The sequence below is a fragment of the Reyranella sp. genome (genome assembly GCF_965249915.1).
Lineage (GTDB): Bacteria > Pseudomonadota > Alphaproteobacteria > Reyranellales > Reyranellaceae > Reyranella.
In genome coordinates this window covers 5,357,100-5,412,205 of sequence record NZ_OZ252257.1, presented here as the reverse complement: position 1 = coordinate 5,412,205, position 55,106 = coordinate 5,357,100, and the positions used below count along the sequence as shown (strand labels likewise).

The window sequence follows — 55,106 nt, the reverse complement described above, 5'->3', positions numbered from 1 at the left end:
GGTTGGTGCCGACCGACAGGCCGCCGGGAAGGCTGAAGGCGAGATAGGGCGCGTACATCGCCGGCGCCGGCCCGCGCGGATCCATGAACTCGAGTTCGCCGCCCAGCGACGGATCGGCCGAGATGCCGCCATCGTCGACATAGTAGACGCCCGACCAGTAGCTGCCGGGATGGGAATGGAATTCGTTGCCGTGGCCGCCGCGGTTGATATTGGCCCAGATGTTGGCCTTCCACGCGATGGTGACCGCATTGCCCTGGCGATCGCTGGTGCTGCGGTTGGCCATATTGCGTGCAACCGCCAGCAGCTTGATCGCCGGAACGCCGGCCCACTTGTCGAGGTCCCAGGTCGATTGCCAGCCGCCCAGCGTGCTGTGCGGCTCGTTCTCTTGTTCGGCCTCGCGCTTGGCCAGCACCGGGATCAGCGCGGCGTTGAGCTGCGCACCGTCGGGCAGATCGGCGATGAGGATTGGCGTCGCGAAGGCGGCAACGGTTTCGAAGACGGGCTGGGCCTGGCTCATGGCTTCAGTCTACACGCGATTGGCGGCGGCGGGATCGAGCGGCCAGCGCGGCCGGGGACGGAAATCGAGCGCATCGACTTGGCCGAGACGCAGCCGTTCGACGCCGGCCCAGGCGATCATCGCGCCATTGTCGGTGCAGAGCCGGACCGGCGGCGCGACCAGCTTCGCGCCATGCGCCGCCGCGACCTCTTCGAGCCGTCCGCGCAGATAGACGTTGGCCGCAACGCCGCCGGCCACCACGAGCGTCGACGACGGGGCTCGGCCCAGCGCGTTGGCGCAGCGGTCGGCGAAGACGTCGCCCACGGTGCGCTGGAAGGAAGCACAGAGATCGGCGACGGCGCGCGGATCGTCGGCCGGCAGCTTCTCGACCGTCTGGCGCACCGCGGTCTTCAGGCCCGAGAAGGAAAAGTCGCAGCCGGGCTTGCGCCACATCGGCCGCGGCAGCGCGAAGCGGCGCGGGTCGCCGCCCTCGGCCGCCCGCTCGACCGCGGGCCCGCCGGGGAAGCCGAGGCCCAGCAGCTTGGCGGTCTTGTCGAAGCATTCGCCGGCGGCATCGTCGATGGTGGTCCCGAGCCGCGTAAAGTCGCCGGGACCGCGCACCGTGAGGAGCTGGCAGTGGCCGCCCGACACGAGCAGCAGCAGATAGGGAAATTCGACAGGCTCGGTCAGCCGAACCGACAGCGCGTGGCCTTCGAGATGATTGACCGCGATGAAGGGCTTGTCGTGCGCGAAGGCCAGCGCCTTGGCGGTCATGACGCCCACCATCACGCCGCCGATCAGCCCCGGCCCGCCGGTCGCGGCGATGGCGTCGAGATCGGCCAGCCCGAGGCCCGCTTCGTCGAGCGCCTGTGCGACCAGCCCGTCGATCCGCTCGAGATGCGCTCGCGCGGCGATCTCCGGCACCACGCCGCCGAACCGGCGATGCTCGGTGAGCTGGCTGTAGACCGTATTCGACAGGATCCGGCCGACCGGCCCGGTCCCGGCCGGGCCTTCGACCACGGCGACGGCGGTCTCGTCACAGCTCGTTTCGATGCCCAGGACGCGCATGCGGGACTTCTAGCGGCCCGGACACCGGGGCGCCAGATGACACCTCGCCGACGCACCACCTCATTCTGAGAGTCTGGCCGGAAATGAATTGAATCGATTCAAGCACTTACCTCATCCTTCGAGACGCGCTCCCGCAGAGCGCTCTTCAGGGTGAGGTAGTTGTGTTGAGCAAACTCAGAGGTTCAGATTGAACGCGATCGAGATGCGTTCGGCCGTGCCGCGATAGTGGCGGACCTGGTGGAGCAGCCAGGACGGGAACAGGACCATCCGGCCGGCCTTGGGCTGCAGCACCTCGTTGGCGCCGCCCGACAGGCCGCCCTTCATCGCGAAGCCGAGATGCGGCGCGTACATCACCGGGGCCGCGCCACGCGGATCGAGGAATTCCAGTGCGCCGCCCAGCGAGGGATCGGCCGGGATGCCCCCATCGGCGACGTAGTAGACGCCGGACCAGAAGGCGCCGGGATGCGTGTGGGGCAGGTTGCCGTGGCCGCTGCGGTTGATATTGGCCCACATGTTGGCGCGCCACGTCACGGCGAAAACGCCGGGATGGGGACCGCCGGCATTGCCCGACCGGTCGATCGTCACGCGATTGGCGGTATTGCGGGCGATGGCCAGCAGCTTCAGCGCCGGCACGCCGCCCCAGCGTTCCATGTCCCAGGTCGACTGCCAGCCGCCTTCGTTGGAAGCCTGTGTGCCGGGGTGGGACTTCTCGCGTTCCTCGATGACCCGTCGCAGGTCGGCGTTCAACGCGGCCGCGTCCGGCACGTCGTGGACGACGAGCGGCGTGGCAAACAACGGTACGATTTCGAGATCCTGGCTCATGGTCGGCCTCTGTTCGCCGCCTTCTTGCCTCCGGCCCCCCGGTCCCGCAACTGCCGCCGGCCGCGACCTGTCGGCGCCACAGCTTCTGGCGTGGGGGCTTCTGGCGTATCGGGGCGCCCTGCGCTAGAGCAGCGGCCATGACGGCCCCCCTCCTCCGGCTCGGCACCCGCGGCAGCCCTCTCGCCCTCACCCAGACCGGCCTGGTGCGCGACGCGCTCGCCAAGGCAGTCCCGGCACTCGCGGCGCCCGGCGCCATCGAGATCGTGGCCATCAAGACCACGGGCGACGTGATCCAGGACCGGCCGTTGTCCGAAGCCGGCGGCAAGGGACTGTTCGTCAAGGAGATCGAGGAAGCCCTTTTGCAGGGTCGCATCGATGCGGCCGTCCACAGCATGAAGGACATGCCCATCGCACAGCCGCCCGGGCTGGCGATCGCGGCGTTCCTGCCGCGCGAAGACGCGCGCGATGTGCTGATCGCGGACCTCGCCCGCATCGACGATTTGCCGCAGGGCGCCATCGTCGGCACGTCGGCGCTGCGTCGCAAGGCGCTGCTGCTTCACCGCCGGCCGGACCTGCAGATCGTCACTTTGCGCGGCAACGTCGATACCCGCCTCGCCAAGCGCGCCGCCGGCACCGTGCAGGCGACGATCCTGGCGCTCGCCGGGCTGAAGCGGCTGGGCAAGACCGGCGTCGGCACCGCCATCCCGGAAAGCGAAATGCTGCCGGCCGTCGGCCAGGGTGCGGTGTGCATCGAGGCGCGAGAGAATGACGCGCAGACGCGCGGCTGGCTCGCCGCGATCGATCACGAACCCACCGCGGTCTGCGTGCGCGCCGAGCATGCGATGCTGGTCGTGCTCGACGGATCCTGCCGCACGCCGATCGCGGGCCACGCGATCCTGACGGGCGGCGAGCTGCATCTGCGCGGCCTGATCGCGCGCCCTGACGGATCGGAAGTGATCGCAACGGAGCGTCGCGGTTCGATCGCTGACGCAGCCGCTCTCGGCCGCGATGCCGGCGAAGAACTGAAGCGCCGCGGCGGACCCGGCTTCCTGGCCGACTGACGCACTCTCGACCGCGTGCGAGCCGGCCCCTAGAGTTCGGCCCATGCCCTCCATCCTGCGCTCCCTGCTGATCGTGTGCGGCCTCGCGTCCCTGCTCGCTGCCTGCGAGACGGCGCCGGTGTCCGGCCGGTCGCAGATGATGCTGGTGAGCGAGAACGAGGAGCGCGAGATGGGCCTGCAGGCCTATCGCGAGGTGCTGAACAAGGAGCCTTTGTCGCGCGACGCGCAGACCAACGCGCTGGTCGAGAAGGTCGGCCGCCGCATCGCCAATGCCGCCGAGCATCCGCCGCAGGAAATGTGGCGCGCGCCGCGCTTTCGCTGGGAATTCAAGACCGTCGACAAGAACGAGCCCAATGCCTTCTGCCTGCCCGGCGGCAAGGTCGTGGTCTATACCGGCCTGCTGCCGATCACCAAGACCGAAGCCGGCATGGCCGTGGTGATCGCCCACGAGGTGGCGCATGCGCTGGCGCGCCATGGCGCGGAGCGCATGAGCGACCAGATGGTGGCATCGGTCGGCACCGCCGCCGCATCGGTGGCCCTGGCGGCGACGGTGAGCGGCCGCAGCCGCACCTATCTGCCGGCCATGATGGCCGCGGTCGGCGCCGGCGCCACAGTGGGCTACATCCTGCCGATGTCGCGTGCCCAGGAATCGGAGGCCGACCGGATCGGCCTCGTGCTGATGGCATTGGCCGGTTACGATCCGCGCGAGGCGATCGGCCTGTGGGAGCGCATGCGGGCCGCGAGTTCCGGCAAGCGGCAGGCGGAATGGCTCAGCACGCATCCTGCCGACACCACGCGCATTGCCGACATCAGACGCTGGCTGCCGGAAGCCATGCAATATTACAGGCCTCGATGACCGACACTCTGGAATATGACGCCACCGGGCTGCTCTGCCCCCTTCCCGTGCTGCGGGCCAATCGCAAGCTGCGCGAACTGGCGGTCGGTGGGCTGCTCACGGTGCGCGCCACCGATCCCGCCGCCGAGGCCGATTTCCCCGCCTTCTGCCGGCAGACCGGGCACGAGCTGGTCTCCGCCACGCGCGAGGGCGAGGTGCTGGTATTCGTGATTCGGAAACGCTAGACGGCGGAAACGCCGGACGCCCGCTCGACAGATAAGAGAGAGATCATGCCGCAAACGACCTTCAAGACGATCGATTCCATGGACATGTCGGGCAAGCGCGTGCTGGTGCGCGTCGATCTCAACGTGCCGATGAAGAACGGCGTGGTCACCGATGCCACCCGCATCGAGCGCGCGGCGCCCACGATCAAGGAACTGGCCGCCAAGGGCGCCAAGGTGATCGTGCTCAGCCATTTCGGCCGGCCTGACGGCAAGCGCGTGCCGGAAATGACGCTGCGCCCGCTGGTCGAGCCGCTGGAGAAGGTTCTCGGCAAGCCGGTCGCCTTCGCCGAGGACTGCATCGGTCCGCTCGCCGAGGATGCCGTGCGCACCATGAAGGCGGGCGACGTGCTGCTCCTCGAGAACCTCCGGTTCCACAAGGAAGAGGAGAAGAACGACGCCGGCTTCATCGACAAGCTGTCGCTGCTGGGCGACGTCTACGTGAACGACGCCTTCTCGACCGCGCACCGCGCACATGCCTCGACCGAGGGTCTCGCCAATCGCCTGCCGGCCGTCGCGGGCCGCCTGATGCAGGAGGAACTCGAGGCGCTCGACAAGGCCCTGGGCAACCCCAAGCGCCCGGTCTGCGCCATCGTCGGCGGCGCCAAGGTCTCGACCAAGCTCGAGCTGCTCGGCCATCTGGTCGGCAAGGTCGACAAGCTGATCATCGGCGGCGGCATGGCCAATACGTTCATGCACGCCCAGGGGATCCATGTCGGCAAGTCGCTGTGCGAGAAGGATCTCGCCCCGATGGCGCTCGAGATCCTGGAGAAGGCGAAGGCCGCCAAGTGCAAGGTGCTGCTGCCGGTCGACGTCATGGCAGCGGACGAGTTCAAGGCCGGCGCAGCCCATGTCGTCGTCGATGCGGATGCCTGCCCCGACGACAAGATGATCCTCGATGTCGGCCCCAAGACGATCGCGCTGTACCAGAAGGAACTGGCCGAGTGCTCGACCGTGGTGTGGAACGGCCCGCTCGGCGCCTTCGAGATCAAGCCGTTCGACACCGGTACGGTGGCGCTGGCGCTGGAAGTGGCGCGCCTCACCGGCACGGGCAAGCTGCTGTCGGTGGCCGGCGGCGGCGACACGGTGGCGGCGCTGGCCGCGGCGGGCGTCGAGGAGAAATTCTCCTATGTCTCGACCGCGGGCGGCGCCTTCCTCGAATGGATGGAAGGCAAGACGCTGCCCGGCGTTGCAGCGCTCATTAGGGCGGCGTAGCGTCGGCGCATGAGCGCCCCCTCCACGCCACCCGATCGCCCGCGCCTGCCGTGGGATCCGCCCGAGCATTTCGAGAAGCGGGTGCCCGACGGCGACAATCGCGAGCGGCTGGTCTGCGGGCGCTGCGAGTTCATCCACTACCAGAACCCCAAGGTCGTCGCCGGGGCGGTCTGCACCTGGGGCGAAAAGATCCTGCTGGCCAAGCGCGCCATCGAGCCGCGCAAGGGCTTCTGGACCCTGCCGGCAGGCTACATGGAACTGGGCGAGACGACCGAGCAGGCCGCCCAGCGCGAAGCGCTGGAAGAGGCCTGCGCCACCATCGAGATCGACCGGCTGCTCGCCATGTACAGCGTGGCGCGCATCGGCCAGGTGCAGATCATGTATCGCGCGAAGCTGGTCACGCCGGACATCGCCTGCGGCATCGAGAGCGAGGAAGTGGCGCTGGTCGACTGGGACGACATCCCGTGGGACCAGCTGGCCTTCCCGACGGTTGTGTGGGCGCTCGCCCACTTCCACGAGTCACGCGACAAGGTCGACTTCTCGACCTACTCCAACCCCACCGGCGACCTCGCCCGCATGTGGCCGCCGCGCAAGCCCGAGGGGGTTTGACAGCTGTCGTCCTGAGCGCAGCGAAGGAACTGGCTGAGCGACCAGAGGACTCTGTGGCGGGCGCGAGATCCTTCGCTGCGCTCAGGATGACAAAGTTGAGCTTCAGCTTCCGCGCGCGAAGGGATTGTCGTCGCCGTCCCAGTAGCGCCGGAGCAGCGGGATCTGCAGGAAGGCGAAGATGAGGGTCAGCGGGAAGCTCAGGAACATCTTGCTGGCGATCCACGTATCGGTCGTGAAGTTGCGCCACATCACTTCGTTGACGATGGCCAGCACGAAGAAGAACACGGTCCAGCGCATCGTGAGCTGATACCAGCCCTCGTCCGTGAGCTTGAACGCCGCGCCGAACAGGGGCTTCAGCAGCGGCTTCTTGAACAGCACGAGACCGCCGCCCAGGATGACCGCGAACAGGGTGTTCACGATGGTGGGCTTCAACTTGATGAAGGTGTCGTCCTGCAGCCAGATGGTGAGGCCGCCGAACACCAGCACGAAGAAGCCGCCGACCAGCGGCATGATCGGCCAGCGCTTCTCGAGCCAGCGATAGCAGGGCAGCGCGACCGCGGTGGCGACGATGAAGATACCGGTGCCCCAGTAGATGCCCCAGCGCCCGTTGGCTGCGAAGAACAGGACCAGCGGCCCCAGTTCGAGCGCCGTGGCATAGAGCTTTCGCATGCCATTGTCGCCGCCCGCGTCCCGCTCACTGCTCATGCCGGCAATCCCATCAAACTGCGCGCGAAGGCGCGAGCCTCGAACGGCCGCAGGTCGTCGATGCCTTCTCCGACACCGATGGCCACGACCGGCAACTTGAACTTCTCGGCCAGCGCCACCAGCACGCCGCCCTTGGCGCTGCCGTCGAGCTTGGTGAGAACCAGAGCATCGACCGGCGACATGGTCTTGAAGGTCTCGACCTGGGCGTGGGCGTTCTGGCCGGTGGTCGCGTCGAGCACCAGCAGACAAGAATGCGGCGCCTCGGGATCGAGCTTGCGGATGACGCGCACGATCTTGGCGAGCTCTTCCATCAGGTTGGTCTTGTTGTGCAGGCGACCGGCGGTGTCGATCAGCAGCACGTCGGTCTTCTCGGCCCGCGCCCGCTCCAGCGCCTCGTAGGCGAGGCCCGCGGCGTCGGCGCCGGTCTGCTTCGACACGACCGGCACGCCGGCACGGTCGCCCCAGACCTTGAGCTGTTCCACGGCGGCGGCGCGGAACGTGTCGCCGGCGGCCAGCATCACCGAGCGGCCCTCGCTCCGGTAGCGGCCGGCCAGCTTGGCGATGGTGGTCGTCTTGCCGCTGCCGTTCACGCCGACCACCAGCACCACATGCGGCTTGCGCGCGGCGTCGATGGTCAAGGGCACGGCGACGGGCTGCAGGATCTCGGCGATATCGTCGGCGAAGGCCGCGCGAACTTCCTCTTCGGTGACTTCCTTGCCGAAGCGTTCCTTGCTCAGCTTGCCGACCAGCCGGGCGGCGACGGCGACGCCGAGATCGGCCTGGATCAGTGCATCCTCGAGATCGTCGAGCGTCTGCTGGTCGAGCTTCTTCTTGGTGAAGAGGCCGGTAATGCTCTCGGCGACCTTCTTGGTCGACTTCGAGAGGCCCTCGCGCAGACGCGACAGCCAGCCTTTCTTCTCGGGCTCGGGCTTCTCGGGCTCGGACTTCTCGACCTCCGGTTCCTTCTCGGCCACCGCTTCGACGGGGGCGGTGACAGCGACAGGCGCGGGCTCCGGCTCGGGCGCCACCGGCACCGGCTCGCTCACCGGCTCGAGGGGCGGCGCAACGACCTGCGTCTCGGGCTCGGCTAGGACGGCCGGCTCTAGCGGTTCGGGTTGCGCGATCTCAGGTTCGGCCGGCTTCGGCGGCTCGACGGTCGGCGCCACCCGCGAGCGCAACCGCGCAAACCAGCCCTTCTTCTCGGGTTCCGTCTCGCTCACCGCGCCACCTCAGGACAGCAGCGAACGGTCGAGTTCGCCCTTGTAGGCGAGCGCAATGCCGCCGGTCATCGAAACGTGATCGTCACGCAGCCATTCGATCGTGAGCGTGCCGTGCTCGACCACGACGTCGACCTTGCGCCCCGTGAGGCCGCGCCGCGCCGCGGCGACGCCGGCGGCACAGGCGCCCGACCCGCAGGCGAGCGTCAGGCCCGCGCCACGTTCCCAGACGCTGAGCTTCAGCCTGTTCTCCCCGATGATCTGCGCCACGCCGACATTCACGCGCTCGGGAAAGAACGGATCATGCTCCAGCTTCGGTCCGAGTTCCGTGATCGGGATCGCGGCGAGATCGTCGACGAAGAAGGTCGCGTGCGGATTGCCGACGTTTGTGCCGACCGGGTCCTGCAGCGGCCCGAGCCCCACCGGCATGTGCTTGGTGTCGCACGCCTTCGCGACGGGAATCTCGCGCCAGTCCATGCGCACCAGCCCCATGTCGACGGAGATCACCGGCAGGCCGTTGGGCCCACGGCCGACCTTCTGCGATTCGAGCAGGCCGGCGACGGTCTGGATCGTCACGTCGTCCGACTTGCGCTCGTCCATCACCACCGACGCGACGCAGCGCGTGGCGTTGCCGCAGGCCTGCGCCTCGCTGCCGTCGGGATTGTAGATGCGCATGAAGACGTCGGCATCGGCCTCGGTCGGCGGTTCCAGCACGATGAGCTGGTCGCAGCCCACGCCCAGTCGGCGGTCGGCGATGGCGCGACGACGCAGCGGCGTCAGATCGAGCGCATGCGCGCGCGCGTCGAGCACGACGAAGTCGTTGCCCAGCCCGTGCATCTTGAGGAAAGGCGTTCCGGCCATGCGGCGCTATATGGCGGTTCGGCCGGGCCAGCGCAACGAGCGCGCCCGGACCTGCCCGGCGTGCGCCCCGGCGATTTCGCGCACGTCCAGGGTCGGCAGGCGCTTGGTGTAGATGGTGAGATGCAGGATGCCGAGCGCCTCGTAGGGCATGGCCGGCTCGACGAACAGGCCGCGGGCCGCATCCCAGGCCGGGGTGGCGTGATGGACTGGCCAGTTGCAGCGGCTGGGCAGCGGCTCACAGGAATAGCCACGGTCGTAGACCAGCACGTTGAGGGCGACCTGGTCGGTCATGTTGGTCGAGCGCTGCAATGCCTCGCCCAGCAGCCCGGCCCAGCCCTGCCAGTGGGGCGCGTCGGCGGCGAGCGCGAAGACGCCGGCGTTGATCAGCGGATAGCGGATCAGCCGCTCGGCCGTTTCCTTGTCGAAACAGGCCTCGAACGCCGCGCCGTTGATCGACGAGAATTCCTGCCAGGCATGGCGATAGTGACGCATCGAGCGGTGGATCTCGGGCGCCACGGCCAGCGCGCCCGTCCGGGCGGCCGCGAGGAACAAGGAGACCGCATCGCCCTGCTGCACCCAGCAATCGCCGTCGATCCAGAGATAGAGATCGAAGCCCGGGAAATAGCGCGGCAGGAACGGCCGCGCCGTCAGCGCCTTGTAGCCGTCCTTCAACGAGTCGCGGCCGGGAAAGTCGAAATCCCATTGCGGGACCACGAGGACAGCGCCTCGTTCGCGGCACCAGTCGCGCTGCTCTTCGGTCAGCCCGCAATCCAGGACACCCAGCGCCAGCCCGCGGCCCGGCTCGGTCGCCTGCAAGGACTCGATGCAGTCGCGCATCAGGTCGAAATAGGCGGCGTCTCCGCCGGTGATGGCGATGGCTCGTTCAGAATCGGGGTTTCTGCTCACCTCGCGAAGATGGCGTATCGACAGGCTTTGCGCCACAGTCCGCGCCAACGCACGCCATTCCGGGGGAACTCATGGGCAAGCACGTCGACTACTACGTTTCGCTGAATTCGCCGTGGACCTATCTCGGGTCCGCGCGCTTCGACGCCATGGTGAAGAAGCACGGCGCGACGGTCACGATCTGGCCGGTCGATTTCGGCTCGGTCTTCGCGGTCTCGGGCGGCCTGCCCCTGCCCAAGCGCGCGCCGCAGCGTCAGGCCTATCGCATGATGGAGCTGAAGCGCTGGCGCGACCATCTCGGCGTGAAGACCACGCTCGAGCCCAGGTTCTTTCCCGCCAACGAGGTGCCGGCGGCCAAGTGCGTGATCGCGCTGCGCGAAGCGGGCCGCATGGAAGACGCCGTCAAGGTCGCACACGCGGTGCTGACCGGCCTGTGGGCCGAGGAGAAGAACAGCGGCGACCTGGACACGCTGAAGGCGATCATCGACGGATGCGGCCTCGACGGTGCCGCCGTCCTGAAGGCCAGCGAAGAGCCGGGCATTGCCGAGAAGCGCGAGGCCTACACCAAGCACGCCATTTCGCAGGGCGTGTTCGGCGCGCCCTCCTTCGTCATCGATGGCGAGATCTTCTGGGGCCAGGACCGGCTCGACTTCGTCGAACGCAAGCTCGCCTCCTGACGCAGCCCCCGTTCACGGGCTCAGGAGCGCCGCCGCCGATACCGCGATCGTGTTGTTGATGATGTGCGCCACGATCGTCGGGACCAGCGAGCCGGTGCGCCAGCGCAGCCAGCCGAACCAGAAGCCGAGCGGCAGCACCAGGAGAATGTGCAGGGGCTCCGTATGGGCGGCGGCGAAGGCCAGCGAACTGAGCACGAAGGCCACCAGGTTGCTCCAGCGACCCGCGAGCCAGCCATAGAACAGGCCGCGGAAGACCAGTTCCTCGACGATCGGCGCCAGAAGGCCCAGAACCGCGAGGGTTTGAAGGATCCGCGCCGTGCCCTGGATGCCCTCCGTCACCTGCTTCACCCCCTCGGGCTGCGGACCGAGTTGGCTGACGGCAAACGACAGTACCGTCGTGCCAAGGACCGCGAAGACCACGGGCCGCCAGCCCACCGGGCGCAGGCCGAGCGCCGCCGGTGCATTTCGGCCGAGCGGCATGACGGCGATAACAAGGGCGAGCAGGCAGGTTGCGAAGAAGGCGCTGAGCACCAACAAGTTGCTTCGTTCGGGCAAAAGCCAGAAAACCAGCAGGCCGATCAGCGGCGCCGCGACCACGAAGGCCAGCATCGACCAGCCCGAAAGGCGCTGGGAATTGTTGTCGTTCAAGGGGTTAGCCGGCTCGTCCAAGCGTTTTGACTCCTGACGCGGCAAGCCTTATACCCCGCCGGCTCAATCGGTCGTGCCGATTTACTAGGTTCCCCCTTCGGGGAGCTCCGCTGATCCGCGAAGGTTCGCGCATCGGCGCGATACGTCTTTGAGCGAACGGGAGCACGATGTTCGAGGGTCTTAGCAAGCGTCTGGGCGATGTTTTCGACAAGCTGAGGGGGCGTGGTGCGCTTTCCGAGGCCGATGTCGACGCGGCCCTGCGCGAGGTGCGGACCGCCCTGCTCGAGGCCGACGTGGCCCTGCCCGTCGTCCGCCAATTCATCGACGAGGTCCGGCCGAAGGCGATCGGCGCCGATGTCATCCGCTCGGTCACGCCGGGCCAGATGGTCATCAAGATCGTCAACGACCACCTGGTCGAGATGCTGGGCGGCACCGTCGCCGACCTCGACCTGGGCGCCATCCCGCCGGTCGTCATCCTGATGGTCGGCCTGCAGGGTTCGGGCAAGACCACCTCCTCGGCCAAGATCGCCTATCGCCTGAGCCAGGGCCCGCAGGGCATGGCGGCGGAGATGTTCGGCGGCAGCTTCTCGACCCGGCGCAAGGTCATGATGGCCTCGCTCGACACGCGTCGCCCGGCCGCGCAGCACCAGCTCAAGGTGCTGGGCGAGCAGACCGGCGTTCCGACGCTGCCGATCGTCCCGCTCGAGATGCCGCTCGCCATCACCCGGCGCGCCCTCGAAACGGCCAAGCGCGAGGGCTTCGACGTCCTCATCCTCGACACGGCGGGCCGGCTCTCGATCGACGAAGAGCTGATGAAGGAGGTCGCCGACATCAGCGACCTCGCCAAGCCGAAGGAGACGCTGCTCGTCGCCGACGCCATGACCGGCCAGGACGCCGTGAACGTGGCCAAGGCCTTCAACGAGCGGCTGGCCGTCACCGGCATCGTGCTGACCCGCGTCGACGGCGACGCGCGCGGCGGCGCGGCCTTGTCGATGCGCGCCGTCACCGGCCGGCCGGTCAAGCTGATCGGCGTCGGCGAAAAATTCGACGCGCTGGAGCCGTTCCATCCCGATCGTATTGCGTCCCGCATCCTCGGCATGGGCGACATCGTCTCGCTGGTCGAGCGCGCCGCCGAGACGATCGACAAGGAAGATGCCGAGAAGCTGGCGGCCAAGGTCCGCAAGGGCCAGTTCGACATGGACGACCTGCTCAACCAGCTGCGCCAGCTGCGCAAGATGGGCGGCCTGTCGGGATTGATGGGTATGCTGCCGGGCGCCATGCAGGCCAAGGCCGCCATGTCCAAGGCCAAGATCGACGAGGGTCAGCTCAAGCGCCAGGAGGCCGTCATCCTGTCGATGACGCCGAAGGAGCGCCGCAACCCCGACCTGATCCACGCCTCGCGCAAGAAGCGCATCGCCAAGGGCTCGGGCGTGCAGGTGCAGGATGTCAACAAGCTGCTCAAGCAGCATGCCGACATGCTCAAGATGATGAAGCGGGTGAACAAGCTCGGTGAGAAGGGATTCATGCGCAGCCTCGGCGGCATGGGTGGCCCGCCGGGTTTTCCGCGCTGAAGTTTCAACGAAGTCAGCAAGATCGACGTCAGACAATCACGCGAATCGATATCGAAGAGAGGACTAGAGAGAATGATCGCAATCCGCATGACCCGGCACGGTGCCAAGAAGCGCCCGTTCTTCCACATCGTCGTGGCCGATTCCCGCAGCCCGCGCGACGGCCGCTTCATCGAGAAGCTCGGCACCTACAACCCGCTTCTGCCGCGCGATCATGCCCAGCGCCTGATGCTCGACAAGGAGCGCATCGCGCACTGGCTGAAGGTCGGCGCGCAGCCGTCCGATCGCGTCGCGAAGTTCCTGTCGCAGGCCGAGCTGATGAAGCCGCGCGAGCGCCGCGAACAGACCAAGAAGCCGCTGCCGCGCGCCAAGGCGCAGGAGCGCATGAAGGCCGAGGCTGCGGCAGCTGCCGCCGCGGCGCCCGCGCCGGAGGCTGCGGCCACCTGATCGGCAAGGTGTTCCGATGAGCAAGGGCCGCGTCCTGCTGGGCGTCGTTGCGGCACCTCACGGGGTCCGCGGCCTGGTGCGCATCAGGAGCTACACCGAGGATCCGATGGCGATCGCCTCCTACGGCGCGCTGTCGGACGAGAAGGGAACGAAAGAGTACCGGGTCGAGGCGCTGAGCTCCGTAAAGGGAGCGGTCCTGGCCCGGATCGAGGGCGTAGCCGATCGCACGGCGGCCGAGGCAGTACGGGGTTTGCGGCTCTATGTGGAGCGCGAGCGCCTGCCGGAGACGGGCGAGCGGGAGTGGTACGAGGCGGACCTGATCGGGCTCGCCGCGTTCGACCGGGACGGCCGGGATTGGGGGAAGGTCATGGCCTTCCACGATTTCGGCGCCGGGCGGACGATGGAAGTGTCGGGAGGCAGCGCATCGAGGCACTCGGTGATGCTGCCCTTCACCGACGAGGCGGTGCCCGAGATCGACGTCGAGGGCGGCAAGGTTACGGTCAATCCGCCGGCAGGTTTGCTGACGGGTGGGCCGGCGAAGGAGGCGGAGGGCTAACGTGTGGCGCGCGACCGCGCTGACGCTGTTCCCGGAGATGTTTCCGGGCCCGCTGGGCGAGAGCCTGGCCGGCCGGGCGCTCAGGGAGGGCGTGTGGTCGCTGGAGGCCGTCGACATCAGGCGGTTCGCCGGAGACCGGCATCGCACGGTGGACGATGCGCCCTTCGGTGGCGGCGCCGGCATGGTGTTGAAGCCCGACGTGCTGTCGGCGGCGATCGAGGCGGTTGCCGTACCGGGAGTGCCGAAGGTCCTGCTTTCGCCGCGCGGCGCGCCGTTCAGTCAGGCGCGCGGGCGGGAGCTGGCGGCGGGACCGGGCGTGTTGCTGGTGTGCGGGCGGTTCGAGGGCGTCGACGAGAGGGTCATCGAGGCCCAGGCGCTGGAGGAGATTTCGGTCGGTGATTTCGTGCTTTCGGGCGGCGAGATCGCGGCCATGGCGATGATGGATTGTTGCGTGCGGCTGCTGCCCGGCGTGATGGGCGCGGCCGATTCGGCGAGCGAGGAGAGTTTCGAGGACGGATTGTTGGAGTACCCGCACTACACCCGGCCCGCGACCTGGGCAGGGCCCGACGGAATCGAACGGCGCGTGCCGGAGGTTCTGGTCTCGGGCCATCACGGCAAGGTCGCCGAGTGGCGGATGCAGCAGCGGGAAGAGATCACGCGGAGGCGACGGCCCGATCTTTGGGCCACTCGCCGGACCGCGGCGGGAAACGATAAGAAGTGACGAAAGGATAGACACGATGGATATTCTCGACGCGATCGGCCAGACGACGATCGACAAGGTGCAGGCCGAACGGCCGGTGCCGTATTTCGAATCGGGCGACACGCTCAAGGTGCACGTCAAGGTGCAGGAAGGCAGCCGCGAGCGCCTTCAGGTCTACGAAGGCCTCTGCATCGCCCGCAAGAACGCCGGCGTGAACTCCTCGTTCACGGTGCGTAAGATCAGCTTCGGCGAAGGCGTGGAGCGCGTGTTCCCGCTCTACAGCCCGAGCATCTGGGAAATCGAGGTCGTCCGTAAGGGTATCGTGCGGCGCGCCAAGCTGTATTACCTGCGCGAGCTGCGCGGCAAGGCGAGCCGTATCGCCGAGGACACCGAGGCCCAGCGCGAGCTGCTCGCCGTGCAGGCGGAGGAGGCTCTCAAGCGTCCGCGCCGCGAGAAGCTCAAGAAGGAAAAGCCCAAGGAAGAGAAGTCCGTCCGCAACGCCAAGGGCGGCGGAAAGAAGTAGGTCCACATGGCGTTCCGCAAACAGTCGGCCACCCCGCCGGCGCCGCCGCCGCCTCCGCGGACCCTGTTCGAGAAGATCTGGGACAGTCACGTCGTCCATCGCCAGGACGACGGGACGTGCGTCATCTACATCGACCGTCATCTCGTCCACGAGGTGACCAGCCCGCAGGCCTTCGAGGGCCTGCGGATGGCTGGCCGGCCGGTGCGCCGGCCCGACGCCACGATCGCGGTCGCCGACCACAACACGCCGACCACCGACTTCAGCCAGGGCATCGAGGACGAGGAGTCGCGCATCCAGGTCGAGACGCTCGAAAAGAACGTCGCCGACTTCCATGTGCCGTACTTCGACCTGAACGATCCGCGGCGCGGCATCGTGCACGTGATCGGCCCCGAGCAGGGCCTCACCCTGCCCGGCATGACGATCGTGTGCGGCGACAGCCACACCTCGACGCACGGCGCGTTCGGCGCGCTGGCCTTCGGCATCGGCACCTCCGAGGTCGAGCACGTGCTCGCCACCCAGACGCTGATCCAGAAGCCGGCCAAGAACATGCGCGTCTCGGTCGAGGGCAGCCTGCCGCTCGGCGTGACCGCCAAGGACGTCATCCTGGCCATCATCGGCAAGCTCGGCACGGCCGGCGGCACCGGCTACGTGATCGAGTATGCCGGCCGCGCCATCCGTGAGCTCACGATGGAAGGCCGCATGACGGTCTGCAACATGTCGATCGAGGCGGGCGCCCGCGCCGGCCTGATCGCGCCCGACGAGACGACCTTCCAGTATCTCCAGGGTCGTCCGTACGCGCCGAAGGGCGGGGCGTGGGACCTGGCGCTCAGCCAGTGGCGCCGCCTGCCGTCGGACAAGGGCGCACACTTCGACGTGCAGCTCGACCTCAACGCCGCGGACATTCCGCCGATGGTGACCTGGGGAACGAGCCCGCAGGACGCTCTGCCGATCACCGACGTCGTTCCGGACCCGGCCAATGCGCCGGACGAGAACCGCCGCGAGGCCTGGACCCGGTCACTCGCCTATATGGGCCTGACGCCGGGCACGCGCCTCGTCGACGTGCCGATCGACCGTGTGTTCATCGGCTCGTGCACCAACGGCCGCATCGAAGACCTGCGCGCCGCCGCCGAGATCGCGCGCGGCCGCAAGGTCGCTTCGACCGTGTCGGCCATGGTCGTTCCGGGCTCCGGCCTGGTGAAGGCCCAGGCCGAGAAGGAAGGTCTCGACAAGATCTTCCTCGAGGCCGGTTTCGAATGGCGCCTGCAGGGCTGCTCGATGTGCCTGGCGATGAACGCCGATCGCATCGAACCCGGCCAGCGCTGCGCCTCGACGTCGAACCGCAACTTCGAGGGCCGCCAGGGCCGCGGCGGTCGCACCCATCTGGTGAGCCCGGCCATGGCGGCCGCGGCGGCCATCCGGGGCACGCTCGCCGACGTTCGCGACTTCCAGTAGACACCCGCCTCCGGTGGATGATGACGGGCGGTGCCGCGAGGCGCCGCCCGTTTCTATTTGCAGTGGAAGACGGGCGTGGCCAATGTAGGGACGTCGTTTTCGCCGACCCTCGTGGGAGAGACACATGGCCAGCGTTCCGAACTCAGGTCCCGCCGCCCCGCCGCCGCCGCCCGTCTGGGATGCGACGCCGCCGGGCACCGCGCCGGTCGGCTATGGCGGCTTCTGGATCCGTGTCGTGGCCTACATCATCGACGCCATCCTGGTCAGCCTCGTCCTGGGCGTCATCATGTCGGTCTTCGGCCTCAAGTACATGAACCTGGACGATCTGAGCAATTATGACCCGACGGTGAACCTTCTCTCGGTCCTCGTCTTCTGGCTCTATTTCGCGCTGCTGGAGAGCTCCGAGCGGGGCGCCACGGTCGGCAAGATGGCAATGGGTCTGCGGGTCGTTACCAACGACGGCAAACGCCTCAGCTTCATGAATGCCACAGGGCGGTATTTCGCCAAGATCCTCTCCGGGATGATTTTCTGCATCGGCTACATCATGGTCGGCTTCACCGAGCGCAAGCGCGGCCTGCACGACATGCTCGCCAACACCCTGGTCATCAAGACCCGCTAGAATCGGGTGGCTTGACCGCGGCCCGGAAAGCCCGTTTATTCCGGCCTTTCCGGGAGGTCTCATGGAGAAATTCACGACGCTGAGCGGCGTCGCTGCGCCGCTGCCCATGGTCAATGTCGACACCGACATGATCATTCCGAAGCAGTTCCTCAAGACCATCAAGCGCACCGGCCTGAAGGACGGCCTGTTCTACGAGATGCGCTGGACGGCGGACGGCCAGAAGAAGGACTTCGTCCTCGACCAGCCGGCCTACCAGAACGCCAAGATCATCGTGGCGGGCCCCAACTTCGGCTGCGGCTCGAGCCGCGAGCACGCGCCCTGGGCGCTGCTCGACTTCGGCATCCGCTGCATCATCTCCGAGGACTTCGCCGACATCTTCTACAACAACTGCTTCAAGAACGGCATTCTGCCGATCAAGGTGCCGAAGGAGATCGTCGACAAGCTGATGGACGATGCGAGCCGCGGCTCCAACGCCATCATCGAGATCGATCTCGAGAAGCAGGAGATCAAGGGTCCGGACGGCGGCACCGTCCATTTCGACCTCGATCCCTTCCGCAAGAAGTGCCTGATGGAAGGCCTCGACGATATCGGCCTCACCATGGAGAAGAAGTCGGAGATCGACGACTTCGAGCGCCGCCAGAGCGAGTCGCAGCCCTGGCTGCACGGCGCCGCCTGAGGAACGAACCCAGACCTCATCCTGGGGAGCGAGCGCAGCGAGCGTCTCGAAGGATCGGCAACGGACACCGCGCCTGCTGCCCATCCTTCGAGACGCGCCGAGAACGGCGCTCCTCAGGATGAGGTCATTCCAGCGGACCGAAGACCGTCCAAACCGATCCGAATTCCAAACCCAACGGAAGACCTGACCATCATGGCGTCCAATCGCAATCTGCTCGTGCTGCCCGGCGACGGCATCGGCCCCGAGGTGATGAACGAAGTCCGCAAGATCATTGCCTGGATGGGCAAGAAGCGCGCGATCGGCTTCGACATCAAGGAAGACCTCGTCGGCGGCGCCGCCCTCGACAAGCACGGCGTGCCGCTCAGCGACGACGCCATGAAGACCGCGCTGGAAGCCGATGCCGTGCTGTTCGGCTCGGTCGGCGGCCCGAAGTGGGACACCGCCGACTTCAGCAAGAAGCCCGAGCGCGGCCTGCTGCGCCTGCGCAAGGAGATGGACCTCTTCGCCAACCTGCGCCCGGCGAAGGTGTTCGATGCGCTGGTCGACGCCTCGTCGCTCAAGCCCGAGATCGTCAAGGGTCTCGACATCATGATCATCCGCGAGCTGACCAGCGGCGTGTATTTCGGCGAGCCGCGCGGCCGCCACGTCAACGCCGCCGGCGAGGTCGAGGCCTTCGACACGCAGCGCTACACGGCCCCCGAGATCCGCCGGGTCTGCGCCGTCGCCTTCGAGCTGGCCCGCAAGCGCAAGAACAAGGTCCTCTCCTCGGAGAAGGCCAACGTGATGCACACCGGCGTGCTGTGGCGCGAGGAGGCGACCAAGCTGCACAAGGAGAAGTACTCCGACGTGAAGCTCGATCACATGTATGCCGACGCGCTCGCCATGCAGCTCCTGCGCGCGCCCAAGGAATTCGACGTGATCGTCACCGACAATCTGTTCGGCGACATCCTGTCCGACGAGGCCTCGATGCTGACCGGCTCGCTCGGCCTGCTGCCGTCGGCCTCGCTCGGCGCCCCCGACGCGACCGGCCGCCGCAAGGCGCTGTACGAGCCGATCCACGGCAGCGCGCCCGACATCGCGGGCAAGGGCCTGGCCAATCCGATCGCCCAGACGCTCAGCTACGCGATGATGCTTCGCTATTCGTTCGATCTCGGCAAGGACGCCGACATGGTCGAGCTGGCCGTCGAGAACGTGCTGAAGGCGGGCTACCGCACCGGCGATCTTCTGGTGGGCAACACCGACGGCGTGAAGAAGGTCGGCACCCAGGAAATGGGCGACGCCATCGTCAAGGAACTCGACCGCCTGAGCTGATCGGCGACCGCCGGATCAGCCTCTCAGGATCGAGCCCAGAACACCGCGCAACACGGCGCCGCCGACGGTGGCGCCGATCGATGCCGCCTTTCCCTTGCCGAACACGGCCTTCGCCGCCTCGCGCGCGGCGACGGTCGCCATGCTGCGGCCCGCTGCCTTGGCGACGGCGATGCCCACCGAATCGCGCTGACGGCCGGCGGGCGCCCTCTTCGGCTCGGGCGTGGGCGCTTGCGGCTGGGGCTGCGCCGTCTTGAGGCGCGGTTGAGGACGGGGCTCGGGCGGAATCGGCTGCTCGACTTGCGGCGGCGGCGGCTCGGCCGGGCGAGGCCCCCATGGACCCGTCGTCGCGGGGACGGTGGGCGGCACCGATCCATACTGGCCGCGACGGCGCGGCGGAGCCGCTTCAGGAACGGCCGTCCCGGCCACGCGACCGGTGAGAACTTCATAGGCCGACTGGCGGTCGACGGCCTTGTCGTATTTGCCGGCCAGCGGGCTCGCCGCCATGACGGCCGCGCGCTCTTCCGGCGTCGCCGGTCCGATGCGGCCCTGCGGCGGCGCGATGAAGCAGCGCTCGACCGGAAAGGGTACGCCCTTGGCATCGAGGAACGACAGCAGCGCCTCGCCGACGCCAAGCTCGGTGATGGCTTCCGCGGCATCGAACGCCTTGTTCGGCCGGAAGGTCTCGGCCGCCACCTTCACGGCCCGCTGGTCGCGCGGCGTGAAGGCGCGCAGCGCGTGCTGCACGCGGTTGCCGAGCTGGCCCAGCACGGTCTCCGGCACGTCGAGCGGGTTCTGGGTGATGAAGTAGACGCCGACGCCCTTGGAGCGGATCAGGCGCACGACCTGCTCGATGCGCGACAGCAGCGCCTTGGGCGCGTCGTCGAACAGGAGATGCGCCTCGTCGAAGAAGAAGACGAACTTCGGCTTGTCGAGATCGCCCACCTCGGGCAACGACTCGAACAGCTCCGACAGCAACCACAGCAGGAAGGTCGCGTAGAGGCGCGGGCTCTGCATCAGCCGGTCGGCCGCCAGGATGTTGATGGCGCCGTAACCCGCAGGATCGCAGCGCATCATGTCGTGGAGATCGAGTGCCGGTTCGCCAAAGAATTTCTCGCCGCCCTGCTGGCTGAGCGTCAGGAGCTGGCGCTGTATGGTGCCGACCGACGCCTTGCTGACATTGCCGAACTCCGTCGTCAGCGTGCCGGCATTCTCGGCGACCCATTGCAGCAGTGCCTGCAGGTCCTTGAAGTCGAGCAGCAGCAGGCCCTGCTGGTCGGCGATCCTGAAGACGATGTTGAGTACGCCTTCCTGCGTCTCGTTGAGCTGCAGCAGGCGGGCCATCAGCACCGGCCCCACTTCGCTCACCGTCGTACGGATCGGATGACCCTTCTCGCCGAACAGGTCCCAGAAGATCGTCGGGAAGGCGCGTCCGGCATATCCCTCGATGCCGAGTTGCTTGACGCGCTCGAGCGCGCGCGGACTGGTGCCGCCGGCCTGGCTCACCCCGGACAGATCGCCCTTCACGTCGGCCATGAACACCGGCACGCCGTAGGCCGAGAAGCCTTCGGCAATGGTCTGCAGCGTGACGGTCTTGCCGGTGCCGGTCGCGCCGGCGATCAGGCCGTGGCGGTTGGCGTATTTCAGAAGGAGATACTGGTCGGCAGTGCTGGCCCCCACGAAGATCGCCGCGTCGTCGCTCATGCCGTCTCCCCTGTGCTCGCCCCGACTTTAGCCAATGCGGTCCGACCGTAGTAGGTTAGACCCATGTCCCTTCCCCGTCTCGCGCTCGCCGTCATCGGTGACGAAATCAGCCCCTCCCTCGACGAAATGATCTCGTTCTGCACCGAGCATCAGGTGCGGCGCCTCGACATGCGCACGCTCGATGGCAGGAACCTGCTCGGCATGTCGCTCAAGGAAGGCGGCAGCATCGCCCGCCGGATCGAGGCCGCAGGCCTCAGCGTGCCGACCTTCGTCTCGCCGCTCCTCAAGTGGCCGGCCCCCGGCAAGGAAGCCGCCGACGGCAAGGTCGACTTCGCCTTCGATCCCGCCGACTGTCCGGCCGACGACCCGCTGGTGCATGCCTTCGACATGGCCACCGTGCTGGGTGCCGAACGAATTCGCGTGTTCAGCCATCTGCGCTATCCCGGCTACAAGCCGGCCGATCTGATCGGGCGGTTCGAGCGCCTGGCCGATCTCAGCCTCACCTATTCCGTGACCGTCGAAATCGAGAACGAGCCGGTCTGCAACATCGGCTCGCTTGCCGAACTCGCCGATTTCTTCACCGCGCTGCAGGAAGCCCTGGAGTCCAATCCATTGTCGGGCCAGTTGCGGCCGCTGGTCGACATCGGCAATGCCTGGTCGATGGGTGCGCCGCCGACCGACGCCGAGATCGCCGTCCTGGCGCCTCTGGTCGACCTCATCCATCTCAAGGATCGCGACCTGTCGGCCAAGCGCACCGTGCCCCTGGGCGACGGCGACGTTCCGTGGGCCAAGGAACTCACGCGGCTGCTGACCGAGGTGGCCAAGGCTCCCAAGCCCGTCACGGAGATCCTCGCCAGCATCGAGACGCACTGCCCGCAGGACGCCCGCAACGCCACGGCGCGCTCCGTTACTGCCCTGCGCCGGATCGCAGCCAAGATCGGCGTCGAGGTCGTTTAGGCATTCTTGTCATCGCGAGCGGGGTAACCCCCCGCTCTGGAGCGAAGCGAAGGAACTCACACCAGCTACGCAGTCGTTTGGTCGCTCCGCCAGGTCCTTCGCTTCGCTCAGGACGACAGCTCAGGACATGAGCTATCCAACTATGCCGGTGCGATGACGAAGCCGGCGCGGGGGAAGTGGACCACCACGTCGCCGACCTGCTCGTCGTGGCGCTTGATCGAGACGCGGTCGTTCGTCAGTCCGACCAGCACGCCGCTCACCGGCACCTTGCCGGTGTCGTCGGGCGTGACGCTGATCGTCTGACCAGCCTTCAGCCCACTGGGATCGGCGGCATCGACGCTGGTCGCTTCGGGCGTCGCGGCCTTCGCGACGGCGATCGCCTCGGCGGCCGTCATGTCCGTCGGGCTGCCGCTGCCGGCCGCCTTCAGGCGTTCGGACCAGGCCGTGAGGAGCGGCAGCCGGTCGAACGGCGGCACCGACTTTCCGCCGCCCATCCGCTCCTTGATGAACCACACGGGATTGTAGAGCGCGCAATCGGCCAGGCAGGGCGCATCGCCGAGCAGATAGGGCCGGCCGTCGGCCAGCATCTGCTCGGCGATGACGAGCTGGGCGTAGGTCTGCTGCAGCGCCATCGGTGCGGCGGCCTTGAGCGCGGCCGCATCGAAGGAGCGGCCGGAGAAGGCGCTGCGATCCTTGAGGAAGGCTTCCGGCAACTTGTCGCCGAGCGCGCCCATGACGACGCCCACCGCCGCCCAGAAGATGTTGCGATCGATCCACATGGCGAGCGCCCTCGCCTCGCCCTCCTTGCCCTTGGGCAGGAGCGGCGGCGTCGGCGCGCGCTTCTCGATCTCGAGCATGATCAACTGCGTGTCGCAATAGATGTCGGCGCCGACCTGCATCACGGGCGTCTTGCGATAGCCGCCGGTCAGCGGCATCAGGTCGGGCTTGGGCAGCATGTTGGGAATCACGACCGACTTCCACGCCGCCTGCTTGAGGCCGAAGGCGATGCGCACCTTCTCCGAGAAGGGCGAATTCGGATAGTGGTGCAGGATCATGTCGGTCATGAGCGCAATGCCTCGATGTTGGCGGCGTAGCGGTCGGGACCGCCGGTGAATACGGCGGTGCCGGCGACGAGGACGTCGGCGCCGGCCTTTATGCAACGCTTCGCGGTCTCGACATTCACGCCACCGTCGACCTCGAGATCGATCGGCTTGCCCAGCGCGTCGATCGCCTTCCGCAGGGCGGCGATCTTGGCGAGCTGGCTCTCGATGAAGGCCTGGCCGCCGAAGCCCGGATTGACGCTCATCACCAGCACGAGGTCGAGATCGCCCAGCACGTGCTCGATGGCGCTGAGCGGCGTCGCCGGATTGAGCACGACGCCCGCCTTGCGGCCGAGGCTCTTGATGAGCTGAATCGTGCGGTGGACGTGCGGGCCGGCCTCGGGGTGGAAGGAGATCACGTCGGCGCCGGCATCGACATAGGCCGGCACCAGCGGATCGACCGGCGAGATCATGAGGTGGACGTCGAAGGGCTGCTTGCTGTGCTTGCGCAGCGCCTTCACCACCATCGGGCCGATCGTGAGGTTGGGCACGAAATGCCCGTCCATCACGTCGACATGGATCCAGTCGGCGCCGGCTTCGGTGATCGCCTCGATCTCGCGGCCGAGGGCGGCGAAATCCGCCGACAGGATGGAGGGGGCGATGCGGACGGGTTGTTGCGGCATGGGATAATCCTCAGGTGCCGGGGCGGGTCGGGGCTTCCCAGCCCTTGCGCCGGAAGGGATTGGCCGGGAAGGAGCCCAGCATCTTCAGCTCGTCGGAGAAGAACCCCAGCTCCTCGAGCGCCAGCAGGACGTTGCGCTGCTCGGGATGGCCCTCGACCTCGGCATAGAACAGCGCCTGCTCGAAGCGCGCGCCGGAAAGATAGCTCTCCAGCTTCACCATGTTGACCCCGTTGGTCGCGAACCCGCCCAGCGCCTTGTAGAGCGCCGCCGGGCGGCTCTTCACCCGGAACAGGAAGGCCGTCATGCACTGCACCGTGCGCCAGTCGGGATGGGCCTCCTCGCGCGAGAAGACCAGCATGCGCGTCGTATTGTGGGCGGCATCCTCGATGTTCTTGGCCAGCACCTTGAGATCGTAGATCCGGGCGGCCAGCGACGAGGCGATGGCGCCGACGCTCGCATCGCCGATCTCGGCGATCTCCCGCGCCGCGCCCGCGGTATCGGCATGGACCACCGGCTGCAGCTTGTTCTTCTTCAGGAAGTTGCGGCACTGGGCCAGCGCCTGGACGTGGCTCTTCACCGTCCGGATGGACTTCAGCGACGCCCCCGGCAGGGCGACCAGGCAATGCTCGACCCGCTGGAAATGCTCGGCCACGATCTTGAGCTTCGTGTGCGGCAGCAGGCTGTGCAGGTCGGCGACGCGGCCGGCGATCGAATTCTCGACCGGGATGATGGCGAGTTCGGCCTTGCCGGCCTGGACCGCGCCCATGGCGGCATCGAAGGTCGGGCACGGCAGGGTCGTCATGTAGGGAAAGGCCGCGCGGCAGGCCATGTCGGAATTGGCGCCGGGCTCCCCCTGGAAGGCGATGATGTTGCTGGCGGCGGCCTTGCCCTGCCGCTTCTCGCCCCGACCTTTTGCCATTTGCCGAACTCTCCCGTGCCGCGTTCCGAGGCCCACCGATAGGCGAAAAACCTCGTAATATCCGGCACTTGCGACGTTCCGCCGCGCGATCCTCCGGACGTGATGGAATACTACTGGCGGCGGTGCGGGCATGCTACAGCAGCGTCCGTAGAATTTGCCGCTTCGGGATTTGACATGGCCAGTTTCAACACGATCGCAGGCTGCGTTTTGGCTTCCGCCCTCTTCGCGATGGTGGTCGGCAAGGTCTCCAATGCCGTCGTGCATCCGCACAAGCTGGACAAGCCGGCGCTCGCGGTCAGCGACGAGGCGCCGGCGGCGACAGCCGCCGCACCGGCCGCCGTCGAGATTCCGCCGATCGGTCCGAAGCTCGCCAGCGCCAACGTCGATGCCGGCAAGGCCCTGTTCCAGAAGCAGTGCTTCTCCTGCCATACGGTCGACAAGGGCGGCGCCAACAAGGTCGGCCCGAACCTGTGGGGCGTGGTCAACCGTCCCAAGGCGAGCCATGCCGGCTTCTCCTACTCCGCGCCGCTGACCGCCAAGGGCGGCGACTGGACCTACGAGGACATCGACCACATGGTCTTCAAGCCGAACGCCTATGTGCGCGGCACGAAGATGGCCTTCGCCGGCCTTCCCAAGGAACAGGATCGCGCCGACATCATCGCGTACCTGCGTACGATGGCCGACACGCCGGCACCGCTGCCCTAAGTGGTTCCGTCAAATCTCGTCGCGTTGGCCCATCGACTGGCCGACGCCGCCCGGCCGATCGCGGCCCGCTACTTCCGCACCGGCGTCACGGTCGACGACAAGTCCGACCTGAGCCCCGTCACCATCGCCGACCGCGAAGCGGAAACGGCGATGCGCGACCTGCTCAGTCGCGAAGTCCCTGACCATGGCGTGTTCGGCGAAGAGCATGGCGCGGTCCGCACCGATGCCGACTATGTCTGGGTGCTCGATCCGATCGACGGCACCAAGGCCTTCATCACCGGCCTGCCGCTGTTCGGCACGCTGATCGGCCTCTTCCATCGCGGCAAGCCCGTGCTCGGCATCATCGACCAGCCGATCCTGCAGGAACGCTGGCTGGGCGTCGAAGGCCAGCGCTCCACCCTGAACGGCCAGCCGATCTCGGTGCGGGCCTGCGCGGGCCTTGCCCACGCCTACATGTACTCGACGGCGCCCGGCATGTTTGCCGACGGCTACGCCCAGCCGCATCAGGCGCTCACCGAGAAGGTGAAGCTCTTTCGCTGGGGCGGCGACTGCTACGCGTATGGGCTGCTGGCAGCCGGCCATGTCGACCTCGTCGTCGAAGCCGACCTCAAGCTCTACGACTATGCCGCCCTCATTCCGGTCATCACGGGAGCCGGCGGCACCATCACCGACTGGAAGGGCAACGCCCTCGACATGCATTCCGACGGCGCCGTCGTCGCGGCCGGCGACCCCGCGGTTCACCGCGCCGCGCTGGACATCCTCTCCGCATAGGTCGCGCGGTCGACGTCGTACCAGACGATGTCGCTGAAGCCCTTGTACTCGACGGTCTTGCGGTAGGTGAGACCGATCCGCTCCATCACCGCGCGCGACGCACGGTTCGCCTCCAGCGTGATCGCGAAGATCGACTCGAGTTCCAGCGTGTCGAACCCGTAGGCGAGCGCCGCGCGCGCCGCTTCCGTTGCATAGCCCTTGCCATGGGCGTCCGGATGCAGCGACCACAGCACCTCGACCCCGTCGAACTGCTCGATGAAATTCAGCCCGGCATGGCCGATCAGCCTGCCCTCGCAGAACACGCCCCAGGGGCCAAGCCGGCGGTCCTGCCACGACGCGGCGAAGCGCTCGATCGCGGCATGGGCCGCCGCCACGAAATCGCCTTCCTGCGCCTTGCCCGGCGCCGGCGGCAGCCACCGGGCCACCTCGGGATGAAAGCGCATGGCCGCGTAGTCTTCGGCGTCGGCCGGCAGCAGGGGCCTGAGCGAGAGGCGCTCGGTCGTCACGATCGTCATGGCGATGCACTTTACACAACTTTACCGGCGCGAGATGGGCGCGAAACCGGGCCCCACCATCTTGGGCGTACGGGGACAGCACCCGAACCAGATGGAGACAGACATGACGAACCTCAGCATCAAGACGGTAATGGCCGCCCTCCTCGCGGGCAGCCTCGCGGCGACCGCCGGCATGCCGGCTTTTGCCCGGGCGGACGGCGGGTCGGTCGATCCGGCCAAGTTCCAGCAGGGCATCGAGAAGCGCGTCGACAAGGCGCTGAACGGCACCGATGCGACGCAGGACCAGAAGAAGCAGATCGTCGGCATCCTGCAGGCCGCCTTCGCCGACATGAAGCCCCTGCACGCCCAGCGCGCCGAGAACCGTGCCGCGATGCGCGCGGCCCTCGAGGCCCCGACCATCGACCCGGCGAAGATCGAGCAGATCCGCGTCGACCAGATGAAGATCGCGGACGCGAGCTCCAAGCGCTTCACCAAGGCGCTGACGGATGCGGGCAACGTGCTGAACGCCAACCAGCGCCAGGCCTTCTTCAAGACCTGGAGCGACCACACGCACGGCCCCAAGAAGGGCTGAGCGACAAGGGTTGAGGAAAGATGACATCGGGGCCGCGCCGGTCCGATACTGAGACGATGGCCGAGCGCATCCTGATGATCGACGACGACGACCGCCTCGCCGGGATGGTTTCCGACTATCTCGGCGGGGCGGGCTTTCGCGTGACCGTGGCCAACACCGGCCGCGACGGCGAGGCCCAGCTCAAGCGCGAGACCTTCGATGCGGTCATTCTCGACCTGATGCTGCCCGACGCCGACGGACTCGATCTGTGCCGGCGGCTGCGCGCGACCAGCGACGTGCCGATCCTGATGCTGACGGCGCGCGGCGAACCGATGGATCGCGTCGTCGGCCTCGAACTGGGCGCCGACGACTATCTCTCCAAGCCGTTCGAACCGCGCGAGCTGCAGGCCCGCCTGCGCGCCATCCTGCGCCGCAAGGGCACGGCGGGGCCGAAATCGGACGTGCTGCGCTTCGGCCGCCTCGAAATCGACAAGGGCGCCCGGGTCGTCAGGATCGACGGCGAGGAGCGCACCATCACCTCCTACCAGTTCGCGCTGCTGCTGGCGCTGGCCGAGCGGGCCGGCCGGGTGCTCTCGCGCGACGCGCTGATGGACGTGCTGAAGGGCGAGAAGCTCGAAGCCTTCGACCGCTCGGTCGACGTCCATGTCAGCCGCATCCGCGCCGCCATCGAGGACGACCCCAAGAAGCCGCGCCGCATCCTCACCCTGCGCGGCACGGGTTACGTTTTCGCCAAGGACCAGGATCGATGAGATCGAGGCCTGTTCTTCGCTGGGGGCGCGCCACTCCAGTGGCGCGATCATCATCTGTCGACATTCAGCATGACGCGCCACTGGAGTGGCGCGCCCCCAGCCTCGACCGATAGCCATGCAGCGCCTCTACCTTCAGTTCTACGTCACCATCCTCATCGTGCTGGCGGTGTTCGTCGGCGCGGCGGTGCTGGTGTGGCGGGTGGCCGACGACGACAATCGCACGCCGCAATATCTCGACGTCGCCGCCGAGCTGACCGGCGCGCTGCTGCCGGATGCGACGGCGCCGCGGCCCGACCAGCAACGCGCCATCGAAGGGCTGCAGCGCAAGCTGCGCTTCGACATCGCGCTCTACGAACCCGACGGCGACATGATCGCCATGGCCGGCAAGCCGCCGCCTCGCTTCGAGCCCAAACGCGCGCGCACCGGCTGGCGGCGCGGACCGGGCGGGCCGAACTTCGTGCTGCAGCTGCCGGACGGCCGCTGGCTGGTGGCGCGCCAGGTGCGCGAGCGGCCCAACCCGATCTTCTGGATCGCCGCAGCGCTGGGCCTGGTGGCAATCGCCGTCGCGGTCGGATCGTTTCCCGTGGTGCGGGGCCTTGGCCGCCGGCTGGAGCGGCTCAAGGCCGGTGTCGATCGGCTGGGCGGCGGCGATCTCGGCGCCCGCGTGAAGGTCGAGGGGCGCGACGAGCTGGCAGCCCTTGCCGCGAGCTTCAACCGCTCGGCCGAGCGCATCGAGGAGCTGGTGGCGGCCCATCGGCTGCTGCTGGCCAATGCCAGCCACGAGCTGCGCACGCCGCTCACGCGCATCTCGGTGGCGGCCTCCCTGCTGGGCGATGGCGCCGATCCGAAGACGAGGGAATCGTTGAAGCGCGACGTGGCCGAGCTCGACGAGCTCATCGAGCAGATCCTGCTGGCGAGCCGGCTTGAGGCGGTGCCCACCCTGGAGCAGCGTGAACAAGTCGACCTGCTGGCGCTGGCCGCCGAGGAAGCCTCGCACTACGACGTCGAGGTGAGCGGCGAGCCGGTCACCGTCAACGGCGACCGCACCCTGCTGCGCCGCCTCGTGCGCAACCTCGTCGAGAATGCGCAGCGCTATGGCGGTGGCACCCCGATCGAGGTTTCCGTAAAGCGCGAGGACGGCTGTGCGGTTCTCGAGGTCACCGACCAAGGCCCCGGCGTGCCCGAGGCCGAACGCCAGCGCATCTTCGAGCCCTTCTATCGCCTGGCCGGCGGCGCCGAGACCGGCCGCGGCAGCGGCCTCGGCCTCGCCCTCGTGCTCGACATCGCGCGTCGCCACGGTGGTGACGCGGTTTGCCTTGCGGCAGAAGGCGGCGGCAGCCGCTTCCGGGTCGACCTGCCGGCCGCGTAAACTCCTCCGACAAACGGAGGAAACAGCCCCATGGATTTCAACATTCCCGCGGACATCGCGGCCTACATCGCTGAACTCGACGAGTTCATCGAGCGCGAGATCCGGCCGCTGGAGCGCGAGAACGACAATATCCGCTTCTTCGACCACCGCCGCGAGCATGCGCGCACCGACTGGGACAATGACGGCCAGCCGCGGCACGAATGGGAGGAACTGCTGGCCGAGATGAAGCGGCGCGCCGACAAGGCTGGCCACCTGCGCTTCGGCCTGCCCAAGGCGCTGGGCGGCAAGGACGGGTCCAACCTCGCCATGGCGATCATCCGCGAGCATCTGGCGCACAAGGGGCTCGGCCTGCACAACGACCTGCAGAACGAGAGCTCGATCGTCGGCAACTTCCCGGTCGCCCTGCTGCTGCATCGCTTCGGCACGCAGGAGCAGAAGGACCGCTACATCGAGGGCATGTTCAAGGGCACCGAGCGCATCGGCTTCGGCCTCACCGAGCCGCTGCACGGCTCCGACGCCACCTTCATGGAGACCACGGCCGTCAAGCAGGGCTCCGACTGGGTGATCAACGGCATGAAGCGGTTCAACACCGGCATGCATACCGCCACGGTCGATCTCGTCTTCGCGCGGACCTCCGGCAAGGCCGGCGACGCACGCGGCATCTCGGCCTTCCTGGTGCCGGTGAAAAGCCCCGGCTTCAAGATCGAATACATGTGGTGGACGTTCAACATGCCGTCCGACCATGCCGAGGTGTCGCTGAGCAACGTCACCGTGCCGGGCTCGACCATGCTGGGCGAGGAAGGACGCGGCCTCGACGTGGCGCAGACCTTCGTTCACGAGAACCGCATCCGCCAGGCCGCCTCGAGCCTGGGCGCCGCGCAATACTGCATCGACCTGTCGGTGGCCTACGCAAAGAACCGCAAGGTGTTCGGCAAGGCGCTGGCGACCAACCAGGCGATCCAGTTCCCGCTGGCCGAGCTGCACACCGAGGCCGAGATGACGCGCGGCCTGGTGCGCAAGACGGCGTGGCATCTCGACCGCGAGCACCACATGAACGTCAGCGAGTGGGTGGCGATGTCGAACTACCGCGCCAACCGGCTGGTGTGCGACGCCGCCGACCGCGCCATGCAGGTCCATGGCGGCATCGGCTATTCGCGCCACACGCCGTTCGAACACATCTACCGCCACCACCGCCGCTACCGCATCACCGAGGGCTCGGAGGAGATCCAGATCCGCCGCGTCGCCGGCGCCCTGTTCGGCTTCTGGGGGGCGCAGAAGACGTCGACGGCGGCGAAGTCGTAAGTTGCGTCACCGCTTCATGAGTCCTCTCCGCCACGCAGTGGGGGAGAGGAAGGGGCCCATTGCGAAGCAATGGGTAGGAGAGGTGGTGTTCAATGCGAACGAGATGCGCGTGTTGAGAAGACGAAGACCCACCTCACCTACCCCGCGCTTCGCGCGGGTCCCCTTCCTCTCCCCCCGCTGCGCGGCCGGAGAGGACGCTTGAGGCGGGAGGTGGATTCAAAGCCAACTCCTCGCCGCTACACCGGCGACCTCATCATGTTCGGCACGGCCATGCTGATGGGATCGAGCTATCCCTTCGCCAAGGACGTGCTGCAGGTCATGAGTCCGCTGCTCTACAGCGGCTCGCGCTATCTGGTCGCCAGCCTCTTCCTGTTCGCGGCCATGAGGCTGATGGGCCGGCCGCTGGGGCTGGCACGGCGCGACTGGCTGCCGCTGTTCCTGCTGTCGCTGATCGGCGTCACGCTCTTCCAGGCCTGCTGGGGCCTCGCCATGACGCGCACGGCGCCGAGCGTCGGCTCGATCGTGATGACCACGACCACCGCCTTTTCCGCGATCCTCGCCTGGTTCGGCGGGCGGCGGCTGCCGGCGCTGGGCTGGGCGGGCATCGTGCTGGCCTTCGCCGGCGTCCTGCTGGTGGTGAACAACAGCCTGAGCGCGGTCACCCTGTCGTTCGGCAGCCTCGACGGCACGCTGCTCTGGATGCTCTCGGCCTTCGCCTGGGCGCTCTATGTCGAACGCTGTGCGCCCTACAATCAGCGGCTGGGGGCGCTCCCGGTGATGGCCTGGACGACCCTGTTCGGCTCGCTGGTGCTGGTGCCGATCGCCGTCGCCTTGGAGTCGCTGAGTGAATTCGCACGGCTCGACGACCGGCTGTTGGGCTTCTGGCTCTACACCGCCATCTTTCCCGTGGGCGTCGCCTTCCTCGGCCTGACGGCGGGGCTCGACCGGCTCGGGGTCAGCCGGGTCATGGTCTACATGTACCTGATCCCGGTCGCCGGCGTGGGCCTGTCGGCCGCCTTCTTCGGCGATCCGCTGACCGCCGCCCGCCTGCTGGGCGGGCTGGTCGTGATGGCCGGCGTCATTCTGACGCGTGTGGCGCTCGACCGGGCCGCCCGCGTTCCTGTATGAACCTCCCCATGGCCACGACCCAGCCCTCCCTGACGACGCCCGGCACCGGCGGACGACGCGCGTCCGTGGATCGCGCGACCAAGGAAACCCGCATCTCCGCCGCCATCAACCTGGACGGCACCGGCGTCTACGACATCAAGACCGGCATCGGCTTCCTCGACCATATGCTCGAGCAGCTCTCGCGCCACAGCCTGATCGACATCACGCTGCGCGCCGAGGGCGATCTGCACATCGACTACCACCACACGACGGAAGACACCGGCATCGTGCTGGGCGAGTGCCTGTCGAAGGCGCTGGGCGACTGCAAGGGCATCCGCCGCTACGGCAGCGCCACGATCCCGATGGACGAGACGCTGACCCAGGTGGCGCTCGACGTGTCGAACCGCCCGTACCTGATCTGGAAGGTTAATTTCACCCGGGACAAGCTCGGCACCATGGACACGGAGCTGTTCAAGGAATGGTTCCAGGCCTTCGCCCAGCTCGGTGGGCTGACCCTGCATGTGTGGAACCAGTACGGCGAGAACAACCACCACATCGTCGAGACCTGCTTCAAGGGCATTGCCCGGGCGCTCCGGGTCGCGGTCGAGATCGATCCGCGCCAGACGACGGCCGTGCCCAGCACCAAGGGCGTGCTGTAGTTGTCCGTCCTGATTCAGCGCTGGGGGCGCGCCACTCCAGTGGCGCGTCATGTGTCCGGGGAAGCGAAGACGCGCCACTGGAGTGGCGCGCCCCCAGCAAACCGACTCCATCATCTCCCATGACTGTCGCCATCGTCGATTACGGATCCGGCAACCTGCGCTCCGCCGCCAAGGCCTTCGAGCGCGCGGCGCGCGAGGCGGGCACGGACGAGCGCGTGCTGGTGACCTCGTCGCCGGCCGAGGTCGCCGCCGCCGACCGCATCGTCCTGCCGGGCGTCGGCGCCTTCGCCGACTGCCGCGCCGGCCTCTACGCCGTGCCGGGCATGGTCGACACGCTGCAGCGCGAGGTGATCGAGCGCGGCAAGCCGTTCCTCGGCATCTGCGTCGGCATGCAGCTCATGGCGACGCGCGGAGTCGAGTATGGCATCCATGCCGGCCTCGACTGGATTGCCGGCGACGTGGTGCGCATCGAACCCGGCAAGGACCATCTCAAGATCCCGCACATGGGCTGGAACGAGCTGACGGACCTCAAGCCGCATGCCCTGCTCGAGGGCATCGCCCCGCGCGACCACGCCTACTTCGTGCATTCCTACCAGCTCGCGGCCAGCAAGCCGGAGACGGTGCTGGCGCTGACCGACTATGGCGGACCGGTCACCGCGATCGTCGGCCGCGACAATCTCGCGGGCACGCAGTTCCACCCGGAGAAGAGCCAGGCGACCGGCTTGCGGCTGATCGCCAATTTCCTGCGCTGGAAGCCCTGACCGCTTAGCTGGAATCTTCCAAGCATGTCCCTCGGCCCCTTCGACACGCTGATCGGCTTCTTTCAGGGGATCGCCAACGGCAACCTCCACCTCGCCGGTCTCTTCATCCTGCTGCTTCTGCTGGCGGCCCTCGAAGTCGGAATCCAGTTCGGCAAGTTCGTCGCCCGGCACCACACGCCCACCGACGGGGAAAAATCGACGGTCAATTTCGCGACCGCCGGCATGATGGGCCTGCTCGCCTTCCTGCTCGGGGTTTCCCTTTCGATGGCCTCGGACCGCTATCAGCAGCGCCGCGACTCGGTCCTGGCCGAGGCCAATGCGATCGGCACCGCCTGGTTGCGGGCAACGGTCGGGACGGGCAGCGAGGGCGAGACGCTGCAGCGGCTTCTGCGCGACTACACCGACGTGCGAATCGCAATGGTGGTCGGCAGCTCGGATCCGACAAAGAGCGAAGAGCGCCTGCTGGAACGGACGAACGCGCTTCAGTCCGAAATGTGGACCATCGCCCGCAGCGTGGCGGAACGGTCACCCACGCCGATCTCGGGGCTGCTGCTGTCCTCGCTCAACGACATGATCGACCTGTCGCTGACCAACCGGCGCAACTTCCACACCCACGTGCCGCCCTACATCCTGCGGCTTCTGATGACCGTGTCGATCTTCGCCGTGGGCGCGGTGGGCTATGGGTTCGGTCTGGTCGGCAGCCGCCAGCCGGTGCTCTCCGTGCTGCTGCTCGGCGTCTGGACGCTCGCCATCGTGCTGATCATCGACATCGACCGGCCGCAGACCGGGGAGGTCCGGGTGGACCCCTCCCCGCTCGTCTGGACGCTGCAGGGCTTCGGCCCCGCGAAGTAGCGCTTCCGCGCTACAGCCAGCTCAGTTCCTGACGCTGTTTCGCCTCGAAGGCAGAGATCTGCTTGTCGTAGCTCAGGGTCAGGCTGACTTCGTCGGCCCCCTGCAGCAGGCAGTCCTTGCGGAAGGAATCGATCTCGAACCGGTCCGACTTGCCATCGGGACCGACTACGGTCTGGCTCGCGAGGTCGATCCTGATCCGGGCACCCGGCGAGGCATGCAGCAGCGCCCGCAGCTCCGCCGCCCGTGCCGCATCGAGGCGGATCGGCAGGGCGCCGTTCTGGAAGCAGTTGTTGAAGAAAATGTCGCCGAAGCTCGGCGCGATGAACGCGCGCAGTCCGTTGTCGACCATCACGGTGACGGCGTTCTCGCGCGAGGAGCCGCAGGCGAAGTTGCGCTCCGCCACGACGATCCTGGCACCGGCGAAGGCCGGCATGTTGGTGACGAAGTCCGGTCGTGGCGTCTTGTCCGGCGCATAGCGCAGGTCGTGGAACAGCGCGCCGACCTGCATGTCGCGTGGCTTCCCCAGGAAGCGCGCCGGAATGATCTGGTCGGTGTCGAGGTTCGGCTGGTCGATCGGGAGGGCGACCGCATCGAGCGTGGTAAAAGCTTCCATGGCGATGTCTCCCTCAGGCCAGCTTGCGGACGTCGGCGAAATGGCCCGAGACGGCGGCAGCCACCGCCATCGCCGGGCTGACGAGATGCGTCCGAACCCCCGGCCCCTGCCGTCCGATGAAGTTGCGGTTCGAGGTCGAGGCAATGCGCTGCTGCGGCTTGCCGGTATCGCCGTTCATGCCGACGCACATCGAGCAGCCGGGCTCCCGCCATTCGAATCCCGCCTCGACGAAGATCTTGTCCAGCCCTTCGGCCTCGGCCTGCTTCTTCACCAGGCCCGATCCCGCGACCACCCAGGACGGGATCACGACCTTGCGGCCCCTGGCGACCTTGGCGGCGTCACGCAGATCCTCGATGCGGCTGTTGGTGCAGGAGCCGATGAACACGCGATCGACCGGCACCTGTTCGAGCGGCGTGCCCGGCACCAGGCCCATGTAGTCGAGCGCGCGCTTCATGCTGTCCTTCTTGGCGGCATCGGGTGCCGTCGAGGGCTCGGGGATGCGACCGGTGATCGACAGCGCATCTTCGGGACTGGTGCCCCAGGTCACCATCGGCGCGATCGATGCCGCATCGAGGCTGACCTCGCGGTCGAAGACGGCGCCCTCGTCGCTCGGGACGGTGCGCCAGAAGGCGACCGCCTTGTCCCATTCCGCTTCCTTCGGTGCGAAGGGCCGGCCCTTGAGATAGGCAATCGTGGTGTCGTCGGGCGCCACCATGCCGGCCTTGCCACCGGCCTCGATCGACATGTTGCAGACCGTCAGCCGGCCCTCGATCGACAGGCCACGAATCGCGCTGCCGGCATATTCGATGACATGGCCGACCGCGCCCGCCGTGCCGATCCGGGCGATGATGGCGAGGATCACGTCCTTGGCCGTGACGCCTGCGCCCAGCGTGCCGTCGACGCTGATGCGCATCGCCTTCGGCTTGCGCTGCCACAGGCACTGCGTAGCCATGACATGCGCCACTTCGGACGAGCCGATGCCGAAGGCGAGCGCGCCCAGCGCGCCGTGGGTCGACGTGTGCGAGTCGCCGCAGACCAGCGTCAGGCCCGGCTGGGTGACGCCCTGTTCGGGGCCGACGACATGGGCGATGCCCTGGCGCTCGTCGCCGAGGTCGAACAGCGTGACGCCGCTCTCCGCCGTGTTGGTACGGATTTGTTCGACCAGCTTGCGATGGTGCGGATCGGCAATGTCGGCGATCGAGCGGCTGTCGCTGCGGACGTAATGATCGGGAGTCGCGAAGCCGCGATCGGGCCGGCGCAGCTTCATGTTGCGCTCGCGCAGCTTGGCGAAGCCCGCGGCCGAACCGTCATGCATCAGGTGACGGTCGATATAGAGCAGCGTGTAGCCGTCGTCGCGATCGACGACGACATGACGCTGCCAGATCTTCTCGAACATCGTGCGCGCGGCGGCCATGCACTTCCTCCATTCAGTTCATACTCCTCTCCCCGTTAGGGGGAGAGGGATGTGAGTTGGTGTTACTCGGCGGCGGCCTTGATCGGGTCGCGGAACGCCGTGCGGCGCTCGTCCCATTCGGCGGCACCGAAGCGGGCGAAGGTCTTGCCGGGCGAGCCGGTGACCGGCGGGAACTTGCCCTGCTTCAGATCACCCAGCAGCCGGTCACATGTCGAGATGATGCCGCCCAGCAGCAGGCCGGGGACGATGGCGATGGCGTATCCCATGCGTTCGGCGACATCGAGATCGATCTCCGGGGTCTTGCCGCCGCGCACGATGTTCAGCAGGCACGGACCGTTGACCCGCTTCGGCACGGACTCGATCTCCTCCATGGTCTGCGGCGCCTCGACGAAGGCCACGTCGGCGCCGTTGGCCAGGGCCGCATTGGCGCGTTCGATCGCCTCGTCGAGGCTCACCACGGCGCGGGAATCGGTGCGGGCGATGATGCAGAAGTCCTTCGACTTGCGGGCCGCCGAGGCGGCGCGAATCTTGGCGATGAAGTCCTCGCGGCTGACCAGCTCCTTGTTGTCGAGATGGCCGCACTTCTTCGGAAACACCTGGTCCTCGATATGGATCGCGGCAACGCCGGCCCGCTCGAACTCCTGCACTGTGCGGAACACGTTCAGCTCGTTGCCGAAGCCGGTGTCGCTGTCGCTGATCAACGGGATGTCGATCGAATTGGCGATCCGGCTGGCATTGCCGACCATCTCGCTCATGGTGATCAGGCCATAGTCGGGATAGCCGAGCGTGGCCGAGGTGCCGGCGCCGGTCATGTAGGCCGCCGAGAAGCCCGCCTGCGCGATGGCGCGGCCGGTGATGCAGTCGATGGCGCCGGGCGCCACGATCATCTTCCTTGACGACAACAATTTGCGGAGATTGGCAGCGTTGGACATGGCTTGTTCCTCTAGCGTTTGCGTTTCGTGATGGGCGTGGGGCGCGGAGGCGACTTGAGAGTCTCGGGATGCACGGTGAAGCGCAGCTTCAGGTGCTCCGGCACGGCGAGCATCTCGACATATTCGACCGCCCGCCCCTGCTGGTCGATCATCAGGCTGCGCAGGTCGATGAGAGCCGCGCCCACCTTGACGCCGAGGCGCGACGCCACCAGCGGCTCAGCCAGCACCGCCGAGACGAGCTGTTCGGCGCCACAGATATGGGCGCCCGCCCGCCCCAGAAGCTGGAACATCGGGATGCTGTTGAGGTCGGCCCGGGTGAAGGTCCGGCCAAGCGCCGCGGGAACGTAGCTCGTCAGGTGCATGACCGGCGTCCCGTCCTGCGAGCGCACACGCACCGCGCGCTGGACCGGGTTCTGGTCGGCATCCCACAGCCGGTCGCGCGCGAAGCCACGCGCTTCGACGTAACCGAACTCGAGAACCTCGGCGACCGTCTCGGCGCCATAGGACACGATGTTCTCGATCACCGAGGAGACCGGCATGCGCATCGGCTGGCCGATCTGGGGCCGCACGATCGTGCGTCGTCCAGCGCCGCGCTCGATCAGGCCGGCATCGTGCAGGCTGGCCATCGCGCGCCGCACGGTGATGCGCGAGACGCTGAACATGCGGGTGAGCTGTTCCTCGGTCGGCAGCGGCTCGCCCTCGGGGTAGCGCCCGGTCGAAATGCCGTCGGCCAGCACCAGATAGATCTGGTGATGCAGCGGCGAGCCCATTTCGCGGGCAACGGCGATCCTGTTCATGATTTCTCGGACGCCTCTCCACGATGCAGGTGCTTGTCGATCGCCAGAAGGGCTGCGTTGGACCCGATGGCAAAGACCGAGATCAGCACCGCAATCGACAGGATCGTCTTCACATCGTGCAGGTCGATCGCCGTCATCAGCAGGAAGCCCAGCCCGCGCTGCGAAGCGAAGAGTTCGCCCAGCATCGTGCCCAGCAGGGTGAGCGAGAAGCCGATGCGCAGGCCGGAGAAGATCTCCGGCAGCGTGGCCGGAACGAGCACGTACCAGCCGGTTTGCGTCGGGGTGAGCCGCATGGCGCGGCCCGCCCGCAGATAGGTGCGATTGACGTTGCGCACCGCATTCATGGTGAAGAGCACGACCGGGATGATGCCGTGCAGGGCGCCGAACGCGACCTTGGCCGGCATGCCCAGCCCGAAAAGAAGGAGGATCACGGGATAGAGCGTGATCTTCGGCACCGAATAGAGGGCGACGAGGATGGGCTCCGCCACCTCGCCGGTGAGCTTGTGCCCGCCCAGCACGACGCCGATCAGCACGCCGCCGCCGCAGGCGATGGCCAGCGCCTGCAGGAAGGCGAGGCCGGTCTCGCGCAGATGCGGCAGGAAGCGCGCCTGCCCGATCATCTCCCAGAGATGGGCGAGCGTCGGCGCCGGGGCGGTCACGGCCGAATCGCCCGCGATCTCGTGCAGGACCTGCCAGAGTGCGACCAGCGAGATCGCGACCAGGATGGGATCGCGCCAGGCGCGCAGCGAGAGCAGGCCGCGACTCATGCGCCGCGCCGGCGCAGCATGCGACGCTCCCAGGCGAACACCGCCATGTTGAACAGGGTCACGATCCCCAGCACGAACAGGATCAGAGCGTACATGCGCGGATTGTCGAAATTGTCGTAGGCGAAGGCGATCTCGTGGCCGATGCCGCTGGTCGACAGGATGAACTCGCCGGCGATCACGCCGATGAAGGAATAGGCCACGGCGAGCTTGAGGCCCGACAGGATGTGCGGCGCCGCCGCTGGCAGGCGCACCCGCCAGATCTCCTCGATCAGCGACAGGCGATGGATGCGCGCCGTCCTGAGCAGCACGCGCGGCACGCGGTCGAGGCCCGCCATCGTGGCGAGGATCATTGCGACCATGGCGAACAGCGTCGCCAGCACGATCAGCGGCACCGGACCCAGGCCGAAGATCACGATCAACAGCGGGTAGAAGGCGAAGTGCGGGATGGCGTAATAGGCCGCGAGGAAGGGGCTGAAGGCGCGGCGCAGGAACGGGACCCAGTTGAGGATGAAGCCGATCACGAAGCCGCCGACGATGGCGATGCTCATGGCGATCGCCACGGCCGACAGCGTGTGCCGCAGGTGCATGCCGATCTCGTCAGACTGAAGGGTCTCGATGAGCGTCGTCACCATCTTCGACGGGGCGGTCACCATGGTCGGCGGGATCGCGCCGGTCCGGCAGGCCAGTTCGAGGGCGCCGACGGCGCCCACCAGCAGGATGGTGCGGATCCAGCCGGCCTTGCTCATCGCGCCGCCGTCCCCTGCCCCATGGCACGCAGCGATTCAGCCCTCAGATAGGACCAGAGGCGCGAGGTCACCGCGCCGAAATCCGCCCGCTCGGCGAGGCGCGAATCGCGGTCGCGCGGCCAGCCGGTCTCGACGATGTCGAGAAAACGGCCCGGTCGCGCCGACATCACGCCGATACGGTCCGACAGGAGATTGGCCTCGTCGAGCGCGTGGGTGATCAGCAGCACCGTGGCCGAGGTCTCGCGCCACAGGCGCAGCAACTCGTCGCCCATCAGCAGGCGCGTCTGCTGGTCGAGCGCGCCGAACGGCTCGTCGAGCAGGATCAGCCGCGGCTGCATCACCAGGGTGCGCGCAATGCAGACGCGCTGGCGCATGCCGCCGGAGAGCTGGCTGGGATAGGCGCGCCGGAAGTCGCGCAGCCCCATGAAGCCCACCGCAAAATCGACGCGGCGCTTGCTTTCCGCGGCATCGACGCCGGCACGGCGCAGGCCGAAAGCGACGTTGTCCTCGACGGTGAGCCAGGGAAAGCTCGCATCCTCCTGGAACACGACGCCGACGCCGTCCGGCACTTCGCCGCGCACCGGCTTGCCCTCGAACTCGACCGTGCCGGCCGAGGGAACGGCGAGACCCGACAGAACGTCGAGCAGCGTCGACTTTCCGCAGCCGGACGGTCCGACGACGCTGAAGAACTCGCCGGCCCGGAGGTCGAAGGAGATCGGGCCCAGCGCATGGACTTCGCCATGACCCGCCCGCGGCGGGTACACGCGCGTCACACCCTCGAGACGCGCATGGACCTTGTGAGCGGCTTCGGTCTCGACGGCCGCCAGACGCGGTGCCCCCGCAATCATTGGGTCTTCGCCGCGGCGGGAGCGAACTGCGGATCGGTGGCGGCCTTCCAGTCGACCGGCAGCTGCAGCGCGCCGACCGAACCCAGCGCATCGGCCATCGATTGCATCAGCGGCATCGCGAGTTCGCCCTGGCTCCACCAGGTCGGGTTCATCTTCGTGACGTTGGCAATCGCGTTGGTCACGACGTCGAGCGGCAGATTGTAGGCCTTGGCGACGATCTGTGCGGCTTCCTTCGGATTGGCATGGAGGAACTCGACACCCTTGCGCCGCGCCTCGATCACCGCCTTCAGCTTGGGCCCGTTCTTGGCGATGGCCTCGTCGGTCGCAATGCCGACGGTCTGCGCATAGGCCGGCAGCTTCTCGTCGAGCCAGCCCAGCGTCTTGTACTTCGTTCCGGCCTTCTCCTTCTGGGAGTAGATCGGTTCGGGAATGATGGCGAAGTCGACCTTGTTGTGCTCGAGCGCCGTCAGGCCCGCGCCGAAATCACCGATGGCGACCATCTTCACGTCCGCGGCATTCACGTCCCAGGACTTCAGCGCCGAAAGCGTGATCGCCTCGCTCACCGACTTCGGCCGCGAATAGACGAAGCGCTTGCCCTTGAGATCCGCCGGCTTGTCGATCGCCTCGCCCACGCGGGTCACCCAGAAGGAGCTGCGGCCGTTGGTGCCGCCGCTGATGATCTTGATGTTGAAGCCTTCCTTGATGGCCGCGAGCGCCGCCGGCAGCGCCACTTCGGCGAACAGCGTGTCGCCCGCCATCATGTTGCGGACGCTGGTGCCGCCGCCCTTCGAGGTCAGGATCCCGGAAACGTCGACGCCCGCTTCCTTGAAGTAGCCCTTCTCCATCGCGATGGCATAGGGCACGCCATAGAGCAGCGAGCCGTAATGGGTGACGACGATATCCTCGGCGCGCGCCGTCGCGATGGACAGCAAACCGAGAGATGCGGACGCGAACGCGCGGACGGCGGCCTTGAAAGCCCTCATCGTTCCCTCCCAGGGATGTTGTGGCCCATGCCTTATGGCACCGGCTCTTCTATTGTTATGACATTAGGACATTCGAGCCGGAGCGAGTCAATCCGGCGGGACCGGCGTCACTCGCTGGGCAGAAAAATCCTCAATCGAACTTGGCGGGACGTTCAGCCCGCTGGGAGCGCCCCGGCCGCCGTGCCGTGTTGGGCTGCAGAGGGTCGGCCCTGCCGGTGGGGATTGCGCGCGGCGGCATCCCACATCAGGCGCGGATCGAAGGCTTCCGCCGCAATGATGGTGACGATCACCACGGCACAGAATGCCAGCGCGCCCATGCCGGGATCGATGGTCACCGCGCGGCCGAACTGCACCAGCGCCCCCAGCAACGATTCCATGAAGATGTCGACCATCGACCAACGGCCGATCCAGGCGACGATGAAGTAGAGCTTCGTACGCTGGCGCAGGAACACGCCGGCCGTTTCCGCCGTGGCCGGCAGCGACGTGACCGAAATCATGCCGAGCAGTCCGATGAGCTTGAACAGCGGCACCAGCACGCTGGCGAAGAACACCAGCAGTGCCAGCGGATACATCTTGGACGCGACCAGTTCCTCGACGCCGCCCATGATGGTGCTGGGTTCGCCGGAGCCGAGCTGGATCACCGTCAGCACCGGATAGACGTTGGCCGGGATGTAGAGGACGGCGCCGGCAAGGGCGAGGGAGAGGGTGCGGTTGAGACTGTCGGGCTTGCGCTCATGAACGCGCGAACCGCAGCGCGGACAACGCCCGTCATGTTCGGCCGGCACGCAGACGAGCTTGCAATCCTCGCAGCCCGCCGCGCCTGGCCGGTATTCGAGCGGCGCGACAGGCGGCATCGGCGCATGGGTCTGGCCGCGACGTTCGATCTCCTCCCAGACCGCCTGCGGATCGAGCGACAGTTCGGCCCAGACGATCACGACGGTGAGCACGGCCAGCGCGTAGACCGCCGGCCCCAGCTCGATCGTCACGAGGTCGCCCAGCTTGGTGTAGGCCACGAACACGCCCAGCAGCAGCACCTCGAGCATCGCCCAGGTGCCCATGCGCCGGGAGATCAGAAAGATGCCGCGCAGATTGGGCGGCAGGGTCCGCATGCGCAGCCCGACAAGCACGTAGAGCGTGCCGGCGAACTTGATGAGCGGCGCAAATGCCGTGGTGAAGGAGACGGCCAGTGCCAGGGGCCACAGGCCGTGACGCACCAGCTCGGACGGGCCGGAGAGAATAGTGGTCTCGTGCACGATCCCCGCGGTCGAGACCTTCATCAGCATCGAGAGCCACAGGACGGCGAAAAGCACCAGCGAGGCGAAGGTGAGCGCCAGGCAATGGCCGGTCGGGTCGGCGCGCGTTGCGCGCAGCGGGGTGCCGCAGCGCTCGCAGTCGGAGCGCATGTTGGCCGCCATCGCCGGCACGATCTGGAACAGGCCGCAGCCGTGACATTCGCGCAGCTGCGGCTGCGTCACCAGAGGACCCGCCTCCCGCGGCACGGCGAAGGCCCGCAGCATGGCGCTACTGAAGAAGCGTGGCGATGCCGTCCGACAGCTCGCCGAGCGCGTCGCTCATAGCCGCGACATGGCCGGCGGTGTCGGGTGTCGGCACGGGTTTCGAGATCGAGAAGTTGCGCGCGGCGGTTCGGGTCGGCCGGTTGAACCCGATGCCGACCTGCGCCAGCAGGATGACGTTGCCGCCCTTGTCGGCGTCGAAGCGCTGGATGTCGATGCCGACCGTGGCGTAGGGATCGGCCGTGATCGAACCGGACTCGCTGTAGACCTGACTGTTGGGCAGGCGCTGCGACAGCTCGATGACGATCGTCCGCCCCAGCATCCCGCCGAGCGGTTCGCCCCACCAGGCGTTCGCGCGGACATCGAGCTTCGAGTCGTCCGTCGAGCGGACGATTTCCTTGCGGTCGAGATAGCCCGGCAGGCCGATATCGCGCACCTGCACGATGCGCGGCCCCCGAGCGAGCACCGGCCCCGGCCGCACGGCGAGCGTGTAGAGGACGGGTTCCGGCGAGGTACTGCAGGCCTGGAGCGCCGGGGCGGCGAGCACCGGGAGGGCGAGGAGGCCGAACTGGCGGCGGCCGAAACGAATTGAGGTCATTCCTTGCCTGTGTTGGTTCGGCCCTTGATCAGGGCTTCGGGATGACGCGACAGGAGGTCGGCCAGGGAGCGGATCGAGCGTGCCGCGTCGGTGAGCTGCGGGAGCAGGCGGTCGAGCTCCCGGCTGAACTTCGACGAATCGCCGTAGCCCTTGTCGACCGAGCCGATCAGGCGATTGGCCTTGGTGATGGCCTCCTGCAATTGCTGCGCGATGTCGGGCAGGCGTTTCAAGGCCGGCGTTCCATCGACGTCGAGCTTCCGGGCGATGTCCTGCACGTCCAGCATCGCCTTTTCGAGAGCCACCAGGGTCGCCTTGATCTGCGGCCCGTTCACCGTCTTGTCGATGCCGACGGCGGCGCTGACCAGGCTGTTGCCGATCTTGTCGAAGTCGATGCGGTTGATCTTGCTCAGCAGCTCGCTGGCCGAGGTCGTGATGCTGTCGAAGCCGCCGATCTCGGCGGTCGGGATCACATAGTGGCCGTCTTCCTCGGTGAGTTCGCCCGGTTTGGCATCCCCCACCACTTCCAGCGATATGACCTTCTGCGGACTGATCAGGCTCGGCGCCTGCAGCGTCGCGCGCAGTCCGCGCTTGATCATTTCCTCGGCAATGTTGATGGGTTCCATCCCCCGGGTCTTTGCGAGGTTGCTGACCCTGGCACCCTCTACACGATAGTGGATCGGCGCAACGATGCGGTCGCTCTTGGGATCGTAGACCAGCCCGACACGGGTCACTTCGCCGATCTTGAGGCCGTGGAACCTCACTTCGGTCCCCTCGGTCACGCCGGCGACCGAACCGGGAAAATAGGAGATCAGTTTGATCTGCTGGCCGAAACCCGCGGACCTGGCCTCTTCGAGGTTGGCGTAGAGATTGAAACGATGATCGGCCTGGCTGATCGGGGCGGTCGAATCGTGCGCCGTATCGAAGGCAATGCCGCCCAGGAGGATGGCGCGCAGCGATTCCATCTCGATGTGGACGCCGTTGGCGCCGAGCGAGACCGAAAGGCCGGAGGCGTTCCAGAAGTTGGTGTCGTCCCGCACGTAGCGATCGTACGGCGCGCGCACGAAGGCATGGATGGCGACCCGGGTGGCGAGATCGTGCAGGTCCCATCCGAGAACCGTGCCGACCTCGATGTCGCGGAAGAAGATCGGCGCGCCGAGGCTGATCGATCCCAGCCGCCTCGTGTCGAGCCGGAAGGTCGTCCCCTTGACCGAGGCCTGGAGGATGGGCGGGTCTTCCTGGCCCACGAAGTCGCGCTTCGCGACGCTCGGACCCGACGACGGCCGCATGCCGATGTAGGAGCCGGACAAAATGGTCTCGAGACCCGAAACATTGCCGGCGAAGAGCTGCGGCTTCACCACCCAGAAGATCGTCTTGTCGGTGAGCAGCGGCTCGGCTTCCTTCACCGTCTCGATCGTGACCAGCACCTTCGACAGGTCGGGGGGGATGGTGATGGTCTTTACCGTCCCCATGACGACGTTGCGGTACTTGAGTTGCGACTGACCGGCCGTAAGGCCTGCAGCCGTGTCGAACGACACCGTGATCACAGGGCCGCGCTTGGAGAAGGTGTCCCACGCCAGCCAGCCGGCAATCAGCGCCGTCGCGATCGGCACTAGCCAGACCAGCGGGAAACGGCGGCGGCGGCGAACCGAAGCCGCCCCGATGGCGCCTTGCGCATCAGGATTCTTTGCGGCCGGGGTCCCGGAAACCGGTCCGGGCGGGGCTTGCTCTGTCATCGTACCTCGTTCGCCCCTCGGTCAGACGGGACGTTCAGCGCTCCCGGTCGTCGATGTCCCGGGCCAGGACCTCGCGCTTGCCGACATGGTTTGCAGAGCTGACCACGCCCTCGCGCTCCATGCGCTCGACGATTCGGGCGGCCCTGTTATAGCCGATCTGGAGATAACGTTGGATGAAAGACGTGCTGCATTTACGCTCGCGGGCCACCAGCGCGATCGCCTGGTCGTAGAGCTGGTCGCTCTCGCCCTCCTCGGCATCGCCCGGCAACCCGCTCCCCGAGCCCTCGCCGTCGGGGTCGTCGGTGACCGATTCGATGTAGGCGGGCGCGCCCTGGGCCCGCAGGTGGCGGACCACGTCCTCGACTTCGCCGTCGCTCACGAACGGGCCGTGGACACGGGCGATCTTGCCGCCGCCGGCCATGTACAGCATGTCGCCCTGGCCCAGCAGCTGCTCGCCGCCCTGCTCGCCCAGGATGGTGCGGCTGTCGATCTTCGACGTCACCTGGAAGGAAATTCGGGTCGGGAAGTTGGCCTTGATGGTGCCGGTGATGACGTCGACGGACGGCCGCTGGGTGGCCATCACGACATGGATACCGGCGGCGCGCGCCATCTGGGCAAGGCGCTGCACCGTCGCTTCGATCTCCTTGCCCGCGACCAGCATCAGGTCGGCCATCTCGTCGATGATGACGACGATGAAGGGCAGCGGCGTCAGATCCATCTCTTCGTCTTCGAAGATCGGCTTGCGCGTCTCGGGATCGATGCCGGTCTGGACCTTGCGAGTGAGCGAGGTGCCCTTGCGCGCCGTCTCGATCAGCTTCTCGTTGTAGCCCGCAATGTTGCGCACGGCGACGGCGCTCATGGCGCGGTAGCGGTCTTCCATCTCCCGCACCACCCACTTCAGGGCGACGATGGCCTTGCGCGGCTCCGTGACGACCGGCGTCAGGAGATGGGGGATGTCCTGATAGACGCTGAGTTCCAGCATCTTCGGGTCAATCATGATGAAACGGCACTGATTCGGCGTCAGCCGGTAGAGCAGCGACAGGATCATCGTGTTGACCGCCACCGACTTGCCCGAGCCGGTGGTGCCGCCGATCAGCAGATGCGGCATGCGGGCGAGATCGGCGATGACCGGATCGCCGCCGATATCCTTGCCCAGTGCCAGCGGGAGGCCGAGGCGGCCGTCCTCATAGTGCTTGGTCGACAGAAGCTCGCGCAGGAACACCGTTTCGCGCTTGGCGTTGGGCAGCTCGATGCCGATGACGTTGCGGCCGGGCACGGTCGCGACGCGCGCCGAGACCGCACTCATGGACCGCGCGATGTCGTCGGCGAGGCCGATGACGCGGCTCGACTTGGTGCCGGGCGCCGGTTCGAGTTCGTAGAGTGTCACGACCGGACCGGGCCGCACCTTCACGATCTGTCCCTTGACGCCGAAATCCTCGAGCACCGTCTCGAGCAGGCGCGCATTCTGCTCCAGCGCCTCCTCGTCGATCTTGGGCTGGGCGTTGACCCTCGACGGCAGCGACAGGATGTCGAGCGGCGGCAGCTGATACTCGGCCCCGAGGGCCAGTTCGCGCTGACCGGCCTTGGCGGCGCGCTTTCCCTGCGCGGCGGCCGACTTGCGCGGCACGATCTTCACGGCCGCGGGGGCGGCCGGAGCGGCGACGGGCGGTTCGATGTCGAGCGCATTGTCGGGCGCGAACGGATTGTCGTCGGCCTCTTCGTCCACCGTCTCTTCGACGACAGGCAGATGGGCCGGCGCTGCCGTCACCGGCGGCGGCGCCTCGAACTCCTCGTCGGCGACCGGCTGCCGGTAGTGGTCCGACGGCGGCGGCGCGGCGTCGTAACCGCCGAAGCCCGGCTCGATGCGTTCGGCCGCAGCCGGGGAGGCCGTCGCCGAGCGACGCATGAAAGGCTCGATCCGCAGGCCTCCGGTAAGGCGGCTGAGGAAGGTGCGCTCCCGGACGCGCGAAGGTGCCGCCTCGTCGAGCACCGGCGCGTGCAAGCGAGGATCACCGGGCGCCTCGGGAATGTCGTCGGCCGGCCGCTCGATCGGAGCATAGGGCGCATCGACCATCAACGAGTCGCGCGCCGGCATCACCGCGCCTTCCTCCGGGATCTGCTCGTAGCGGGTCTCGAAATGCGCCGGATCGTACTGGCTGGCGTCGATCTCGCCCGGGATCTCGGCGTAGCCGATGTGAGGCGCCGGCAGCTCGTTTTCGTCCTCGAGCGCCTGCGGCTTGCCGCGCCACAGATCCACGGCCGCGCGCATCCCCAGCACGACCCACAGGAAGGGCGCGCGCAGGATGCGGAAGATCAGCGGCAGATCCGTGCGGTTCATGCCGAGCGCCGGGGCCATCGCGATGAAGGCGAGAGCCGCCGCGGCAGGCTCGATGAAGGTGAGCGCACCGCCGCTCGAATGGGTGAGCACCAGCTCGCGGAAGCGGCCGACCAGGGCCAGGCCGACCAGTCCACCCGGCCCGGCGTGGGTGGCCGCGCCGCCGACGTCGCCCAGGCCGACACAGGCCACGCTCATCATCAGCAGCGCCAGAAGCAGCAGCGAAAGACGCAGCCCGAAGAATCCGAGATGGTGGGTGCGCACCATGCGCACGCCCCAGGTGATGAAGGCGACCGGCGCCAGGATGATGGCAAGGCCGAAGGTCTGCAGCAGCAGGTCCGAGATATAGGCTCCCGGCAGGCCGAGCAGGTTGTTGGGCGCGCGCGCCGTCGCGTGATTGAGCGAGGGATCGCCGGGGCTGTAGGTGAACAGCGCCATCATCAGCGCCAGGCCGAAGCCTGCGGTGGCCACGCCGACGATCTCCATCATGCGGCGTCGCAGGAAATCGCGCCCGCCCTCCGGCAGGATGGAGGTCCTGGGCTGCAACGCTGAAGAGACGCTCAGCATGGCCATGCGCGGTTGCGCTCCCTAGAGAACGGACGCGAGGCGCTGGAGCCCCTCGCGGGTGGTCTTCTCGTCATGCACCAGCGCCACGCGGATGTAGCGCTGGGAAATGTTGACGCCGTTGGTCTCGCGGCAGGCATAGGCGCCCGGCAGCACCTTGACGTGCGCCTCGCCCCACAGCTTGCGCGTGGCTTCCTCGCCGTCGCCGACGTCGAGCCACAGGAAGAAGCCGCCGCCCGGCGTGTAGTATGAGAAGCGATTGTGCAAGATCTGCTCGGCGATCCGGAAATTCTTCACGTACCATTCGCGCGTCTGGACCGGATGCGTCTCCTCGCGCCACAGCGCTGCCGACGCCTTCTGGACGGCGAAGGGAATCTGCGGGCCGCCATAACTGCGCCAGCGCAGCACCATCGCGACGAGCTTGGGATCGCCGGCCATGAAGCCCGAGCGCAGGCCCGCCGCGTTCGACCGCTTGGACAGCGAATGGAAGACCGCGAGATTGTGGAACGGGTCCTTGCCCCCGGTCTCGTCGATTTCGAGCGCGGCCTCTAGCGCACCCGGCGGCGGCGCCCCGGTGTAGATCTCGGCGTAGCACTCGTCGACCGCCAGCACGGTGTCGTACTTGCGGCAGAGCCTCAGCAGCTTCTGCAGATAGTCCTTGCTGGCGATGGCGCCCTGCGGATTGGCGGGCGAGCACAGATAGACGACCGAGAGGCGCCGCCAGGTCGCTTCATCGAGACTCTCATAGTCGGGCAGGAAGCCGTTGGAGGCTTCGGCATTGACCAGCAGCGGCTCGCCGCCCGACAGCACCGCGCCGCCGAGATAGGCTTGGTAGAAGGGGTTGGGCAGCGCGACGATCGGCTTGCCTCCGCCCTTCTCCTGCGGCGTCGCCACCGTCGAGATGATGTACACGCCTTCCTTGCTGCCGGCCGTGGGATGAACGTGCAGGTTGGGATCGAGCAGGCCCGCCGGCAGCTTGTAGCGGCGCGTCAGCCATTCGCAGATCGCGAGGTTGAGGTCGGGCAGGCCCTGGTTGGGCGGATAGCGGTTCCAGCCATCGACCTCGTCGATCACGATCTGCCGCGCGAAAGCGGGCATTGCCCCCTGCGGCTCGCCCACCGACATGTTGATCATCGACAGGTGCGCCGGCGGCGTGATCGGGGCGATCAGGGCGTTCAAGCGCGCGAACGGGAAATCGGTCAGCGTCTCGGTCAGGCGCGGATTGAACATTCTCGTACCCAATGGCCAAACGGCCAAACAAAAAACACGGTGCCAGCCGAAAGTAGCCAGCCTATCGCCATATTCTATGGAACAAATTAACCAATCACAACAATGGAATAGGCTTGTTTCTTGAGACGCTGGAAGGGCTTGCGTCCAGTCGGCCGCCAACGCCAAGCATTAGCCGGCCATGACGTCGCAGGGGCGGCTGATCTGCCTATATTCTGGGCAGCCGCCTCTAGAGCGCGTTCGAGCCGGACTCGCCGGTGCGGATCCGCACGGCCTGCTCGACCGGCGTGACGAAGATCTTGCCGTCACCGATCTTGCCGGTGTGTGCCGCCTTCTGGATCGCTTCCACCGCACGCTCGACCTGGCCGTCATCGACCACGATCTCGATCTTCACCTTGGGCAGGAAGCTCACGAGATATTCGGCGCCGCGGTAGATCTCGGTCTGGCCCTTCTGGCGGCCGAAACCCTTGACCTCGCTCACCGTCAGACCCGACACGCCGACGCCGGTCAGCGCGTCGCGCACCTCGTCGAGCTTGAACGGTTTGATGATGGCGGACACGAGCTTCATCTGCTTTCCCCTCCTGCCTTCCGGCATTGGCCCCCAGACTGGCCCGTCGCGTTCGCGGCGTCAAACGCCGGACAGAAAGCGGGCCCGGCGAGAGACTCGCCGGGCCCGAGGGTCCGCCGCGACACGTCGCGGCGGATGAGAGGGAACCAGGAGGAGAGAAGGGTTCCCGATCTCGAGGAGGAGACGGCCCTAGTGGATCGTCTCGCCGTGCAGGTTGATGTCGAGACCTTCGATCTCTTCCTCGTTCGTCACGCGCAGCCCGATCAGGGCATCGACGACCTTGAGGATGATGAAGGTGGCGACCGCGCACCAGGCGATGCAGACCAGCGAACCCCAGAGCTGCGTCAGGACCTGGCCGGCGTTGCCGTCGATCAGTCCCTTCTTGCCCTCGCCGCCGATCACTTCCACGGCGAACACGCCGGTCAGGATGGCGCCGACGAAGCCGCCGATGCCGTGCACGCCGAACGCGTCGAGCGAGTCGTCGTAACCCATCGCCTTCTTGAGGCCGGTGGCGCCCCAGAAGCAGACCAGGCCGGCGACGATGCCGATGGCCAGCGCGCCCATCGGGGTCACGAAACCCGAGGCCGGGGTGATGGCGACGAGGCCGGCAACCGCACCCGAGATGATGCCGAGGACCGACGGCTTGCCGCGCGTCACCCACTCCGCGAACATCCAGGCCATGGCCGCCGCGGCTGCGGCGAACTGGGTGACCGCCATCGCCATGCCGGCGTTGGGGCTGGCGCCGACGGCGGAGCCGGCGTTGAAGCCGAACCAGCCGACCCACAGGAGGGCCGCGCCGATCACCGAGTAGACCAGGTTGAACGGCGCCATGTTCTCGGTGCCGAAGCCCTTGCGCTTGCCGATGACGAGCGCGCAGACGAGGCCCGCGACGCCGGCATTGATGTGCACGACCGTGCCGCCGGCATAGTCGAGAACCCCCCAGTCGCCGAGGAAGCCACCGCCCCACACCCAGTGCGCGATCGGCGCGTAGACGATCAGCGACCACAGGGCCATGAACCACATCATGGCCGAGAACTTCATGCGCTCGGCGAAGGCACCGGCGATCAGCGCCGGCGTGATGATCGCGAAGGTGAGCTGGAAGGTCATGAAGACGGTCTCGGGGATCGTCTTGGCGAGGTCATGCACGCCGTCGAGCGTGAGGCCCGCCATGAAGATGCGGCTGAGCCCGCCGATGATCGAGCTGCCCGGCGTGAAGGCCAGGCTGTAGCCCACGATCAGCCACAGGACGGAGATCATGCAGGTGATGGCGAAGCTCTGCATCACCGTCGCCAGCACGTTCTTCTTGCGGACCATGCCGCCGTAGAACAGCGCGAGACCCGGAATGGTCATCATCAGAACGAGCGCCGTCGAGGTGAGCATCCACGCCGTGTCGCCGGTATCGAGCTTGGGTGCAGCCGCCGGAGCCGGCGTCGCGGCGGCCTGGGCCAGCGCAAGCGCCGGCAGAAGCAGCACCGCGGCCGCCCCCGCGCCCGCCAGCACCGAATTGGTCTTGAACTTCATCGTTGTCCCCTGGTTCTCGAGTTGATTCTGGTGTCGGATCACAGCGCTTCGATACCGGACTCGCCGGTGCGGATGCGGATCGCCTGCTCGACCGGCAGGACGAAGACCTTGCCGTCGCCGATCTTGCCGGTGCCGGCCGCCTTGCGGATGGTCTCGACGGCGCGCTCGACCAGGATGTCGTCGATCACGACCTCGATCTTCACCTTCGGCAGGAAGCTCACGGCGTACTCTGCGCCGCGATAGATTTCGGTCTGGCCCTTCTGACGGCCAAACCCCTTCACTTCGCTTACGGTCAAGCCCTGGATGCCGAGCGCCGTCAGGGCATCCCTGACCTCGTCCAGCTTGAAGGGCTTGAAGATTGCCACGATCATTTTCATTTGCGCCTATCCTCCAACGGGCGGCACCCGCCCCCAAAGTTCAATTCGTCGAGAGCAAGGGTCGTGCCAAAACCCTCACGACAAATTGCACTCGCTGGTCTGGCACGCGGCTTGCAGGGATTGAGGCGGAAACAAGTCATAAGTCTTTGGGGGTGGTCGTGTTGCTTAAAAAAACCGCTGTTCTGGCTACCGCGCTGGTCACAATCTATGCAACGAGCGCTGCCCATGCACAGGGCACGCCAAATCCGCAGACCGTAGCCGTCACGCAGGATCAGCAGACGGCTCAGGGCACGCCGAATGCGGCGACTGAGGCGGCGCCCGAGAAGGAGACCTGGAAGGCTCCGTTCGGCGGCAACTTCACCGCCGGCTTCGCCGTCCTCAACGACTACTCCTATCGCGGCATCTCGCAGACCCAGCGCCAGATCGCCATCCAGGCGTCGCTCGGCTACGAGACCCCCACCGTCAGCGAAAAGGTCCCGCTCAGCGCCTATGTCGGCGGCTGGGGCTCCAACGTGAACTTCCCCGGCACCGGCACCACCGCCGAGATCGATCTGCTCGCCGGTCTCAAGCTCAAGCTCATGGACGACAAGCTCACCTTCGACCTGGGCTACATCCGCTACAACTACCTCAGCGCCCCCTCGAGCCTGTTCTACGACTTCAACGAGTTCGGCCTCGTCGCCGGCTACGACTTCGGCGTCGCCCAGCTCAGCGCCGCCGTCCGTTACAGCCCCAACTTCTTCGCCAACTCCGGCAACGCCTGGTACAAGTGGGCCTCGCTCACCGTCCCCATGCCGTTCCTCCACGTCAACGACAACGTGGCGTTCAAGGCCTTCGGCACCATCGGCAACCAGTATGTCGAGCGCTTCGCCAACTACGGCATCCCCAACGACAACTACTGGGACTGGCAGCTCGGCCTCGTCCTCTCCGTCTACGGCTTCGACCTCTCCGCCGTCTACACCGGCACCAACCTCAGCGTTCAGGACTGCCTCGGCACCCAGAACTGCGCCAGCCGCGTCATCCTCGGCATCGCAAAGTCGTTCTGATCCCGATCGACCGATCCACGCGACCATAGAGGGTTGCCGCCCTTCGGGGCGGCTGCCATCTATGGTCCATGGATAGCCGTCCCTTCGATCCCGTCCCCGCCGGCTCTGCCCCGTTCGATCTTGCGGTCGTCGGCGCGGGTCTCAACGGCAGCCTTCTGGCCCTCGCTGCCGGCGAATCGGGCCTGTCGACCGCGCTGATCGACCGCGTGCCACTGGCCGCCCTGGCCGAGCCGGGCTTCGACGGCCGCACCACCGCCATCGCCTACACCAGCCAGCGCCTGTTCGAGGCGCTGGGAGTCTGGGACGAGGTGGCGGCAGAAGCCGAGCCGATCCGCGACATCCGCATTTCCGACGCCGGCCACGACGGCCGCGCGAGCCCTCTCTTTCTTCATTTCGATCATCGCGAGGCCGCCGAGGATCCCGAGACGGCCGCACCGATGGGCTGGATCGTCGAGAACCGCTTCCTGCGCGCGGCGCTGCTGCGCCGGCTCGCCGCCTGCCCCAAGGTCGAGCTCGTGTCGCCCGACGAGGTGATCGAGACCGAGCGCGGGGCCGCGCGCGCCGGGCTCCTCCTGAAGAGCGGCCGGCGCATCGCCAGCCGCCTGATCGCCTCGGCCGAGGGCCGCCTCGGCTCGATGCGCGAGGAGGCTGGCATCGGCGCGCGCAACTGGTCTTACGACCAGATCGCGATCGTTCTGGTGGCCCACCATGCCGAGCCGCATCGCGGCGTCGCCCAGGAAAAATTCCTGCCCGGCGGTCCCTTCGCCATCCTGCCGATGACCGACGGGCCAGCCGGCGAGCATCGCTCGTCGATCGTGTGGACCGAACGCTCCGATCTCGCGCGCCGCCTGCTCGAACTCGACGAACCGAGCTTCCAGGCGGAATTCGCGCGGCGGTTCGGCGATCATCTCGGGCCGGTGGCTGCGGCGGGACCGCGCTGGTCCTATCCGCTCCGCCTCGTCCATGCCGAGCGCTACATCGACACGCGCCTGGTGCTGGTCGGCGATGCCGCGCACGGCATCCATCCCATCGCCGGCCAGGGCTATAATCTCGGCGTACGGGACATCGCGGCGCTGGTCGAGGTGCTGGTCGACGCCAAGCGCCTCGGCCTCGATGTCGGCGGCGCCGACACGCTCGAGCGCTACGCGCAATGGCGCCGGGCCGACAATTTCACCATGGTCGCCGCCACCGACCTGCTCAACCGCCTGTTCTCCAACGACATCGCGCCGCTCCGGCTGGTGCGCGACGCGGGCCTCGCCGCGGTGAACCGCGTGCCAGCCCTGCGCAAGTTCTTCGTCCGCCATGCCATGGGCACGGTCGGCGACCTGCCCAAGCTGATCCGGGGCGAGCGGCCCTAGACTCGGCTGAACACGCGCCCTATCTCAGGGGCCAATCTCAAGGACCCTTTTCATGGCCACCCCACAGACATCGGCGCAAGTTCCCGTGACCGTGCTGACCGGCTATCTCGGCGCCGGCAAGACCACGCTTCTCAACCGCATCCTGAGCGAGCAGCACGGCAAGAAGTACGCCGTCATCGTGAACGAATTCGGCGAGTTGGGTATCGACAACGACCTCGTGGTGAATGCCGACGAGGAAGTGTTCGAGATGAACAACGGCTGCATCTGCTGCACCGTGCGCGGCGACCTGATCCGCATCATCGAAGGGCTGATGAAGCGCAAGGACAAGTTCGACGGCATCCTGGTCGAGACGACCGGCCTCGCCGATCCCGGTCCGGTGGCGCAGACCTTCTTCACCGACGAGGACGTCAAGGCCAGGACGCGGCTCGATGCCATCGTCACCGTGATCGACGCCAAGCACTTCTTCGGCCAGCTCGAGCAGGGCAGCGAGGCCGAGCAGCAGGTGGCCTTCGCCGACGTCATCCTGCTCAACAAGACCGACCTGGTGAGCCCCGACGAGCTCAAGAAGGTCGAGGACAGGATCCGCGGCATCAACCGCTACGCCCGCATCTTCCACACGCAGAAGAGCCAGATCGGCCTCGACGCGATCCTCGACAAGGGCGCGTTCGATCTCGGCCGCATCCTCGAGTTCGAGCCCGACTTCCTGCACAGCGGCCACGACCATCATCACGAGGACGAGGTCCGCAGCCTGTCGATCACCGCCGACCGGCCGGTCGATCCCGACAAGTTCCAGAAGTGGATGGGCGCGCTGCTGCAGATCAAGGGCGCCGACATCTTCCGCAGCAAGGGCATCCTCGCGATCGACGGCGCGCCGCGCCGTTACGTCTATCAGGGCGTCCACATGATGATGGACAGCGCCTGGGGTACGGCGTGGAAGGACGGCGAGAAGCGGTCGAGCAAGCTGGTCTTCATCGGCCGCAACCTCGACGGCGACAACCTGCAGCGCGGCTTCGAAGACTGCCTGAAGTAGGACCGTGAAGATCGATCTCGCCAACCCGGCCTGGCAGCAGACGCTGCCGCCGGCCCGCTCCCTCGCCACCGACGCTCCGGTCGCCGCCTGCGCGTTCAACAAGGACGGCACGACCGTCGCCTTCGCGCTGGGCGACGGCCAGGTCCGGCTCCTGCCCGCCGACGTCACGGCCGCCGCGCCCGAGGCGGCGGCCCCGCTGCACAAGGGCGTCGTGCTCTCGCTGGTCG

The 55,106-nt window shown here is 67.3% G+C and carries 59 protein-coding genes (2 of these 59 cut by a window edge); 30 read left to right on the top strand and 29 right to left on the bottom strand.

The features are described 5' to 3' along the window. The 3 genes from ACP15H_RS26600 to ACP15H_RS26590 form a co-directional block, all read right to left on the bottom strand. Window positions 1-517, bottom strand: partial view of a TIGR02466 family protein gene (locus ACP15H_RS26600; protein ID WP_425069140.1) — the 5' portion only. Its footprint begins 119 nt before the window's first position; the window shows 517 of its 636 coding nt (coding positions 1-517); it begins with the start codon at window positions 515-517; the stop codon falls past the left edge of the window. 9 nt (window positions 518-526) lie between these two features. Next, window positions 527-1,564, bottom strand: a complete 1,038-nt coding sequence (tsaD, locus tag ACP15H_RS26595) for a tRNA (adenosine(37)-N6)-threonylcarbamoyltransferase complex transferase subunit TsaD (protein WP_425069139.1) — start codon at window positions 1,562-1,564, stop codon at window positions 527-529. A gap of 174 nt (window positions 1,565-1,738) precedes the next feature. Further along, window positions 1,739-2,386: a TIGR02466 family protein gene (locus ACP15H_RS26590; protein WP_425069138.1), complete on the bottom strand. Its 648-nt coding sequence runs from the start codon at window positions 2,384-2,386 to the stop codon at window positions 1,739-1,741. A 137-nt stretch (window positions 2,387-2,523) separates the two neighbouring features. Here ACP15H_RS26590 and hemC point away from each other — a divergent pair, with 137 nt between their 5' ends. Genes hemC through ACP15H_RS26565 form a run of 5 tightly spaced genes read left to right on the top strand, consistent with a single transcriptional unit; the run spans window position 2,524 to window position 6,387 of the window. Further along, a complete protein-coding gene (gene hemC, locus ACP15H_RS26585) occupies window positions 2,524-3,447 on the top strand; it encodes a hydroxymethylbilane synthase (protein ID WP_425069137.1) in 924 nt (307 codons plus the stop codon). A 43-nt stretch (window positions 3,448-3,490) separates the two neighbouring features. Next, window positions 3,491-4,303 carry a M48 family metallopeptidase gene (locus tag ACP15H_RS26580; RefSeq protein WP_425069136.1) on the top strand — a complete coding sequence of 271 codons (813 nt, stop codon included), beginning with the start codon at window positions 3,491-3,493 and terminating at the stop codon, window positions 4,301-4,303. Further along, the gene (locus ACP15H_RS26575) at window positions 4,300-4,527 is read left to right on the top strand and encodes a sulfurtransferase TusA family protein (protein WP_425069135.1); all 228 of its coding nucleotides are present in this window, start codon (window positions 4,300-4,302) and stop codon (window positions 4,525-4,527) included. The genes ACP15H_RS26580 and ACP15H_RS26575 overlap by 4 nt, the downstream gene beginning before the upstream one ends. A gap of 45 nt (window positions 4,528-4,572) precedes the next feature. Further along, entirely contained in the window at window positions 4,573-5,778 is a 1,206-nt protein-coding gene (locus tag ACP15H_RS26570; protein WP_425069134.1) for a phosphoglycerate kinase, read from the top strand. Window positions 5,779-5,787: 9 nt separating this feature from the next. After that, complete coding sequence (locus ACP15H_RS26565) at window positions 5,788-6,387, top strand: NUDIX hydrolase (protein ID WP_425069133.1); 600 nt, start codon at window positions 5,788-5,790, stop codon at window positions 6,385-6,387. Window positions 6,388-6,489: 102 nt separating this feature from the next. On the opposite strand, the gene ACP15H_RS26560 is transcribed toward ACP15H_RS26565, so the two are convergent. From ACP15H_RS26560 to ACP15H_RS26545, 4 genes are read right to left on the bottom strand one after another with little or no spacing between them, the layout of a single operon-like run. Beyond that, window positions 6,490-7,092 (bottom strand): septation protein A, encoded by a 603-nt coding sequence (locus ACP15H_RS26560; RefSeq protein WP_425069132.1) that lies wholly within the window; start codon window positions 7,090-7,092, stop codon window positions 6,490-6,492. Next, window positions 7,089-8,312 carry a signal recognition particle-docking protein FtsY gene (gene ftsY / locus ACP15H_RS26555; protein WP_425069131.1) on the bottom strand — a complete coding sequence of 408 codons (1,224 nt, stop codon included), beginning with the start codon at window positions 8,310-8,312 and terminating at the stop codon, window positions 7,089-7,091. The genes ACP15H_RS26560 and ftsY overlap by 4 nt, the downstream gene beginning before the upstream one ends. Window positions 8,313-8,321: 9 nt before the next feature. After that, a complete protein-coding gene (gene dapF / locus ACP15H_RS26550) occupies window positions 8,322-9,170 on the bottom strand; it encodes a diaminopimelate epimerase (protein WP_425069130.1) in 849 nt (282 codons plus the stop codon). Between the two features lie 6 nt (window positions 9,171-9,176). After that, a complete protein-coding gene (locus ACP15H_RS26545) occupies window positions 9,177-10,076 on the bottom strand; it encodes a hypothetical protein (RefSeq protein WP_425069129.1) in 900 nt (299 codons plus the stop codon). A 71-nt stretch (window positions 10,077-10,147) separates the two neighbouring features. On the opposite strand from ACP15H_RS26545, the gene ACP15H_RS26540 reads away from it, so the two are divergent. Next, window positions 10,148-10,750, top strand: coding sequence for a 2-hydroxychromene-2-carboxylate isomerase (locus tag ACP15H_RS26540; RefSeq protein ID WP_425069128.1), 603 nt, complete (start codon window positions 10,148-10,150; stop codon window positions 10,748-10,750). 12 nt (window positions 10,751-10,762) lie between these two features. Here ACP15H_RS26540 and ACP15H_RS26535 read toward each other — a convergent pair whose 3' ends face one another. Continuing rightward, the gene (locus tag ACP15H_RS26535) at window positions 10,763-11,419 is read right to left on the bottom strand and encodes a lysostaphin resistance A-like protein (protein ID WP_425069127.1); all 657 of its coding nucleotides are present in this window, start codon (window positions 11,417-11,419) and stop codon (window positions 10,763-10,765) included. 146 nt (window positions 11,420-11,565) lie between these two features. On the opposite strand from ACP15H_RS26535, the gene ffh reads away from it, so the two are divergent. The 9 genes from ffh (at window position 11,566) to leuB (ending at window position 19,250) form a co-directional block, all read left to right on the top strand. Then, entirely contained in the window at window positions 11,566-12,969 is a 1,404-nt protein-coding gene (ffh, locus tag ACP15H_RS26530; protein WP_425069126.1) for a signal recognition particle protein, read from the top strand. 72 nt (window positions 12,970-13,041) lie between these two features. Further along, complete coding sequence (gene rpsP / locus ACP15H_RS26525; RefSeq protein ID WP_425069125.1) at window positions 13,042-13,413, top strand: 30S ribosomal protein S16; 372 nt, start codon at window positions 13,042-13,044, stop codon at window positions 13,411-13,413. Between the two features lie 16 nt (window positions 13,414-13,429). Then, on the top strand, window positions 13,430-13,969 hold the full coding sequence (gene rimM / locus ACP15H_RS26520) for a ribosome maturation factor RimM (RefSeq protein WP_425069124.1): 540 nt from the start codon (window positions 13,430-13,432) through the stop codon (window positions 13,967-13,969). A 1-nt stretch (window position 13,970) separates the two neighbouring features. Then, the gene (gene trmD / locus ACP15H_RS26515; protein ID WP_425069123.1) at window positions 13,971-14,690 is read left to right on the top strand and encodes a tRNA (guanosine(37)-N1)-methyltransferase TrmD; all 720 of its coding nucleotides are present in this window, start codon (window positions 13,971-13,973) and stop codon (window positions 14,688-14,690) included. A 16-nt stretch (window positions 14,691-14,706) separates the two neighbouring features. Then, window positions 14,707-15,192: a 50S ribosomal protein L19 gene (gene rplS / locus ACP15H_RS26510; RefSeq protein WP_425069122.1), complete on the top strand. Its 486-nt coding sequence runs from the start codon at window positions 14,707-14,709 to the stop codon at window positions 15,190-15,192. A 6-nt stretch (window positions 15,193-15,198) separates the two neighbouring features. Further along, entirely contained in the window at window positions 15,199-16,644 is a 1,446-nt protein-coding gene (leuC, locus tag ACP15H_RS26505; protein WP_425069121.1) for a 3-isopropylmalate dehydratase large subunit, read from the top strand. Window positions 16,645-16,768: 124 nt separating this feature from the next. Further along, window positions 16,769-17,263, top strand: coding sequence for an RDD family protein (locus ACP15H_RS26500; RefSeq protein ID WP_425069120.1), 495 nt, complete (start codon window positions 16,769-16,771; stop codon window positions 17,261-17,263). A gap of 61 nt (window positions 17,264-17,324) precedes the next feature. Continuing rightward, window positions 17,325-17,939, top strand: coding sequence for a 3-isopropylmalate dehydratase small subunit (gene leuD / locus ACP15H_RS26495; protein ID WP_425069119.1), 615 nt, complete (start codon window positions 17,325-17,327; stop codon window positions 17,937-17,939). Window positions 17,940-18,131: 192 nt separating this feature from the next. Beyond that, entirely contained in the window at window positions 18,132-19,250 is a 1,119-nt protein-coding gene (gene leuB, locus ACP15H_RS26490; protein ID WP_422033374.1) for a 3-isopropylmalate dehydrogenase, read from the top strand. Window positions 19,251-19,265: 15 nt separating this feature from the next. On the opposite strand, the gene ACP15H_RS26485 is transcribed toward leuB, so the two are convergent. Continuing rightward, window positions 19,266-20,951 (bottom strand): helicase HerA-like domain-containing protein, encoded by a 1,686-nt coding sequence (locus tag ACP15H_RS26485; RefSeq protein WP_425069118.1) that lies wholly within the window; start codon window positions 20,949-20,951, stop codon window positions 19,266-19,268. 63 nt (window positions 20,952-21,014) lie between these two features. Between ACP15H_RS26485 and ACP15H_RS26480 the strand changes: the two genes are divergently transcribed. Beyond that, on the top strand, window positions 21,015-21,908 hold the full coding sequence (locus ACP15H_RS26480) for a sugar phosphate isomerase/epimerase family protein (protein ID WP_425069117.1): 894 nt from the start codon (window positions 21,015-21,017) through the stop codon (window positions 21,906-21,908). A 140-nt stretch (window positions 21,909-22,048) separates the two neighbouring features. Here ACP15H_RS26480 and ACP15H_RS26475 read toward each other — a convergent pair whose 3' ends face one another. From ACP15H_RS26475 to ACP15H_RS26465, 3 genes are read right to left on the bottom strand one after another with little or no spacing between them, the layout of a single operon-like run. Next, on the bottom strand, window positions 22,049-22,972 hold the full coding sequence (locus ACP15H_RS26475; RefSeq protein WP_425069116.1) for a glutathione S-transferase family protein: 924 nt from the start codon (window positions 22,970-22,972) through the stop codon (window positions 22,049-22,051). Beyond that, a complete protein-coding gene (rpe, locus tag ACP15H_RS26470; protein ID WP_425069115.1) occupies window positions 22,969-23,631 on the bottom strand; it encodes a ribulose-phosphate 3-epimerase in 663 nt (220 codons plus the stop codon). Before rpe ends, ACP15H_RS26475 begins: the two co-directional genes overlap by 4 nt. Before the next feature lie 10 nt (window positions 23,632-23,641). Then, a complete protein-coding gene (locus ACP15H_RS26465) occupies window positions 23,642-24,550 on the bottom strand; it encodes a prephenate dehydratase (protein ID WP_425069114.1) in 909 nt (302 codons plus the stop codon). A 174-nt stretch (window positions 24,551-24,724) separates the two neighbouring features. Between ACP15H_RS26465 and ACP15H_RS26460 the strand changes: the two genes are divergently transcribed. Both ACP15H_RS26460 and hisN read left to right on the top strand, forming a co-directional pair. Next, the gene (locus tag ACP15H_RS26460) at window positions 24,725-25,255 is read left to right on the top strand and encodes a c-type cytochrome (RefSeq protein ID WP_425069113.1); all 531 of its coding nucleotides are present in this window, start codon (window positions 24,725-24,727) and stop codon (window positions 25,253-25,255) included. Window positions 25,256-25,279: 24 nt separating this feature from the next. Next, window positions 25,280-26,026: a histidinol-phosphatase gene (gene hisN, locus ACP15H_RS26455; protein ID WP_425069112.1), complete on the top strand. Its 747-nt coding sequence runs from the start codon at window positions 25,280-25,282 to the stop codon at window positions 26,024-26,026. Here the strand turns inward: hisN and ACP15H_RS26450 are convergent. Further along, window positions 25,993-26,541, bottom strand: a complete 549-nt coding sequence (locus ACP15H_RS26450; RefSeq protein ID WP_425069111.1) for a GNAT family N-acetyltransferase — start codon at window positions 26,539-26,541, stop codon at window positions 25,993-25,995. The genes hisN and ACP15H_RS26450 overlap by 34 nt on opposite strands. 103 nt (window positions 26,542-26,644) lie before the next feature. On the opposite strand from ACP15H_RS26450, the gene ACP15H_RS26445 reads away from it, so the two are divergent. From ACP15H_RS26445 to ACP15H_RS26410, 8 genes are all read left to right on the top strand, one after another. Beyond that, complete coding sequence (locus tag ACP15H_RS26445) at window positions 26,645-27,112, top strand: Spy/CpxP family protein refolding chaperone (RefSeq protein WP_425069110.1); 468 nt, start codon at window positions 26,645-26,647, stop codon at window positions 27,110-27,112. Window positions 27,113-27,168: 56 nt separating this feature from the next. Continuing rightward, a complete protein-coding gene (locus ACP15H_RS26440) occupies window positions 27,169-27,861 on the top strand; it encodes a response regulator (protein WP_425069109.1) in 693 nt (230 codons plus the stop codon). A gap of 115 nt (window positions 27,862-27,976) precedes the next feature. After that, window positions 27,977-29,230 carry a sensor histidine kinase gene (locus ACP15H_RS26435; protein ID WP_425069108.1) on the top strand — a complete coding sequence of 418 codons (1,254 nt, stop codon included), beginning with the start codon at window positions 27,977-27,979 and terminating at the stop codon, window positions 29,228-29,230. Between the two features lie 30 nt (window positions 29,231-29,260). Continuing rightward, window positions 29,261-30,532 carry an acyl-CoA dehydrogenase family protein gene (locus tag ACP15H_RS26430; protein ID WP_425069107.1) on the top strand — a complete coding sequence of 424 codons (1,272 nt, stop codon included), beginning with the start codon at window positions 29,261-29,263 and terminating at the stop codon, window positions 30,530-30,532. Window positions 30,533-30,742: 210 nt separating this feature from the next. Continuing rightward, complete coding sequence (locus ACP15H_RS26425; RefSeq protein ID WP_425069106.1) at window positions 30,743-31,660, top strand: DMT family transporter; 918 nt, start codon at window positions 30,743-30,745, stop codon at window positions 31,658-31,660. Between the two features lie 8 nt (window positions 31,661-31,668). Continuing rightward, window positions 31,669-32,298, top strand: coding sequence for an imidazoleglycerol-phosphate dehydratase HisB (gene hisB, locus ACP15H_RS26420; RefSeq protein ID WP_425069105.1), 630 nt, complete (start codon window positions 31,669-31,671; stop codon window positions 32,296-32,298). Window positions 32,299-32,417: 119 nt separating this feature from the next. Continuing rightward, a complete protein-coding gene (gene hisH, locus ACP15H_RS26415; RefSeq protein WP_425069104.1) occupies window positions 32,418-33,059 on the top strand; it encodes an imidazole glycerol phosphate synthase subunit HisH in 642 nt (213 codons plus the stop codon). Between the two features lie 24 nt (window positions 33,060-33,083). Then, window positions 33,084-33,911, top strand: a complete 828-nt coding sequence (locus ACP15H_RS26410; RefSeq protein WP_425069103.1) for a hypothetical protein — start codon at window positions 33,084-33,086, stop codon at window positions 33,909-33,911. 10 nt (window positions 33,912-33,921) lie between these two features. Here ACP15H_RS26410 and leuD (ACP15H_RS26405) read toward each other — a convergent pair whose 3' ends face one another. The 16 genes from leuD (ACP15H_RS26405) to ACP15H_RS26330 all read right to left on the bottom strand — a co-directional run bounded on the left by leuD (ACP15H_RS26405) (window position 33,922) and on the right by ACP15H_RS26330 (window position 51,448). Further along, window positions 33,922-34,524, bottom strand: coding sequence for a 3-isopropylmalate dehydratase small subunit (leuD, locus tag ACP15H_RS26405; RefSeq protein ID WP_425069102.1), 603 nt, complete (start codon window positions 34,522-34,524; stop codon window positions 33,922-33,924). 13 nt (window positions 34,525-34,537) lie between these two features. Continuing rightward, entirely contained in the window at window positions 34,538-35,938 is a 1,401-nt protein-coding gene (gene leuC, locus ACP15H_RS26400) for a 3-isopropylmalate dehydratase large subunit (protein WP_425069101.1), read from the bottom strand. Between the two features lie 62 nt (window positions 35,939-36,000). Continuing rightward, complete coding sequence (locus tag ACP15H_RS26395; protein WP_425069100.1) at window positions 36,001-36,870, bottom strand: isocitrate lyase/PEP mutase family protein; 870 nt, start codon at window positions 36,868-36,870, stop codon at window positions 36,001-36,003. 11 nt (window positions 36,871-36,881) lie between these two features. Beyond that, complete coding sequence (locus ACP15H_RS26390) at window positions 36,882-37,667, bottom strand: GntR family transcriptional regulator (protein ID WP_425069099.1); 786 nt, start codon at window positions 37,665-37,667, stop codon at window positions 36,882-36,884. Further along, complete coding sequence (locus ACP15H_RS26385) at window positions 37,664-38,434, bottom strand: ABC transporter permease (RefSeq protein WP_425069098.1); 771 nt, start codon at window positions 38,432-38,434, stop codon at window positions 37,664-37,666. The genes ACP15H_RS26390 and ACP15H_RS26385 overlap by 4 nt, the downstream gene beginning before the upstream one ends. After that, window positions 38,431-39,180 (bottom strand): ABC transporter permease, encoded by a 750-nt coding sequence (locus tag ACP15H_RS26380; RefSeq protein WP_425069097.1) that lies wholly within the window; start codon window positions 39,178-39,180, stop codon window positions 38,431-38,433. Before ACP15H_RS26380 ends, ACP15H_RS26385 begins: the two co-directional genes overlap by 4 nt. Continuing rightward, on the bottom strand, window positions 39,177-40,028 hold the full coding sequence (locus tag ACP15H_RS26375; protein ID WP_425069096.1) for an ABC transporter ATP-binding protein: 852 nt from the start codon (window positions 40,026-40,028) through the stop codon (window positions 39,177-39,179). Before ACP15H_RS26375 ends, ACP15H_RS26380 begins: the two co-directional genes overlap by 4 nt. Continuing rightward, a complete protein-coding gene (locus ACP15H_RS26370; protein ID WP_425069095.1) occupies window positions 40,025-41,011 on the bottom strand; it encodes an ABC transporter substrate-binding protein in 987 nt (328 codons plus the stop codon). The genes ACP15H_RS26375 and ACP15H_RS26370 overlap by 4 nt, the downstream gene beginning before the upstream one ends. A 152-nt stretch (window positions 41,012-41,163) precedes the next feature. Beyond that, window positions 41,164-42,528: a paraquat-inducible protein A gene (locus ACP15H_RS26365; protein ID WP_425069094.1), complete on the bottom strand. Its 1,365-nt coding sequence runs from the start codon at window positions 42,526-42,528 to the stop codon at window positions 41,164-41,166. Window positions 42,529-42,532: 4 nt separating this feature from the next. Further along, a complete protein-coding gene (locus ACP15H_RS26360; protein ID WP_425069093.1) occupies window positions 42,533-43,123 on the bottom strand; it encodes a PqiC family protein in 591 nt (196 codons plus the stop codon). Next, a complete protein-coding gene (locus ACP15H_RS26355; RefSeq protein ID WP_425069092.1) occupies window positions 43,120-44,856 on the bottom strand; it encodes an intermembrane transport protein PqiB in 1,737 nt (578 codons plus the stop codon). Before ACP15H_RS26355 ends, ACP15H_RS26360 begins: the two co-directional genes overlap by 4 nt. Before the next feature lie 34 nt (window positions 44,857-44,890). Next, on the bottom strand, window positions 44,891-47,764 hold the full coding sequence (locus ACP15H_RS26350) for a DNA translocase FtsK (RefSeq protein WP_425069091.1): 2,874 nt from the start codon (window positions 47,762-47,764) through the stop codon (window positions 44,891-44,893). Window positions 47,765-47,779: 15 nt separating this feature from the next. Next, window positions 47,780-48,985, bottom strand: coding sequence for an aminotransferase class I/II-fold pyridoxal phosphate-dependent enzyme (locus tag ACP15H_RS26345; RefSeq protein WP_425069090.1), 1,206 nt, complete (start codon window positions 48,983-48,985; stop codon window positions 47,780-47,782). Window positions 48,986-49,211: 226 nt separating this feature from the next. After that, a complete protein-coding gene (locus ACP15H_RS26340; RefSeq protein ID WP_295133713.1) occupies window positions 49,212-49,550 on the bottom strand; it encodes a P-II family nitrogen regulator in 339 nt (112 codons plus the stop codon). Window positions 49,551-49,739: 189 nt separating this feature from the next. Next, window positions 49,740-51,071 (bottom strand): ammonium transporter, encoded by a 1,332-nt coding sequence (locus ACP15H_RS26335; RefSeq protein WP_425069089.1) that lies wholly within the window; start codon window positions 51,069-51,071, stop codon window positions 49,740-49,742. A 38-nt stretch (window positions 51,072-51,109) separates the two neighbouring features. Next, window positions 51,110-51,448, bottom strand: coding sequence for a P-II family nitrogen regulator (locus ACP15H_RS26330; protein WP_298312750.1), 339 nt, complete (start codon window positions 51,446-51,448; stop codon window positions 51,110-51,112). Between the two features lie 158 nt (window positions 51,449-51,606). Between ACP15H_RS26330 and ACP15H_RS26325 the strand changes: the two genes are divergently transcribed. The 4 genes from ACP15H_RS26325 to ACP15H_RS26310 all read left to right on the top strand — a co-directional run. After that, window positions 51,607-52,491, top strand: coding sequence for a TorF family putative porin (locus ACP15H_RS26325; RefSeq protein WP_425069088.1), 885 nt, complete (start codon window positions 51,607-51,609; stop codon window positions 52,489-52,491). 68 nt (window positions 52,492-52,559) lie between these two features. Then, window positions 52,560-53,849: a UbiH/UbiF/VisC/COQ6 family ubiquinone biosynthesis hydroxylase gene (locus ACP15H_RS26320; protein ID WP_425069087.1), complete on the top strand. Its 1,290-nt coding sequence runs from the start codon at window positions 52,560-52,562 to the stop codon at window positions 53,847-53,849. Window positions 53,850-53,901: 52 nt separating this feature from the next. After that, window positions 53,902-54,879 (top strand): CobW family GTP-binding protein, encoded by a 978-nt coding sequence (locus ACP15H_RS26315; RefSeq protein ID WP_425069086.1) that lies wholly within the window; start codon window positions 53,902-53,904, stop codon window positions 54,877-54,879. A 4-nt stretch (window positions 54,880-54,883) separates the two neighbouring features. Further along, window positions 54,884-55,106, top strand: partial view of a WD40 repeat domain-containing protein gene (locus tag ACP15H_RS26310; RefSeq protein WP_425069085.1) — the 5' end (the start) only. 821 nt of this gene lie beyond the right edge of the window; the window shows 223 of its 1,044 coding nt (coding positions 1-223); the start codon lies at window positions 54,884-54,886; the stop codon falls past the right edge of the window.

Coding starts and splice junctions, on each gene's coding strand:
- ACP15H_RS26540 (WP_425069128.1), top strand. CDS start 10,148: ATGGGCAAGCACGTCGACTACTACGTTTCGCTGAATTCGCCGTGGACC.
- ACP15H_RS26435 (WP_425069108.1), top strand. CDS start 27,977: ATGCAGCGCCTCTACCTTCAGTTCTACGTCACCATCCTCATCGTGCTG.
- ACP15H_RS26335 (WP_425069089.1), bottom strand. CDS start 51,071: ATGAAGTTCAAGACCAATTCGGTGCTGGCGGGCGCGGGGGCGGCCGCG.
- ACP15H_RS26370 (WP_425069095.1), bottom strand. CDS start 41,011: ATGAGGGCTTTCAAGGCCGCCGTCCGCGCGTTCGCGTCCGCATCTCTC.
- ACP15H_RS26475 (WP_425069116.1), bottom strand. CDS start 22,972: ATGACCGACATGATCCTGCACCACTATCCGAATTCGCCCTTCTCGGAG.
- ACP15H_RS26350 (WP_425069091.1), bottom strand. CDS start 47,764: ATGGCCATGCTGAGCGTCTCTTCAGCGTTGCAGCCCAGGACCTCCATC.
- leuC (WP_425069101.1), bottom strand. CDS start 35,938: ATGGCCGCCGCGCGCACGATGTTCGAGAAGATCTGGCAGCGTCATGTC.
- ACP15H_RS26560 (WP_425069132.1), bottom strand. CDS start 7,092: ATGAGCAGTGAGCGGGACGCGGGCGGCGACAATGGCATGCGAAAGCTC.
- ACP15H_RS26575 (WP_425069135.1), top strand. CDS start 4,300: ATGACCGACACTCTGGAATATGACGCCACCGGGCTGCTCTGCCCCCTT.
- ACP15H_RS26440 (WP_425069109.1), top strand. CDS start 27,169: ATGGCCGAGCGCATCCTGATGATCGACGACGACGACCGCCTCGCCGGG.
- ACP15H_RS26385 (WP_425069098.1), bottom strand. CDS start 38,434: ATGAGTCGCGGCCTGCTCTCGCTGCGCGCCTGGCGCGATCCCATCCTG.
- hisH (WP_425069104.1), top strand. CDS start 32,418: ATGACTGTCGCCATCGTCGATTACGGATCCGGCAACCTGCGCTCCGCC.
- ACP15H_RS26375 (WP_425069096.1), bottom strand. CDS start 40,028: ATGATTGCGGGGGCACCGCGTCTGGCGGCCGTCGAGACCGAAGCCGCT.
- ACP15H_RS26565 (WP_425069133.1), top strand. CDS start 5,788: ATGAGCGCCCCCTCCACGCCACCCGATCGCCCGCGCCTGCCGTGGGAT.
- ACP15H_RS26460 (WP_425069113.1), top strand. CDS start 24,725: ATGGCCAGTTTCAACACGATCGCAGGCTGCGTTTTGGCTTCCGCCCTC.
- ACP15H_RS26365 (WP_425069094.1), bottom strand. CDS start 42,528: ATGCTGCGGGCCTTCGCCGTGCCGCGGGAGGCGGGTCCTCTGGTGACG.
- ACP15H_RS26340 (WP_295133713.1), bottom strand. CDS start 49,550: ATGAAGCTCGTGTCCGCCATCATCAAACCGTTCAAGCTCGACGAGGTG.
- ACP15H_RS26380 (WP_425069097.1), bottom strand. CDS start 39,180: ATGAGCAAGGCCGGCTGGATCCGCACCATCCTGCTGGTGGGCGCCGTC.
- ACP15H_RS26580 (WP_425069136.1), top strand. CDS start 3,491: ATGCCCTCCATCCTGCGCTCCCTGCTGATCGTGTGCGGCCTCGCGTCC.
- ACP15H_RS26590 (WP_425069138.1), bottom strand. CDS start 2,386: ATGAGCCAGGATCTCGAAATCGTACCGTTGTTTGCCACGCCGCTCGTC.
- rpsP (WP_425069125.1), top strand. CDS start 13,042: ATGATCGCAATCCGCATGACCCGGCACGGTGCCAAGAAGCGCCCGTTC.
- leuB (WP_422033374.1), top strand. CDS start 18,132: ATGGCGTCCAATCGCAATCTGCTCGTGCTGCCCGGCGACGGCATCGGC.
- ACP15H_RS26430 (WP_425069107.1), top strand. CDS start 29,261: ATGGATTTCAACATTCCCGCGGACATCGCGGCCTACATCGCTGAACTC.
- rimM (WP_425069124.1), top strand. CDS start 13,430: ATGAGCAAGGGCCGCGTCCTGCTGGGCGTCGTTGCGGCACCTCACGGG.
- ACP15H_RS26330 (WP_298312750.1), bottom strand. CDS start 51,448: ATGAAAATGATCGTGGCAATCTTCAAGCCCTTCAAGCTGGACGAGGTC.
- ACP15H_RS26395 (WP_425069100.1), bottom strand. CDS start 36,870: ATGTCCAACGCTGCCAATCTCCGCAAATTGTTGTCGTCAAGGAAGATG.
- leuC (WP_425069121.1), top strand. CDS start 15,199: ATGGCGTTCCGCAAACAGTCGGCCACCCCGCCGGCGCCGCCGCCGCCT.
- hisB (WP_425069105.1), top strand. CDS start 31,669: ATGGCCACGACCCAGCCCTCCCTGACGACGCCCGGCACCGGCGGACGA.
- ACP15H_RS26360 (WP_425069093.1), bottom strand. CDS start 43,123: ATGACCTCAATTCGTTTCGGCCGCCGCCAGTTCGGCCTCCTCGCCCTC.
- ACP15H_RS26345 (WP_425069090.1), bottom strand. CDS start 48,985: ATGTTCAATCCGCGCCTGACCGAGACGCTGACCGATTTCCCGTTCGCG.
- ACP15H_RS26445 (WP_425069110.1), top strand. CDS start 26,645: ATGACGAACCTCAGCATCAAGACGGTAATGGCCGCCCTCCTCGCGGGC.
- leuD (WP_425069119.1), top strand. CDS start 17,325: ATGGAGAAATTCACGACGCTGAGCGGCGTCGCTGCGCCGCTGCCCATG.
- ACP15H_RS26320 (WP_425069087.1), top strand. CDS start 52,560: ATGGATAGCCGTCCCTTCGATCCCGTCCCCGCCGGCTCTGCCCCGTTC.
- ACP15H_RS26390 (WP_425069099.1), bottom strand. CDS start 37,667: ATGAACAGGATCGCCGTTGCCCGCGAAATGGGCTCGCCGCTGCATCAC.
- dapF (WP_425069130.1), bottom strand. CDS start 9,170: ATGGCCGGAACGCCTTTCCTCAAGATGCACGGGCTGGGCAACGACTTC.
- ACP15H_RS26450 (WP_425069111.1), bottom strand. CDS start 26,541: ATGACGATCGTGACGACCGAGCGCCTCTCGCTCAGGCCCCTGCTGCCG.
- hemC (WP_425069137.1), top strand. CDS start 2,524: ATGACGGCCCCCCTCCTCCGGCTCGGCACCCGCGGCAGCCCTCTCGCC.
- ACP15H_RS26465 (WP_425069114.1), bottom strand. CDS start 24,550: ATGGCAAAAGGTCGGGGCGAGAAGCGGCAGGGCAAGGCCGCCGCCAGC.
- ffh (WP_425069126.1), top strand. CDS start 11,566: ATGTTCGAGGGTCTTAGCAAGCGTCTGGGCGATGTTTTCGACAAGCTG.
- leuD (WP_425069102.1), bottom strand. CDS start 34,524: ATGGAAGCTTTTACCACGCTCGATGCGGTCGCCCTCCCGATCGACCAG.
- rplS (WP_425069122.1), top strand. CDS start 14,707: ATGGATATTCTCGACGCGATCGGCCAGACGACGATCGACAAGGTGCAG.
- ACP15H_RS26355 (WP_425069092.1), bottom strand. CDS start 44,856: ATGACAGAGCAAGCCCCGCCCGGACCGGTTTCCGGGACCCCGGCCGCA.
- ACP15H_RS26315 (WP_425069086.1), top strand. CDS start 53,902: ATGGCCACCCCACAGACATCGGCGCAAGTTCCCGTGACCGTGCTGACC.
- ACP15H_RS26485 (WP_425069118.1), bottom strand. CDS start 20,951: ATGAGCGACGACGCGGCGATCTTCGTGGGGGCCAGCACTGCCGACCAG.
- tsaD (WP_425069139.1), bottom strand. CDS start 1,564: ATGCGCGTCCTGGGCATCGAAACGAGCTGTGACGAGACCGCCGTCGCC.
- ACP15H_RS26570 (WP_425069134.1), top strand. CDS start 4,573: ATGCCGCAAACGACCTTCAAGACGATCGATTCCATGGACATGTCGGGC.
- ACP15H_RS26480 (WP_425069117.1), top strand. CDS start 21,015: ATGTCCCTTCCCCGTCTCGCGCTCGCCGTCATCGGTGACGAAATCAGC.
- rpe (WP_425069115.1), bottom strand. CDS start 23,631: ATGCCGCAACAACCCGTCCGCATCGCCCCCTCCATCCTGTCGGCGGAT.
- ACP15H_RS26410 (WP_425069103.1), top strand. CDS start 33,084: ATGTCCCTCGGCCCCTTCGACACGCTGATCGGCTTCTTTCAGGGGATC.
- ACP15H_RS26500 (WP_425069120.1), top strand. CDS start 16,769: ATGGCCAGCGTTCCGAACTCAGGTCCCGCCGCCCCGCCGCCGCCGCCC.